Source organism: Klebsiella sp. CN_Kp091 (assembly GCF_040065095.1).
Taxonomy (GTDB): domain Bacteria; phylum Pseudomonadota; class Gammaproteobacteria; order Enterobacterales; family Enterobacteriaceae; genus Klebsiella; species Klebsiella aerogenes.
Window position 1 is genome coordinate 56618 of the sequence record NZ_JBEAIO010000007.1, and the last position, 56413, is coordinate 113030.

Consider the following 56413-nt stretch of genomic DNA (forward strand, 5'->3'; position numbering starts at 1 on the left):
AATCAGACCGCCGGTACTACCGCCGCCGTATAACGACGTCGCGCCGGAAATAACTTCAATATGCTCGATGTTAAACGGATCGATGGCATCAAGCTGGCGGCTATCGGTGCGCGATGAATTGAGGCGCACGCCGTCGATCAGCACGACGATGGCGCGTCCGCGCATGTTCATGCCGTAGTTGGTACGCCCCTGGCTGCTGACATCTATCCCGGGGATCAGCTGCGCGAGGACATCTTTAAACTCTTTACCTCCCTGAACCTGTTGCTCGATTTCCTGGCCTTCAATCACCCAGGTGGTTTGCGCCATCTCAGCGACGGTACGGTGGTTACGGTTGGCGCTGACGATAATATCGTCTTCATCGGCAGCCTGCGCAGTAAACGCTGGCAGAGCGGTGGCCAGCAGCAGAGGATTGAGCAGCCAGAGGCGCTTGTTCATTCGCATTCCTTGATATGAGTTAGTCAGTACTGTTGTTATTTTTTTCAGCCACAGGCGCGGCTGTTACAGCGTGAAACATATAGAAAGACAAATGCGAATTTTGCACATATTGATTATCGTTATCAATATCATTTACAACAAATCAACATAATGAAAATATTGAGAAAAGTAAGGGTATTCAGCAGAAGGGGAAAAAACCGGCGAGCGATGGTCGCCGGTAGGGGATTAAGGTTGCAGGATTTGCGGCCACAGGCGCAGCGTAGTGTCGCTTATTTGTTTCAGGGTAGCGAAATCAGCGCCTTCGCGCGCGCTGATTGACATTCCTTGCAGCACGCAGTTTAAAAACTGCGCCAGCTGCAAGACATTGCCCTGCGCAGGGAGCTCGCCGCGCTGCTGGCGTTGCTGTAAAAATTGCGTCAGCGTTTGTTCCTGCACCGCGTGGCGCGACTTAATGGTGTTGGCGATATCGGTTGACGAGGCGGCCAGCGCCGCGGAGGTGTTAATCATAAAACAGCCTGCCGGGGTATCTTTGCTGGTAAAGCAGGTGGCGACGGCGGTGAAATAGTCGCGCAGCGCCTGATCGACGGTTTTAGCGTCATCGAATAGCAGGGCTTCGTGTTTGGCGGCGAAGCGGGAAATGTAGCGATCCAGCACCGCGCGGAATAAGCCTTCTTTGTTCACGAACTCGGCGTACAGCGTCGGGGCTTTCGCACCGGTCGCTTCGACGAGATCGGCCAGCGAAGTTGCTTCATAGCCGTGCTGCCAGAAAAGTGTCATGGCCTTGTCCAGCGCCGCGTCCCTGTCGAACACTTTAGGTCGGCCACGGCTTTTTTTTGTGCAACTTTGAACGTCAGTTGTCATGATGCCGTTGTACCTATGTTGGGTTGTTGAACGGCCATTATAAAAATAAACGTGTCATGCTGCCAGCGGCAGAAGTCCAAAAATAAATAATTCATATATGTATGAAAATTAAGCATTTTATAAATAGTTAAATGATCGTTATAAAAATGAGTTGACCTGTGACGTGGATCACATTATCATTTACCTATCGATCGTTAAGTTAATTCTTACGACCCTACTATAAAAATCATCTGCATAGGTATAATAATCATGAAAAACGTCCAAAAACTGGCACTTGCCGCCGTACTGAGCTCACTCTCATTCGCAAGTTTCGCCGCTGTTGAGGTGCAATCCACCCCAGCAGGTCAACATAAAATCGGTACCGTTTCCGCATCCGCCGGCACCAATCTGGGTTCGCTTGAAGATCAGCTGGCGCAGAAAGCCGACGAGATGGGGGCGACCTCTTACCGTATTACTTCGGTAACCGGTCCTAACACCCTGCACGGTACCGCGGTTATCTATAAATAAATGTTGTAACCCCTGTCATGCCACTGACAAAACGCGTTCCTGACCCCCTTCAGCAGAACGCGTGTAGTAAGCAGTAAAAGTCGTTCCCTTTGTTATGCCACTCTCGCGACGCGGTCCACACCCCTTCATGGGACCGCGCCCCGCGAAACCTCGTCAGCGACGCTGACGATTGCCACAAAAAAACCCGCCGTGCCTGGCGGGTTTTTTACTTTCTGCAATTCGGAAATGCATTACAAGGCTTGCTCGGCGGAAACCTGATGGCGGGTCACATCGATCGGCATTCCTGAACGCAGCTCCATCGCGCTTTCCATCACCTGCTGATTGGTCTGCGGCGCCTGTTTAAAGTTCTTCATGCTGGCGTTCAGGACGATTGGCAGCGTCTGCGGATCGTCATTGATATGTTCGGACAGCGGCTGGTGGACTTCCACCAGACGGGTACCGTTTGGTTCTACCGAAACTTTGATTGGTTCGTTGATGATATTCACCCTGGTGCCCGGCGTGATTTTGTTATACAGCGACTTGATATCGGCATCGCGCAGGCGGATACAGCCTGAACTGACGCGCATCCCGATACCAAAATCGGCGTTGGTGCCGTGCAGCAGATAGACGCCGCCGTAGGCCGCGAGACGAATCGCGTGATGCCCCATCGGGTTATTCGGCCCGGCTGGAACGACCGCAGGTAAATCGATCCCCATCGCTTTATATCGTGCGCGGATGTTGGCGGTTGGTGTCCAGGTGGGGTTGGCGCGCTTATCGGAAACGGTAGTGACCATCGTCGGGGTCAGAGTATCGCCGCCAAGCTGGCCGATACCGATCGGGTAAACGGTCACGCTATTCTGTCCCGGCGGATAGTAGTACAGGCGCAGCTCGGCGATATTGAGCACCAGACCTTCACGGGGGGCGTCAGGCAGCAGCGTCTGTAACGGGATAGTCAGCACGCTCCCGGCGCGCGGCACATAAGGATCGACGCCAGGATTAGCCTGCAGCAGCGCGAGAAAACCGACGTTGTATTTTTTAGCAATCGCTTCCAGCGATCCGCCGTTATCCTGCACCACATGAAACTGATTCTCCCCGACCAGCCGGCTACCGCTCGGCGGTAGCGGCCAGGTATTGGCGCGGGCGGGAAGGGCCAGCGTCGCCGCGAGAGCGAATGCCGTAAGCCAGGTTGAAACACGCGAGATATTTATCATTACCATAATTCCACAATAAACAAACGGTTATTTTTATAAGATAATCAATGTCAATTATGGCGCGGGAGAGTGTTGGGAAATCCAGGTGGATTGCAAAATGTTTGTAAAGTTTGCTAACTGTGACAGGTAAAGAGATGCGGTTCTGACAACCGCATCTCTTTTTTATCAAGCGGTGGCGTTTTCTTCCAGCTGACGCATAAACTGGTTAACCCATTCCATGCGCGTTTTACGCTCATCAAGCTCCTGGAAGAATTTGAGCCTTGTCGGCCCATCCAGCCGGTAATGCTGCGGCTGCTTCTGCAGTAGACCGATAAGCCAGACCGGGTTAACGTTATTTTTCTCGTTAAACTCGATCACGCCGCCTTTTTCATTGCACTCCAGCTTGCGGATCCCCAGCTTTTGCGCCTGCTGGCGTAGGCGCGCGATATCCAGCAAATTACGCGCCGCATCCGGCAATGTTCCAAAGCGATCGATCAGCTCGACTTTGATTTCATCGAGATCGTGTTCATTTTTGGCGCTGGCGATACGCTTATAGAACGACAGGCGGGTGTTAACGTCGGGAATAAAGTCATCCGGCAGCAGCGCCGGCATGCGCAGCTCCACTTCCGTCTGCTGGCTGGTGAGATCTTCCAGCGACGGCTCGCGACCCTCTTTCAGTGCATCGACAGCGTTCTCCAGCAATTCCATATACAGTGAAAAGCCGATAGTTTCCATCTGCCCGCTCTGACCTTCTCCCAGCAGTTCGCCAGCGCCGCGGATTTCAAGATCGTGGGTCGCGAGGGCAAAGCCGGCGCCAAGGTCTTCTAACGACGCGATAGCTTCCAGGCGTTTCTGCGCGTCGGTGGTCATGGCTTTCGGATGCGGGGTGAGCAGCCAGGCGTAGGCCTGATGGTGCGAACGACCCACGCGGCCGCGCAGCTGGTGCAGCTGGGCAAGGCCGAAGTGATCGGCGCGCTCAATGATGATGGTATTGGCGGTCGGGATATCGATGCCGGTTTCAATGATTGTCGTGCAAACCAGCACATTAAAACGCTGGTGATGGAAATCGTTCATCACCCGTTCCAGTTCACGTTCGCGCATCTGGCCGTGACCGATGGCAATTCGCGCCTCCGGTACCAGTTCAGCCAGACGATCCGCCGCTTTCTGAATATTTTCAACATCGTTATACAGATAGTAGACCTGGCCGCCGCGCAGGACTTCACGCAGAATCGCCTCGCGAACCACCAGCGCGTCGTATTCGCGGACAAAGGTTTTTACCGCCAGACGGCGAGCTGGCGGGGTGGCGATAATGGACAGATCGCGCATTCCGCTCATCGCCATATTCAGCGTACGTGGGATCGGCGTGGCGGTCAGCGTCAGGATATCGACGTCCGCGCGCATCGCCTTGATACGTTCTTTATGACGCACCCCGAAGCGGTGTTCTTCATCGACGATAAGTAGACCCAGGTCGCGCAGCTTGACTTCATTTTGCAGCAGCTTATGGGTACCGATCAAAATATCGATTTTACCCTCAGCCGCCTGTTCGAGGATCTGCGCCTGCTCTTTAGCGCTGCGGAAACGCGATAGCATCTCAATGCGTACCGGCCAGTTGGCGAAGCGATCGCGGAAGTTATCGTAATGCTGCTGGGCGAGCAGGGTGGTCGGCACCAGCACGGCCACCTGTTTGTGGTTTTCGACGGCGAGGAAAGCGGCGCGCATCGCCACTTCGGTTTTCCCAAAGCCAACGTCGCCGCAGACCAGACGGTCCATCGCCAGCGGCTGGCACATGTCGCTGAGGACGGCGTTAATCGCCTGTGCCTGATCCGGCGTGGTTTCGAACGGGAAACCGTCGCAGAATATTTGATACTGCTCGCGGTCATGCTTAAAGGCGAAGCCTTCTTTGGCCGCGCGCTGGGCGTAAATATCCAGCAGTTCGGCGGCCACGTCGCGCACTTTCTCCGCCGCTTTTTGCCTTGCCCGCGCCCAGGCGTCGCCGCCGAGTTTATGCAGCGGCGCATTTTCTTCCGCGCCACCGGCGTAGCGGCTGATCAGATGTAGCGATGATACCGGCACATACAGTTTGGCGTCGTTGGCGTAGGTCAGCATCAGGTATTCGCCTTTGATGCCGCCCGCTTCGAGGGTGGTCATCCCGGCATAACGACCCACGCCGTGTTCAAGGTGCACCACCGGCTGGCCGATATGCAGTTCCGCCAGGTTGCGAATGAGCGTATCGGGGTTGATGGTACGGCGGGAATCCTGACGGCGGCGGGCGACGCGTTCGCCCAGCAGATCGCTTTCGCAAATCAGCGCCAGATTGGCCTGACTGTCGATAAATCCGTGCTCGGCGGCGCCGATCATCAGGAAGCGGCCATTTCCGGTGGCTTCCTGCAGGCGCAATATATGTTTTGGCGCAATTTTGATGCGCACCAGCATTTCGCCCAGCGCCTCGCGGCGGCCTTCGCTTTCAACTGAGAAAATCACCGGGCCGCTGAAGGATTCAAGGAAGCGACGCAGATTGTCCAGCGGCGCTTTATTCTGCGCCTGGATCGCCAGCTCGGGCAGGGGTTGATAGCCGAGGTTAGTATTAGCGGCTTTCTCCGCAAGACGCTCGGTTTTTAACTGGATCCGCGGCCATTTTTTCAGCTCGCTAAAAAGTTCGTCGCTGCGAAGCCACAGTTGTTCCGGCGGTAACAGCGGGCGCATCGGATCGACGCCGCGGTTTTCAAAGCGGGCGCGGGTTTCATTCTGGAAACGCTCGGCGCTGTGCTCCAAATCGCCGGTATTCACAATCAGCGTACTGGGCGGGAAATAGCTAAACAGCGGCGGCAGCGGTTCGTTGAAGAACAGCGGTTGCCAGTATTCGATCCCGGCGGGCAGGGTACCTTTGCTCACCTGCTGGTAGATATGTTCCGGATCGCGCTTCACGTCAAAACGATCGCGCCATTGGCTGCGGAACAGCTCGATCGCCGCCTGGTCGGTCGGGAACTCATGCGCCGGCAGCAGATTGATGGCCTCGACTTCTTCCAGGGTACGCTGGCTATCAACATCGAATAACCGCAGGCTGTCTATTTCGTCATCAAAGAAATCGAGGCGATAGGGCTGCTCGCTGCCCATCGGGAAAAGGTCGAGCAGCGCGCCGCGGGTCGCGTATTCGCCGTGTTCCATCACCTGATCGACATGGCGGTAACCGGCGCTATCTAACTGCGTGCGTAGCGCATCGCGCGACAGACGCTGCCCTTTTTTCATTACCAGCGCGTGACCGTGCAGATAATTATGCGGGCAGACCTTCTGCATCAGAGTGCTGACCGGAACGATAAGCACGCCGCGCTGCATGGTCGGCAACTGGTATAAAGTGGCAAGGCGCGAAGAGATAATATCCTGATGGGGCGAAAAGCTATCGTAAGGCAGGGTTTCCCAGTCAGCGAGGCTTATCACCATGCTATCGGTAAATTGCCTGATTTCATCATTCAGACGCAGGGCGTTTTGCATGTCGGGCGCCACCAGCACCACCGGGCCGTGATGGCGTTCGGCCATTTCGGCTACCAGCGTGGCGCAGGCGGCGCCGGTGAGTTCGCCAAGCTGGCGCTGATCGCCGGCTTTGACCGGCAGAGTATAGCGGTATTGTTCAGGCATAACGGTTGTCAGGATCCCTTAGCGCCTATCCCATCAGGCGATTGTTTGTACTGTTTGGCCGCAGTCGGCCAACTCGCTCTACGATGTAGGGGCAAATTGCTGATATTCAATGTCTCTGATTATCCGCAATTGGTCTGATTTCGCCAACCCGAATGGCCTTCTGCGCCAGGTTTTCTACAGCGCGTGGCGATTGATAAATATATACACTCTAAATTAACTTCCTGATTTAAAACTATTATTTTGTTATTTTGGCGAAAAAATCTACCGTATCAGCGATTTACGCGTTGGGCTATGCCATATATACTCGAACATCGGCTATCAGCAACCAGATGGATTACATGTACCAACCTGCCGCACTATTTATCGGCCTTCGCTACATGCGCGGGCGCGCAGCCGACCGCTTCGGCCGTTTCGTCTCCTGGCTTTCGACCATCGGCATTACGCTTGGCGTGATGGCGCTGGTGACCGTCCTGTCGGTGATGAACGGTTTTGAGCGCGAGCTGCAAAACAACATCCTGGGGCTGATGCCGCAGGCTATCATTAGCGCCCAACAGGGCTCTATCAACCCGCAAAAAATGCCGGAAAGCGCCGTTAAGCTGCAGGGCGTGACGCGCGTCGCGCCGCTCACCACCGGTGATGTGGTGCTGCAAAGCGCCCGCAGCGTCGCCGTCGGCGTAATGCTGGGCATCGACCCGGCGCAAAAAGATCCGCTGACGCCTTACCTCGTCAACGTCAAACAGAGCGATCTGCAGGCAGGTAAATATAACGTCATTCTCGGCGAACAGCTGGCGGGTCAGTTGGGGGTTAACCGCGGCGATCAAATTCGCGTCATGGTGCCTTCCGCCAGCCAGTTTACGCCGATGGGACGCGTGCCGAGCCAGCGTCTGTTTAACGTCATCGGCACCTTCGCCGCCAACAGCGAAGTTGACGGCTATCAAATGCTGACCAATATCGATGATGCCTCTCGACTGATGCGCTATCCGCTGGGCAATATTACCGGCTGGCGATTGTGGCTTAGCCAGCCGCTGCAGGTTGACACCCTCAGCCAGCAGACGCTGCCGGAAGGTACCAAATGGCAGGACTGGCGCGAGCGTAAAGGCGAGCTGTTCCAGGCCGTGCGGATGGAAAAAAATATGATGGGGCTGCTGCTGAGCCTGATCGTCGCCGTCGCCGCTTTTAACATTATTACCTCGCTTGGCATGATGGTGATGGAGAAGCAGGGCGAGGTGGCTATTCTGCAGACCCAGGGGCTGACGCCGCGGCAGATCATGGCCGTCTTTATGGTACAGGGTGCCAGCGCCGGGATCGTGGGCGCCCTGCTTGGCGCGCTGCTCGGCGTGCTGCTGGCCAGCCAGCTTAATAATTTAATGCCGATTATCGGCGCGTTTTTGGACGGCGCGGCCCTGCCGGTGGCGATTGAGCCGCTGCAGGTGATTATTATCGCTCTGGTGGCGATGGCGCTGGCCCTGCTGTCTACGTTGTATCCTTCCTGGCGCGCCGCCGCCACCCAACCCGCTGAGGCTTTACGTTATGAATAAGATCCTGCTGCAATGCGACAACCTGTGCAAACGCTATCAGGAAGGCAACGTGCAAACCGATGTGCTGCACGATGTCAGCTTCAGCATTCAAGAGGGTGAAATGATGGCGATTGTCGGCTCTTCAGGTTCCGGCAAAAGTACGCTACTGCACCTGCTTGGCGGGCTGGATACGCCGACCTCCGGCGATGTTATTTTCTCCGGTCAGCCGATGAGCTCGCTCTCCGCCGCGGCTCGCGCCGATCTGCGTAACCGCGAACTCGGGTTTATCTATCAGTTCCACCATCTGCTGCCGGATTTTACCGCGTTGGAAAACGTGGCGATGCCGCTGCTGATTGGCAAGAAAAAAGCGGCGGATATCGAACGGCAGGCGAAAGCGATGCTGCAGGCGGTCGGCCTGGAACACCGTAGCCACCATCGTCCGTCTGAGCTTTCCGGCGGCGAGCGCCAGCGCGTGGCGATTGCTCGCGCGCTGGTGAACAAACCGCGGCTGGTACTGGCGGATGAACCGACCGGCAACCTCGACGCCCGCAATGCCGACAGCATTTTTGAGCTGCTGGGCGAGCTTAACGTGGCGCAGCGTACCGCTTTCCTGGTGGTGACCCATGACTTGCAGCTGGCGAAACGAATGAACCGCCAGCTGGAGATGCGCGATGGCCGCCTGACGGCTGACCTGACCCTGATGGGGGCCCAGTAATGGCTTCACCGTTATCTTTACTGATTGCGCTGCGTTTTAGCCGCGGCAGACGCCGCGGCGGTATGGTCTCGCTGATTTCCGTCATCTCTACTATTGGCATCGCATTAGGCGTGGCGGTACTGATCGTCGGCCTGAGCGCGATGAACGGTTTCGAGCGCGAGCTCAACAACCGCATTCTGGCGGTGGTGCCGCACGGTGAAATCGAGCCGGTTAATCAGCCGTGGAATAACTGGAACGAAGCGCTGACGAAGGTTGAAAAAGTGAAAGGCATCGTCGCCGCTGCGCCTTATATCAACTTTACCGGGTTGGTGGAGAGCGGCAGCAATATGCGCGCCATTCAGGTCAAGGGCGTCGATCCGCAGCAGGAGAGCCGCCTGAGTTCATTACCAAACTTTGTGCAGAACAATGCCTGGGCTAGTTTTAAGGCCGGCGAGCAGCAGGTGATTCTGGGTAAAGGCGTCGCCGATGCGCTGCACGTGAAGCAGGGCGATTGGGTGTCTATCATGATCCCCAATTCAGATTCCGAGCACCAGCTGTTGCAGCCGAAACGCGTCAGGCTACACGTGAGCGGCATTCTGCAACTGAGCGGCCAACTGGACCATAGCTTCGCGATGATCCCGATGGCGGACGCCCAGCAGTATCTGGATATGGGCAGCAGCGTGACCGGCATCGCCATTAAAGTCACCGACGTCTTCCACGCCAATACGCTGGTACGCGACGCCGGCGAGGTAACCAACAGCTACGTCTATATAAAGAGCTGGATCGGCACCTACGGCTATATGTATCGTGATATTCAAATGATCCGCGCCATTATGTATCTCGCCATGGTACTGGTGATTGGCGTCGCCTGTTTTAACATTGTCTCGACGTTGGTGATGGCGGTGAAAGATAAAAGCGGCGATATTGCGGTGCTGCGCACGCTTGGCGCGAAAGACGGCTTAATCCGCGCGATTTTCGTATGGTATGGTTTATTGGCCGGTTCGGTCGGGAGCCTGATCGGGGTGGTTATCGGCGTGTTAGCCGCGCTGAAGCTGACATCGATTATCAACGGTATCGAAGCGTTGATCGGGCATAAATTCCTTTCCGGCGACATCTATTTTATTGACTTCCTGCCGTCTGAATTGCACTGGCTGGATGTCGTTTATGTGCTGGTGACAGCACTGTTGCTGAGTTTGCTGGCCAGTTGGTATCCCGCCCGCCGCGCCAGTCGTATTGACCCGGCGAGGGTGCTGAGTGGCCAGTAATTTATCGTCGTGGCCCTTCAACGCTGCATCTATTAAGCCAATTCTGTGACAGCAGAGGCCGCCCAAAGGATGTGGGGTTGGGGCTAATAAGAGGAATGGCTAAATGTATTACGGATTTGACATTGGCGGCAGCAAGATAGCGTTGGGGGTGTTTGATAACGCCCGGCAACTTCAGTGGGAAAAACGCGTTGCCACTCCAACGGAAAGCTATGGGGCTTTCCTGCAGGCGATTGAAGCGCTGGTTCGCGAAGCCGATCGGCGCTTTGGCGTAGAGGGCGCGGTCGGTATCGGTATCCCCGGTATGCCGGAAACCGCGGACGGCAAGCTGTATGCCGCTAACGTTCCCGCCGCCAGCGGCCAACCGCTGCGCGTTGATCTCAGCGCACGCCTGGGGCGTGAAGTTCGTCTTGATAATGACGCCAACTGCTTTGCGTTATCTGAAGCGTGGGATGATGAATTTACCCAATATCCGCTGGTGATGGGGTTAATCCTCGGCACCGGCGTCGGCGGCGGGATCGTGCTTAACGGCAAATCGATAACCGGTCACAGCTACATCACCGGCGAGTTCGGCCATATTCGTCTGCCGGTGGACGCCCTGGAAGTAGTGGGGCGCGATTTTCCGCTAACCCGCTGCGGCTGCGGCCAGCTCGGCTGCATCGAGAACTATCTTTCCGGCCGCGGATTCGCCTGGCTGTATCAGCATTTTTATCATCAATCCTTAACTTCTCCAGAGATCGTCGATCTGTGGCAGCAGGGTGATGCGCAGGCGCGGGAGCACGTCGAACGTTACCTCGATCTACTGGCCGTTTGTCTGGGCAATATCCTCACCATTGTCGATCCGGATCTGCTGGTGTTAGGTGGCGGATTATCTAATTTTACTGCTATAACCGAAGGGCTGGCGCAGCGCCTGCCGCGTCATTTGCTTCCGGTCGCCCGGGTGCCGCGCATTGAGCGCGCGCGTCATGGCGACGCCGGAGGTATGCGCGGTGCGGCCTTCCTTCATTTGACTCATTAATTACAGGGGTAGCTATGCTGTCGCGCCGCTTACATCGCTTAAGCCGTTTCCGCCGTAAAAAACGCCAGTTGCGCGATCGCTTACGGCAACGTGTCTTCTTCGGCGAAGACAAAACGCCGCCGCAGGCAATAGATAAACCGCGGGTGGTGGTGTTAACCGGCGCCGGTATTTCGGCAGAGTCGGGGATTAAAACCTTCCGCGCCGCCGACGGCCTGTGGGAAGAACACCGGGTGGAGGACGTGGCGACACCGGAAGGTTTTGCTCGCGACCCGGCGCTGGTGCAGGCGTTTTATAACGCCCGCCGCCGCCAGTTGCAGAGTGCGGAAATCGCGCCCAATGCCGCGCATCTGGCGCTGGCGAAGCTGGAAGAGGCGCTTGGCGATCGTTTTCTGCTGGTGACGCAGAATATTGATAATCTGCACGAGCGCGCGGGTAACCGCCGGGTTATCCATATGCACGGCGAGCTGCTGAAAGTACGCTGTTCGTGGAGCGGGCAGGTGCTGGAATGGACCGGCGACGTGACGGCGGATGATAAATGCCACTGCTGTCAGTTCCCGGCGGCGCTGCGCCCGCACGTGGTATGGTTTGGCGAGATGCCGCTGGGCATGGATGAGATCTACAGCGGGCTGGCCGAGGCCGATATCTTTATCGCTATCGGAACCTCCGGTCACGTCTATCCGGCGGCGGGGTTCGTCCATGAAGCTCGTTTGCACGGCGCGCATACCGTCGAGCTTAACCTTGAACCAAGCCAGGTCGGCAGCGAATTCGCTGAGAAACATTACGGGCTGGCAAGCGAAGTGGTGCCTGAGTTTATTGATAAGCTGCTGCAGGAAAACTCGCTATAAACTGAAGCAGCCTGCCAGGTAGCATGGGCACAGCCCATTGCTTCCGGCAGCGCTGTTGACAAGGATGAAACGTCATGACAGGAGTCAGACTATGCATAATCCGCTGGTTATCGAAGCGATCATGTTGATCGCGGCCATCGTCGTCGGCGTATGGAGCCAGAGAGTTTTACCTATATACGCCGATAGTCGGCCGATTCTCTTTATACTGTGCTTGTTCATCAGTATCGGCAGCACATTGGGCCTGCTGCTCGATGGCTTAGCCCTGCTCCTCACCGGCCTGGTAGCAACAGGTATTGTACGGATATATGGCCCCCTGCTGCTGCTGGTGGTGCTGTGGAAACCCCTTAATGCGGTCTTCGGTATCATTGAAGATTTTTTGCAGCGCAGAGAAGCCAGGGGGAAATCCCGGCGGCGAAAGCGAAATTAGAAACGTCTTAACGGTCGGAAGTTTCCGACCGCGATGAGTTATTGCTTAAAAAAATTGAATACCTGTCTGCCTGAATATTATGGACAAATTTTAATGCTCGCAAGAACAGGTCTGTAAGCCACTCTGGCTACTTCTAACTTTTAACTATCCAACGTAGATTCCATCTGCGCGGAGTCAGACCACGGGGTGTCGGGAAGTCTTCGCAGAATACTGCGCAGCGCCAGCGCATCGATTAATATAATTGGCACAAAAAGAAATGATATCAACCAAAAGAATGGATTACGGATAGGGAAAATGGTGGTCCAGCGATCGCTATCATCGACGCGTGATAACAATCTATTGCTCAGCGTCGTTACGCAGTATTTAAAGGTGGCGCGAGGTGGTGTCAAAAGAGTAACGGGAGAATTTATACCATTCATATAATCGTTACACCATTGCCAGGACTCGGCATAGCTAATAATCGTATCCTCAATGCTAATGAAGTAACGTGATGCGTAAAAAAATAAAGGTATATTATCATCGCTGATGATAATTTTGACCTTTGGGCTGTCAGGTGGATTAATATGCCAGGCATACCACGTCCGTGAACCTGCCGAACCGGAACCGTTTCTGAAACTGGGGCGAATAACGTCACTCCAGTCGAAAACTAGCGTTTCAACGGGCCATTTAGCAAAAATATTATGGTTATGGCAATGCTTCTGGATATAGATTTTCTGCTGACGGCGATTTAGCCGAATTATCATATCCTTGGGCTTGCTAATGAAAAGGCGTAGTGCATGTATTGCGCTATATAACAACAGGATAAGTATTGGGACAACAAATATTAGCTCCTGAAGGTAACCAACCAAAGGCACGATAATAAACAGGCCTAACAGCGAAACAAAAACTAAGGCAAAAGGTAAGGTGACGCCTAACCACTCACTTCGTGGTACATTCCTACTGATATCACAGTAAATATCATTAACTTCCGTAACGCCGAAGAGTGGCGGGGCTTTAATTTTTATGTTGTTTTTCATTCCATATCCTTATGTAATGTCGAGGTTAATCCTTTAGATATTCATTTCGGTTATGTTTGGCGTGCTAAATAATGACGATTATCTCTTTCAGCGTTACCTTGTTTTATTTATGCAGATTAGCGCCACCCGTAAAGCAGCAAGAGCGATGTAGAATAACGACAGCGTGAGTGAGAAGCAATATATAAAGCTATTGAATAAATTCGGGCGAAATGAATAACCCGCAGCACTTTATTTGTATATGCTTATTAGCGGATAAATGGGAGTGAATATATTAGCTTTTTATATGCTGGATAGCATCGACGCTATCCAGCATATTATTACAATTAACGCCCGGCTTTCAGCTTCTGGTAATACTCTTCATAAATGGCGCTGGCGCTGCCGACGTCATTTTGCCATTCGCCTTTTTCGATAGTGGCGGTATCCGGATACAGCGATTTATCGTTGGCGACTTCCGGGCTGAGCATTTTGCGCGCGGCCAGGTTTGGCGTCGGATAACCGATAGTTTCGGCTACCTGTTTCGCGATATCAGGGCGCAGCAGGAAGTTAATCAACTTAAGCGCGCCGTCAACGTTTTTGGCATTCGCCGGAATCGACAGGCTATCCATCCAGAAAATGCCGCCTTCTTTTGGCCAAATCACTTCCAGCGGGGTGCCAGCCTGACGCGCGACATAAGCGGAACCGTTCCAGACCATGCCAAGGTTCACTTCACCTTCCATATACGGGTTTGCCGGGTTATCGGAGTTGAACGCCGCGACGTTTGGCATCAGCTTTTTCAGCTCGTTATAAGCCGCTTCAATCTCTTTTGGATCGGTGGTGTTGCCGGAATAGCCCAGTTTGCGCAGCGCCATCTGGAACACCTCGCGCGCGTCGTCGGTCAGCAGCAGGCTGCTTTTATATTCCGGTTTCCACAGGTCGGCCCAACTGGTTACGGTTTTCGGGTCGATAGCATCGCTATTGACGCCGATTGCCGTCGCGCCCCAGATGTAGGGAATCGAGTAGTCGTTATTCGGGTCGAAAGGTTTGTTCAGCATCTGCGGATCGAGGTTGCTGAAGTTACTCAGCTTGCTCTTGTCAATCTTTTGCAGCATGCCTTCTTTGCGCATTTTGTCGACGAAATAGGTTGATGGCACCACAAGATCGTAAGCGCCGTCTTTATAGGTTTTGAGCTTGGCGTACATGGTTTCATTCGACTCGTAGGTCGAATAGATCACCTTGATGCCGGTCTCTTTGGTGAACTGTTCCAGCAGGCCTGGCGGCACGTATTCGGTCCAGTTATAGAAGTAGAGCGTTTTGCTATCGTCCGCCTGCGCGGCGCCCATGCCCAAAGCCAGAGCGCCCGCAGCGAGCAGGTGGCGTGACCATTTTTTCATTTTAACGTCCCCTGAGTTTTATCACGTGCAATTAACTGACTGGCGATAACCATCACCAGCGAAAGAACCAACAGAATCGTCGCCAGCGCGTTCACTTCTGGTGAAACGCCGACCTTCACCATGGAGTAGATCTTCAGCGGCAGGATTTCATAACCCGGACCCGTAACGAACGAAGAGACCACCACGTCATCCATCGACAGGGTAAAGCTCAATAGCCACCCGGCCGCTACCGCCGGCAGTGCCAGCGGCAGGATGATTTTGCGCAGGATGGTCATCTCGCTGGCGCCGAGATCTTTCGCCGCTTCCAGCATGCGCACATCAAAGCCTTTCAGGCGAGAGAACACGGTCACTACCACGAATGGCAGACAGAAGGTGATATGCGAAAACAGCAGCGACCAGAAGCCCAGCTGAATACCGATCAGCATAAACAGCACCAGCAGGGAGATAGCCATCACGATATCCGGCGACATCATCACGACGAAAAGCATTCCGCTGACGAACGGTTTACCGCGAAAACGGTAGCGATACAGCGCCACGGCGGTGAGTGAGCCGATAAGCGTGGCGAAGGTTGCCGACAGCACCGCCATGGTCAGCGAGTGCTGGGCGGCCTGCAGCAGGCTATCGTTATTCATCAACAGGCTATACCAGTCGGTGGTGAAGCCTTGCCAGTTGATACCGAAGCGTGAACGGTTAAACGAGTTAACGATCAGAATAATAATAGGGATGTAGAGATACGCGTAAATGGCGGTCATAAAGCCGCCGCGCAGCAGTCGACCGATCATTCCAGCTCCACCTTTTTATTCAGCAGGCGCGCCGCGCGCCAGTAAATCAACAACATCAGCCCCATCACCAGCGTTAAGGTAATACTGGTTGCCGCGCCGAATGGCCAGTCGCGGATATTAAGGAACTGACTCTTGATAACGTTGCCGATCAGCAGATTTTTGGCGCCGCCCATCAGGTCTGAGACGTAAAAGAGCCCCATTGCCGGCAGCATCACCAGCAGACAGCCGGCGATAATTCCCGGCATGGTCAGTGGAATAATGATGCGGATAAAAGTCTGCAGCTTGCTGGCGCCGAGATCTTTTGCCGCCTCCAGCAGCGGGCGATCCAGTTTCTCAATGCTGGAGTAGAGCGGCATCACCATAAACGGCAGCAAAATATAGACCAGGCCGATAATTACCGCCGATGGCGTGTACATAATGCGTACCGGCGTATCGATAACCCCCAACCACAGCAGGAACTCGTTCAGATAGCCTTTGGTACTGAGGAAAATCTTCAGCCCATAGATGCGGATCAGCGAATTCGTCCAGAACGGGACGATAAGCAGGAACAGCAGCAGCGGGCGTACCTTTTGCGGCAAGCGCGCCAGGAACCACGCGAACGGGTAGCCCAACGCCAGGCAGGCGAGGGTCGCCAGCAGCGCCATATTCAACGAGTGCAGCAGCACATCGTAATAGAGCGGATCCAGCAGCCGCGAGTAGTTATCCAGCGTGAAGACCATTTTGACGAAGTTCGCATCGTCGCGGGTCAGGAAGCTGGTGGCGATGATCATCAGGTTGGGCAGAAAGACGAACAGCACAAGCCAACCCACGATGGTGGCGATCACCACATTTTGGAATTTACTGGTGTTCTTCATCGGCCAGCACAACCTCCCAGCTTTCTACCCAGTTAATCGCCATTTTCTGGTCGAGGGAGTGGTCAAAGTCCGGATCGTCTTCATTGAAGAATTCGCTGACCATAACCATCTTGCCGTTTTCCAGCTCAACAACTGACTCAAGGGTCATCCCCTTGTAGTTGCGCTCGCGCACGTAGCCGATAAGGCCATCCGCTTCGCTGCCGTGATGAATTTCATCAACGCGGAGATCTTCCGGGCGCAGCAGAACGTTCAACTGTTGCCCTTTTTCAACGGCGAAGTTGACATAGATATTGCACTCGCGGCCTTCGACGCAGGCGCGTACGCGCTGTTCATCCAGGCGTTCAATAACGGTCGCGTTGAAGATGTTGATTTCGCCGATAAAACTGGCGACGAACAGATTCTTCGGCTCTTCGTAGATTTCACGCGGGGTACCGTCCTGCTCGATTTTGCCATCGCGCATCACCACAATGCGGTCGGACATGGTCAGGGCTTCTTCCTGGTCATGGGTGACGAAAACAAAAGTGATGCCGAGCTTGCGCTGTAGCGCTTTGAGTTCGTTCTGCATCTGCTTACGCAGCTTGTAGTCGAGCGCCGAGAGGGATTCATCAAGCAACAGCAGACGCGGTTTGTTGACCACCGCCCGGGCGATGGCGACGCGCTGCTGCTGGCCGCCGGAGAGCTGGTGAGGCTTACGCTGGGCAAACTCTTCGAGCTGTACCATTTTCAATGCGTCCACCACCCGCGGGGTGATTTCTGCCGCCGGGGTTTTCTGCATCCGCAGGCCGAAGGCGACGTTTTCGAACACGGTCATGTGCGGGAAAAGCGCATAGCTTTGGAATACGGTATTGACGTGGCGGTTTTCCGCCGGGACATGGGTGATATCCTGGTCTTCCAGGTGGATACGTCCGATATCGACGCTTTCCAGACCAGCGATTAGACGAAGAACGGTTGTTTTACCGCAGCCAGAGGGGCCAAGCAGGGTGAGAAATTCACCATTATTGATGGTTAAGTTGAGATCGGAGATAACGGTCTTACCATCAAAGCTTTTGCGAATTCCCGCCAGTTGTACCAGCGGAGAAAGCGAACGCGGTTGTATATTCAATTTTTGACTCTGTCCCATGTAGACGCAACGGAAAAGGGATCGCTGCGGGGTTTGTGATTAACCACCTTTGGGGTTGCACATAATTAATAAGGGCCAGCATTTTACGGCAAACGATTGTAATCGCCAATCATTGTTGTACCGCGGTGTATCACCTTTACACATAATGCACGTAAATGTATTAAATTTTGGTTTACGGGCTAAAAATGACCTGACGCAATATTTGTCTTTTCGCCCTTATTGATAATGTTGTCACAAAAAAAGAGGGTGGCCACATGGATAAATTGCTTGAGCGTTTTCTGCAGTATGTTTCTTTAGATACGCAATCGAAGCCTGGCGTGCGTCAGGTTCCCAGTACCGAAGGACAGTGGAAGCTGCTGCGCTTGCTGCAGAACCAGCTGGAAGAGATGGGGCTGGTCAACGTGACGTTAAGTGAGAAGGGCACGGTGATGGGGACCCTGCCGGCCAACGTCGCAGGCGAAATCCCGGCCATCGGTTTTATTTCCCACGTTGATACCTCGCCGGATTTCAGCGGTAAGAACGTGAATCCGCAAATTGTCGAAAACTACCGCGGCGGCGATATCGCCCTCGGCATCGGCGATGAAGTGTTGTCGCCGGTGATGTTCCCGGTTCTGCATCAACTGTTAGGCCAGACGCTTATCACCACCGACGGTAAAACGCTGCTCGGCGCCGACGATAAAGCGGGCATCGCAGAGATCATGACGGCGCTGGCGACGCTGCAGGCGAAAAAGATTCCTCACGGCGATATTCGCGTCGCCTTCACGCCGGATGAAGAAGTCGGCAAAGGCGCGAAGCACTTTGACGTCGCCGCGTTTGATGCCCGCTGGGCGTACACTGTGGATGGCGGCGGGGTCGGCGAACTGGAGTTTGAAAATTTCAATGCCGCCTCGGTGACCATTAAAATTGTTGGCAATAATGTGCATCCCGGCACCGCGAAAGGGGTGATGGTTAACGCTTTATCGTTGGCGGCGCGTATTCACGCCGAAGTGCCGGCCAGTGAGGCACCGGAAACCACCGACGGTTATGAGGGCTTTTATCACCTGACCAGTATCAAGGGCAGCGTTGACCGGGCGGAGATGCACTACATTTTGCGTGATTTCGATCGCAAGCAGTTTGAAGCGCGCAAACGCAAAATGATGGAGATCGCCAAAAAGGTCGGTAAAGGGCTACATCCGGATTGCTACATCGAACTGGTGATCGAAGATAGTTATTACAACATGCATGAGAAGGTGATTGCCCATCCGCACGTAGTGGACATCGCGCGTCAGGCGATGGTGGACTGCGATATCGAGCCGCAGATAAAGCCAATCCGCGGCGGTACCGACGGCGCCCAACTCTCTTTCATGGGGTTACCGTGCCCGAATCTGTTTACCGGCGGCTATAACTATCACGGTAAGCACGAGTTTGTTACTCTGGAGGGTATGGAAAAAGCCGTGCGGGTGATTGTGCGGATTGCGGAGCTGACGGCAAAACGCTAAATCCAGAGCCCGGTCCTGTAGGCCCGGTAAGGCGTGAGCCGCCACCGGGCAAAAAGAGTCCATCTAAGCTGAAGAGGAGGGAACCTCTGATGTCAAATTATCGCCGTAGTTATATCCCCGGCGGCACTTGGTTTTTTACCGTCAATTTGCAAAACCGTCAAAGCGATCTTCTGACTCGTCGAATCGATCAACTCCGCACGGCGATCGCACTCGTTAAACGCAAAAAGCCCTTCCAGATTAACGCGTGGGTTATTTTACCTGAGCATATGCACTGTATCTGGACGTTACCGGAGGGTGATTCCGATTATTCCGCTCGTTGGCGGGAGATTAAAAAGTCTTTTACGCGTGCGTTAGCGCAAAACCAGATCTGGCAGCCGCGTTTTTGGGAACATACCATCCGTAATGATGAAGATTATCGGCGCCATATGGATTACGTTTATATCAATCCAGTGAAACATCGGCTTGTTGGATGCGTGAGGGATTGGCCATATTCAACGTTCCACCGCGATGTGAGGAAAGGGTTATATCCTGAGGATTGGGTTGGGGATACGGTCGAAATAGATGCCGGAGAGCGGCGGTAATATGCCGGATGGCGGCTACGCCTTATCCGGCCTACGGTACCGATGCCATTTGTAGGCCCGGTAAGCGTAGCGCCACCGGGCAGGATGCCGACTCAGTCCTCGAAGAACCAATAGCCGCTGTTGACCAGCGCCGCCAGCATGGCGAGGAACGACGGGTCTTCCAGCGCATCGCCGAAATGTTCGGCGCGCAGCGACAGATGCGTTGCCAGCGCGTCAAGCGCCGGGCGGTGCGGAGAGTCTATTTTTTCGCCGTTGACGAACACTTCGCCATCGATCCGCAGCACGCGCAGGCCGCCAAGGCGGGCGAGCTTATCGCCCTGCTGCAGCGCATCGTAAATTTCGTCCGGCTGATAAGGCGGCTCCGGCGGCGCCACGTCAAGTTCGTGGCGGGATTGGGTAATGAACTCGCCAAACCACTGCTTAAAGTGCTCAGGTTGGTTAATCAGCCCCAGCATCATCTCACGCAGGCGATCCAGCTCAACCGGCAGAATATCGGCCGGATGGTCGCGGGATGGCACGTCCGGGTCGGCGTAGCGCTGGCTGCCCAGTTCACGTTGCAAAATATAATCAGCAAAGCCGCTGAACAGTTCGCGGGCATTCGGCGCACGATAGCCGACCGAATAGTTAAGCGAATTTTCCAGCGAATAGCCTTCATGCGGGAATCCTGGCGGAATGTAGAGAATATCGCCAGGTTCCATCTCTTCATCGATGATGGCTTCAAACGGATCAACCTGCAGCAGATCCGGATGCGGGCAATGCTGCTTCATCGGCACCTTTTCGCCCACGCGCCAGCGCCGGCGACCGGTACCCTGAATAATAAACACGTCGTATTGATCAAGGTGCGGGCCCACGCCGCCGCCGGGGACGGAGAAAGAGATCATCAGGTCGTCGATACGCCAGTCCGGCAGAGCGCGGAAGGGGTGCATCAATGCCGCCGTCGGCTCGTGCCAGTTGTTCACCGCTTGCACCAGCAGCGACCAGTTGTTTTCGCTAAGATGATCGTAGCTTTCAAATGGACCATGGCTGACCTGCCATTTTCCGTCCTGATGACTCACCAGGCGGCTGTCGACCTCGCTCTCCATGGCCAGGCCGGCCAGTTCATCCGGGCTGATTGGGTCGATGAAATTGGCGAAGCCGCGCTTTAACACTACCGGGCGTTTTTGCCAGTAGCGTTCGATAAAGTCGGGCCAGTTTAGCGTTAATTGATAGTCCATATTTATATTCCACAGCAGGTGTCTGTCTGGGATTATAACGGATGCGGCGCCGCGGCGATGCAGGCGTCGTTAAAAAACTGTTGCGTTAGCTCTCTTTATCATCAGGAAGCTGGCGGCCAAAGATAACTTCCATGCAGGCGCCGCCGAGCAGGCTGTCGCCGGTCAGGATATCGCCGTCGTACTGTTCAACGATATCGCGGGCGACAGACAGGCCGACACCCTGGCCCGGGCGCAACGTATCGGCGCGCTGGCCGCGATCGAATACCGCCGTGCGCTGGTTGCGGGGAATACCGGGACCGTCGTCCTCCACCAGAATATGCAACTGGTTGTCGTTGGTCTGGCGTACCGAGACTTCGACAAACTCCAGACAGTACTTGCAGGCGTTATCGAGCACGTTGCCCATCACTTCCATAAAGTCGTTCTGCTCACCGACAAAGCTTATCTCCGGCGAAATATCCAGCGTGATATTAACCCCTTTACGCTGGTAGACCTTATTTAAAGCAGAGGTCAGGCTATCCAGCAGTGGGGCGATCGGGTGTAGTTCGCGGCTGAGAAGCGCATTGCCGCTGCGCATGCTGGCGCGGTGCAGATAGTAGCCGATTTGCTGCGATATGCGGCTAATCTGCTCCAGCATCACCGGCTCCGCTTCGCTGACGCTAATTTTCTCGCCGCGCAGCGAACGTAGGGTGCTTTGCAGCACCGCCAGCGGTGTTTTCAGGCTGTGGGTTAAGTCAGTGAGGGTGGTCCGGTATTTGTCGTAGCGGTCACGTTCGCTTTTCAGCAGGCGATTGAGGTTACTGACCAGGCCGGTAAGTTCACGAGTGGTGTGAGAATCGAGCCTCTCACGATGATGTTCTTCCAGCTCGCGGACCTCTTTCGCCAGTGATTCGATAGGGCGTAAACTCCACCAGGCGGCAAGCCACAGCAGCGGGATGACCAGCAACAGGTTGGCCGCCAGCACGTAGATAAACCAGCTCCACACCATGTAAGAGCGTTTTAGCTCCACCGGAATGGTGTCGACCACCACAATGCTTAATTGCGGCATCTTCGCGGTGGCCGGATAGAGATTAATCGCCACCGAGTGGGTCATCTCCGAGGAGTCATCTTCCTCGCGGATGGCGTCAAGCTGCTCGCGAATTTCATCATTATTGCGCAGCAGCAGACTACTGCTGCCAACATCGGCTTCGATTTCATGGAAGCCGTTGCTCTTCAGCCATTCAGGTTGGATTCGCTTCACTAGCCAGGGGACGTCATGCTGCGCCCACAGCAGTTTGCCTTTGGCATCGTAAATCAGCGTCACCGTCGGGCTCTGCATGTTCAGGTGTTCGGGGATATCGACATCGATATGGTTATTTTCCCACTTCGCCAGCATATAGAACAGGTTGCTCTCGCCGCGCAGCAGGCGGAAGGTGGTTTTATCGAAGCTTACGCTGTAGCCTACCAGCGCAACCATGCCGTAGGCCAGAGACAGGATCAGCACTACGGCGGCGGTTGCCAGCAGAAAGCGGACGCGCAGAGAAAGCGGAAGAATATGTCGCAACACGCCTTTCATCCGCGCAGTTCGAATAAGTAGCCCTGACCGCGCACGGTGGTGATCACGTCCTGCGGATATTGCGCCTGGATTTTTTTGCGCAGCCGCCCCATCAGCACATCGATGGTGTGGCTTTCGCGGAGTTCGGCATCAGGGTAGAGCTGTAGCATCAGCGAATCTTTGCTCACCACTTTACCGCGGTTACGGATCAGCGTTTCCATGATGGTGTACTCAAAGGCGGTGAGCTTAATCGGCTGGTCATTGACCGACAACTCGCGGCGGGATAAATCTACCTGGAACGGCGGGATCGAGATAACCTGCGAGGCCAGGCCGCTATTGCGACGCAGCAACGCCTGCATGCGGGCGGCGACCTCTTCGATATGGAAGGGTTTGGTGACGTAGTCATCGGCGCCGGCGCTCAGCACCTCGACTTTATCCTGCCAGCCTTCACGGGCAGTCAGCACCAGTACCGGTACCGATACGTCGTGACTACGCCAGCGGCGGATCAGCGACAGGCCGTCTTCATCCGGCAGGCCAAGGTCAACGATGGCGACATCCGGGATATGCTCGCCCAGGTAATAATCTGCTTCCTTTGCATCTTCCGCGGCATCCACCTGATGCCCCAGTTCCTGTAGCTGGACCTTGAGGTGATGGCGCAGCAGAGCATTATCCTCAACGACGAGTACGCGCATGCCCATTCTCCATTTCATTTACGATTTGAATAGTTTAACGCGATTATGTGGCGCTGGGGGTAAACATTATTTAAACCAGGCGGGAGAGAGCGTGTTTCTGCGTGGAAAGTCGTGATTGACAGGTAGCATGCGCGAAGAGATTGCCCATGCTACCTGAGTCAGACTGGTTACTTCAGCTCGTCGACCATGGTGGTCGCGCGACCGATGTAGTTAGCCGGAGTCATCGCCTTCAGGCGGATTTTTTCTGCTTCCGGCAGCGGCAGGCCGTCGATGAACTGCTGCATGCCTTCGGCGTCGACGCGCTTACCGCGGGTCAGCTCTTTCAGCTTCTCGTACGGTTTTTCGATACCGTAGCGGCGCATGACGGTCTGGATCGGCTCAGCCAGCACTTCCCAGTTGTGATCCAGTTCGTCCAGCAGACGATCCTGGTTCAGCTCCAGTTTGCGCACGCCTTTCAGGGTGGATTGGTAAGCGATCAGCGCATAGCCGATGCCCACGCCGAGGTTACGCAGCACGGTGGAGTCGGTCAGGTCGCGCTGCCAGCGGGAAACCGGGAGTTTGCTGGCCAGGTGCTGCATGACGGCGTTCGCCAGGCCGAGGTTGCCTTCGGAGTTTTCGAAGTCAATCGGGTTCACTTTATGCGGCATGGTTGAAGAGCCGATTTCGCCCGCAATGGTTTTCTGTTTGAAGTGGTTGAGCGCAATGTAGCCCCACACATCGCGATCGAAATCGATCAGGATGGTGTTGAAGCGCGCCATGCAATCGAACAGTTCGGCAATGTAGTCGTGCGGCTCGATCTGGGTGGTGTACGGGTTCCATTGAATGCCAAGCGAAGTAACGAACTCTTCGCTGAACTGGTGCCAGTCAACTTCCGGATAGGCAGCGATGTGGGCGTTGTAGTTACCGACCGCGCCGTTGATTTTACCGAGGATTTCCACCTGATTCAGCTGACGGTACTGGCGCTCCATACGGTAGGCGACGTTGGCCATCTCTTTGCCCATGGTGGACGGGGTAGCCGGTTGACCGTGGGTACGAGAAAGCAGCGGCACGTCACGGTATTGGGTCGCCAGATCTTTAATCGCGTCAATCAGCTTGCGCCAGTACGGCAGCACCACTTCGTCACGTGCGGTTTTCAGCATCAGCGCGTGCGACAGGTTGTTGATGTCTTCAGAAGTACAGGCGAAGTGAATGAACTCTGACACCGCGTGCAGTTCGGCGATATCGGCGACTTTTTCCTTGAGGAAATATTCTACCGCTTTCACGTCGTGGTTGGTGGTGCGTTCGATGGTTTTGATACGCTCCGCGTCCTCTACGCTGAAGTCGGCAACGATTTTATCAAGGAAACCGTTTGCGTCGGCAGCAAAAGCAGGAACTTCCTTGATCGCTGCGTGCGCGGCCAGTTTTTGCAGCCAGCGGACTTCTACCTGTACACGGAATTTCAGCAAACCGAATTCGCTGAAGATACCGCGCAGCGCGCTGACTTTATCGCCGTAGCGGCCGTCTACGGGGGAAACGGCGGTCAGTGAGGATAATTCCATAAATCATAACTCCGGGGTTAAATGAGCAAGAATTTGTTTTGCCTGGTTAACCAGACGATTGCGAGAAAACATGAGCTGCAGACGTCCGCCGCCAACCTGATGCCAGAGCACGGCGGAACGAATGCCGGCGAGTAGGGTAGAGCGTACCTTCGCCTGAACCTGCGGGCTTTGCAGCACGGCAGGGGAGCCTGTGACCTGAATGCGAGGCCCCAGCGGGCTGATGACGTCAACGTAAATGCCGGCCATCGCGCTGAGCAGCGTTTCAGATTGTAGATCAAAATGTTCTAACTGACGGCGCAGGCCGCCGATGCGGTTGCCGAGAGTATCCATCGCCCCTTTGCTGGCGGCGAGTTTACGTTCCAGCACCATCAGGCTCAATGTGTAGCGGGTGAGTTCCGCGTTGAGGCCCTGACGGCTGCTGGTATTCAGCACGCCGAGCAGAGTCTCAAGCCCGAGACGAAGATTGGCTTCACTACCACCGAATACCGCCAGCGTTGAATCCGGGTCGAGATCGATGATGCTGTTCAGCGAAACGTGCAGGGCGTCGCTGTCGCAATGCCCCTGATGCGCCAGTTGCTGAACCAGCCGCGCTGCCTGGCATACGCCCGCCAACGCCAGAGTGATGTCATAATAATTCTTCGCCACGCTTACTCCTTGTAACCCGCCGGGCGTTAATCAGGCGTCCGGCGGAAAATGGTCGATCAGGATACCAGCGGCAGGCGCTGTTCGATAATTCCGCCGCCGAGGCACACTTCGCCGCTATAGAATACAGCCGACTGTCCCGGCGTCACGGCGGCGACGGGTTCATCAAAGATAACTTCGATGCGGTCGTCATCCAGCGCCTTCACGGTGCAGGGGATGTCGGTCTGGCGGTAGCGGGTTTTTACCGTACAGCGAAGGGTGCCCTGCAGCGGCTGACGATCGACCCAGTGTAACTGCTGGGCAATCAGGCCGACGGACATCAGACGCGGGTGATCGTGACCCTGGGCGACAATCAGCACGTTGTTTTCCACGTCTTTATCGACCACGTACCATGGATCTTCGCTACCTTCTTTGGTGCCGCCGATGCCGAGCCCTTTACGCTGTCCGAGGGTGTGATACATCAGCCCCTGGTGTTCGCCTATCTCATCGCCATCGACGGTGATGATTTTGCCCGGCTGCGCAGGCAGATAGCGGCCCAGGAAGTCGCGGAATTTACGCTCGCCGATAAAGCAGATGCCGGTAGAGTCTTTTTTCTTCGCAGTGATCAGATCCAGTTCTTCGGCGATTTTGCGCACCTGCGGCTTTTCCAGCTCACCGACCGGGAACAAGCTTTGCGCGATTTGTTCGTGGCTGAGAGTGTAGAGGAAATAGCTCTGGTCTTTATTGCCGTCGAGCCCGCGCAGCAGTTGGCTTTTGCCGTTGACATCGGCGCGGCGCACGTAGTGACCGGTGGCGATGTAGTCAGCGCCGAGATCTTCTGCGGCGAACTCAAGGAAGGCTTTGAATTTGATCTCTTTGTTGCACAGGATATCCGGGTTCGGCGTACGGCCGGCTTTATACTCTTCGAGGAACAGCTCGAAGACGTTATCCCAGTATTCTGCGGCAAAGTTGACGGTATGCAGTTCAATACCGAGCTTATCGCAGACGGCTTGCGCGTCGGCGAGGTCGGCAGCGGCGGTGCAGTATTCCTCACCGTCGTCTTCCTCCCAGTTCTTCATGAACAGGCCTTCCACCTTATACCCTTGCTGTTGCAGAAGGTAGGCGGAAACAGAGGAATCGACGCCGCCGGACATGCCGACGATCACTTTTTTTGGACTTTCTGACATTGGAATACTCACCACATTGAACTTCAAGGCGGCGTATTCTAGCACGCGCTAACCGTTCAGGCACCCCCTGTGAACGGCCAGTTAAATTCCGCAATCAGCGACAGCGGATGCCGCGGATCCTGCTGATAGCTGCGGATGCTTTCCGCCACCAGCGGCGAGCGCAGGTTTTTTGCGTTAAGAATTTCCTCAGCACTGAGCCACAGACAGCGGTCGATGTCGCTATCATGCGGTTCAGTAGCGCACGTATCGTTAAGCTCAATGGCAAACAGAAAGCGCAGGAACGGCGTATTATCCGGGGCTTGCCACTGGTGCATGCGGATGAAGTGCTGCGGCGCGGCGCGAATACCGGTCTCTTCCCACAGTTCACGCTCGGCGGCCTGCGCCAGAGTCTCATTGGCTTCGAGATGACCGGCTGGCTGGTTCCATAGCGCTTTGCCGTTAATCGTCTCTTCAACAATCAGGAATTTGCCTTTGGCGTGAACCACGCAGGCGACGGTGACGTGCGGTTTAAACATCGAGCTTCCTTATGAATGCGGTTATTCGGTTTGGCGCCATTCGCCGTTGGCTAAGCCATCAAGCGTATAGCCGCCCATGGCGTAGCGAATCAGCCTTAGCGTCGGGAAACCGACATGGGCGGTCATCCGACGAACCTGACGGTTGCGCCCCTCATAGAGGGTAATTTTTAGCCAGCGAGTGGGAATCGATTTACGCTCGCGAATCGGCGGATTGCGCGGCCAAAGCCAGGCGGGTTCATCCACCAGCTCCACGCCGGCAGGTAGGGTGGGTCCATCGTTTAGCGTCACTCCGTCGCGCAGCGCGCGGATCGCTTCTTCTGTAGGTTCGCCTTCCACCTGAACGTAATAAATCTTGCCGGTGCGCTTACCGGGCTGGGTCAGTTTTGCCTGTAGCGCGCCATCGTTGGTCAGCACCAGCAAACCTTCGCTGTCGCGGTCAAGACGACCGGCGGCGTAAACGCCGGCGACCGGAATAAAATCCTTCAGCGTGCTGCGCCCGGACTCGTCGGTAAATTGCGGCAACACATCGTAGGGTTTATTGAACAAGATCACAGTTTTAAGCTGGCGTTCTTTACGTTGTCTGGTCACTTGTTGTGTGCTGAATCGCTCAACGCGATGTTTTCTAAATGAAGTTTTCTGCATGGTATTTTCAGGCTCTCTCAATTGCCGCATTATAGCCTAATTACGAATGCCTTTCATGGACGCAAACATTCAGGTAGTATTGACATGCTCATTACAAATTATTAACAAAAAATTGCTCAAACCGATTCGCAATACAGGCAGGAAGGCAACACGGACGCGAATCTCCGGTTAGCGGGGCGACCCGGTACTCAGGAGTAGGCCGACTAAGCCAACACCAGGCTCGCGTGAAGAGGGAAGAGCAGAACCAGAAGCGCTCGAAGGAGAGGTTAATGGAAAGCAAAGTAGTAGTTCCGGCGGAAGGTCAGAAAATCACCCTGCAAAACGGCAAACTGAACGTCCCTCATAACCCGATTATCCCGTTCATTGAAGGCGATGGTATCGGTGTTGACGTTACCCCAGCGATGCTGAAAGTGGTTGATGCCGCCGTTGAGAAAGCCTATAAAGGCGAGCGTAAAATTTCCTGGATGGAAGTTTACACCGGTGAAAAATCTACCCACGTTTACGGCCAGGATGTCTGGCTGCCTGCTGAAACCCTCGATCTGATTCGTGATTACCGTGTTGCTATTAAAGGTCCTCTGACGACGCCAGTTGGCGGCGGTATCCGTTCTCTGAACGTGGCGCTGCGTCAGGAGCTGGATCTCTACGTTTGCCTGCGCCCGGTACGTTACTATCAGGGTACCCCGAGCCCGGTTAAACACCCGGAACTGACCGATATGGTTATCTTCCGCGAAAACTCCGAAGATATTTATGCGGGTATCGAGTGGAAAGCAGATTCTGCCGAAGCTGACAAAGTTATCAAATTCCTGCGCGATGAGATGGGCGTGAAGAAAATTCGCTTCCCGGAACATTGCGGTATCGGCATCAAGCCGTGCTCTGAAGAAGGGACCAAACGCCTGGTACGCGCCGCTATCGAATACGCGATCACCAACGATCGTGATTCCGTGACCCTGGTGCACAAAGGCAACATCATGAAGTTCACCGAAGGCGCGTTCAAAGACTGGGGTTACCAGCTGGCTCGCGAAGAGTTCGGCGGTGAGCTGATCGACGGCGGCCCGTGGGTGAAAATCAAGAACCCGAACACCGGCAAAGAGATCGTGGTTAAAGACGTGATCGCCGATGCGTTCCTGCAGCAAATCCTGCTGCGTCCGGCTGAATACGATGTTATCGCCTGTATGAACCTGAACGGCGACTATATCTCTGACGCCCTTGCGGCGCAGGTTGGCGGTATCGGTATCGCGCCGGGCGCCAACATTGGCGACGAGTGCGCGCTGTTCGAAGCCACCCACGGTACCGCGCCGAAGTATGCCGGCCAGGACAAAGTGAACCCAGGTTCCATCATCCTGTCTGCAGAAATGATGCTGCGTCACATGCAGTGGTTCGAAGCCGCAGACCTGATTGTTAAAGGCATGGAAGGCGCAATCGCCGCTAAGACCGTGACCTATGACTTCGAACGTCTGATGGAAGGCGCTAAGCTGCTGAAATGCTCTGAGTTTGGCGACGCGATCATTAAAAACATGTAATCCGGTTTTCTGGATTAATGCGAAACGGGAGCCTAAGGGCTCCCGTTTTTATTTGCTTTGTACCGGGTTATCCATAATTAAATAACAGTGAGCTATTCATGCCCACTGCCGCTTGCTACGGTAAATCATCCATTGGCTTTATTGATTGCCATATTTTGCCTGGTTATCCAGGTTATTATTAGAGGTGATATTATGAAAAAGATTATTTTGACCCTGGTATTAGCATCAGCGAGTATTTCTGCCTTCGCGGGTTACCATCCGGTCGCAAGGACCGCAGCCGTAGCCTCAGCCGATCATCCGGTGGCGGTAGCGGCGGCAACCGGCGATAACGGTAACCATCCGGTGGCGCGCACCGCGGCTGTCGCTTCGGCTGACCATCCGGTGGCGGTGGCGGCGGCAACCAGCGATAACGGTCGCCACCCAGTTGCGCGTACCACGGTTGTCGCTTCAGCGGATCATCCGGTCGCGGCGGCGGCAGTGACCAGCCATTAATAATCCTCTTCCCGGCGCCACGCCGGGATTTAGCTACTGCTCACGTCTGCGCATCGATTTCCTTTCCTGCTCCGTTTTACGCTATATTGGCGCTATTATCGTAAATTATCTCTTTATCACAGGTAACATCTGCCATGGCTTTGATCCCTAAAAACTATGCCCGCCTGGAAAGTGGCTATCGCGAGAAGGCGCTTAAAATTTATCCATGGGTCTGCGGACGCTGCTCGCGCGAGTTTGTCTACTCCAACCTGCGTGAACTGACGGTACATCACATCGATCACGATCATACCAATAACCCGGAAGATGGCAGCAACTGGGAACTATTGTGTCTGTATTGTCACGATCACGAGCATTCCAAGTACACTGAGGCCGACCAGTACGGTACAAGAGTGGTGGCCGGTGAAGATGCGCAAAAGGATGTCGGTGAAGCCACCTACAATCCTTTTGCCGATTTAAAAGCCATGATGAACAAGAAGAAGTAGCTACGCTTCGTCGTAATGCACACAGCCTGGCTGCTAATTGACGCCCAGACGCAGGGCTAAATCCTGCGGGTAGGGATCAAAATAGTTCTGCGTCTGCAGATAGCGGTCGGGATATTCGGCCAGGTAGTGCTTAAGCAGCGTCAGGGGCGCCAGAATAGGGAGCAGCCCCGCGCGATAATGCAGTATCACGTCACGCAGCTCGCCGCGCTGACGGCTATTCAACCGTTCGCGGAAATAGCCCTGAATATGCATCAGCACATTGGTGTGGTTTTTCCTGGAGGCGGTATTTTTCAGGATCGCCATCAGTTTATCGCGGTAGGCGACGAAAAAGGCATCCAGGTCCTGCCATTGATGCATCGAGGCGACGAAAGGGCCAATTTCGCGATAGCCGGCCTGATGATGCGCCAGCAACTGCAGTTTATAGCGGCTATGAAAATCCATTAACGCCCGACGGGTCAGGCCATTGGCCCGCAGCGTATTCAGTTCATGTAGGGCGAAAAGACGCTCGACGAAATTCTCTCTTAACTGCGGGTCGTGCAGTCGTCCATCCTCTTCTACCGGCAACCACGGATAGGCTTCCATCAACGCGCGGGTAAACAGGCCGGTACCTTCTTTGCGCCCGCGGTTGCCTTTTTCATCATACAGGCGCACGCGTTCCATGCCGCAGCTCGGTGATTTGGCGCAGACGATAAAGCCTGCTAATTCGCCAAGCCCAGGCAGGTAACCGGCGGTAAAGTCCGCCATTTTGCCCGTGACATCGTCGTGCGGCTCGCTGCTAAAACGCATCTGAATCTCACCTTCGTCGGTCCGCACCAGGCGCAGAGCCGGACGAGGAGAGCTGAGACCGATGGCCATTTCCGGACAAATGGGTTTGAAGGTTACCCACGGCGCCAGTTCATCCATCGCAAATGGCGATCGTTTATGTCCGCCATCAAAGCGCACGGACGAGCCGGTTAAACAGCCGCTGATGCCAATGACAGGTTGCTTATTCATGGCGTACTCCTCGCTTTGTTCTCACTGGATGAGCCGTCCCGCAAAAGCGTTCGACCCGATATATTAAACTTACACAATCATGATTTTTTGTCCAAGTTTTTGGTGTGCTTTTTTAGCGGAGAACATGGCGCACAGGTGCAAAGCTTTTTTTACAGCGAGATAACGTCCAGAGAGGCAACGTGCTGGCGCCAGAGGTCTATCTGCCTCTGGCGTGCAGCGGTGAGCTGGCCCGAGGTCACCAGTAACCAGCGGCGTTGAGGGAATATTTCCGGGGCCAGCGCGGTGGGCGGCATCGGCAGCACATCAATGCGATGACCTTGTCCGGTGCGCATGAGCGCTTCCAGCCAGATTTCACATGGGTCGCTCAGGTGCCAGCCGGTAATCAGATAGTTATCGCCCGGCGCGCGTTTATCGCCTTCAAGACAAAAGGAGGTGTAGGAGATGATAATGCCGTCGAGGATCTCACGCAGGGTCTGCATCGCCGGCACATTAGCCGATACCTTACTGCGTAACGGGCGCAATACGTTGGTAACCAGCTCAGGGCGGGGATATTCCCGACCGGCGTCGTAAATCAGCTGGCGCAGGGATTCGATTTTTCCCTCTTTCAGCCGCTGCAGCATGTTGTCCTGCAGGACAAGCCAGTTATTGCCTGGGCCGCTATCAGGGCGGGTCAACAGCGGTTTGACCTGGCTTACGGGAACACCTTTTTTTACCCAGTCGAGAATTTTCAGCGCCAGCTGGACATCGTTATCGTTATAGAGGCGGTGGCCTCCATCGGTGCGCTCGGGTTTAAGCAGGCCGTACCGGCGTTGCCAGGCCCGCAGCGTGGTTGCGTTGATGCCGCAAAGACGGGAAAATTCGCCGATGGAGTAAGACATTGCAATTACCTGATAACCGAGATTGCTTCTAATATACTACGGATGACGGCCGGTTGAATGCCGTGGCGCTGGTAATAAAGCGCTAGTCTTATGCTTTAAAATCGATACTCGTATTTTTAAACGTCTGATAAGCGTCATCATCCGGCGCGGCGGGAATGTCTGCTTGCATAAATGCGGCTACAACAGTGTTGCATAGTTCTTCATCACCCTTTTCCACGGTAGCGGAATTTACGGTGCCATCACGCTGCAGCGACAAACGAATACGACAGGTTTGCCCGGGATACTCCACGGAATCAGGCATTTTGGCTTTGACGGCGGTCATTATCTGATACGCGTAGGTAGCCCGACTTGATGGTTTCGACGAAGGGAGGCTGGCGAATAGATCGTCTACTTCGGTGGCGCTCGCCGCCGCGCGCGGCGTGGGCTGAGGATGATGACAACCTGCCAGCAGTAAAGGGAACAATAACAACACCAACGGTGATTTGCCTGGCATAGTAACGCGTCCTTGTTGATTTGGTATGGGCCAATCTTAGCGGTAGACGTTAATCCCTGATAGCTGCTAAACATAGGTGCTTCTACCGTTCGCTCACCGATTCCCTGAAGACGATTATCACGACGGTAAGCGCAGTGGTGGCGTTTGAGAGCCGGAGACGCTTCGTCGCCAGGCGCCGGGCGCCTGACCATACTGGCGTTTGAAGCTGCGGTTAAAAGATTGCTGGGAGTCGAAACCCAGCGCTATCGCTACGTTTAAAATGGGCTCGTCGCTGTTGGCTAAGCGCTCGACCGATCTTTGCAGCTTATGCATGCGAATATATTCAGCGAGAGGGTAACCGGTGTGCTCCTTGAAGATCCGCTGCAGGTGCCATTTCGAATAGCCCGCGCGCCTGGCAACGGTCTCGATATCCAGACGGCTCTCGAGATTATTGTCGATCCAATCGAGTAGATCATGAATTACCGCAGCAGTATTCATCTTGCGCTCCACGTAATTATAAAAGCACCTTTAATTGTTGCATTTAAAGGTGGCTCGTTTTGGCATTAATTGCAAGTTTTATTGTTGCAATTAATTCCTTGCCGTAAACAGGCCTTTCTACAGCCAGAGGAATAGCACAGAAAGTGCAACAATTATTCTTGCACTTAGTTAAGCGCCTTCCTACAATCGCCGCGATAGTGTATTCGCAACTGTTACAGTTTTGTGGCGATGAACGACACAAATGGCCTCAAGCCTGCCCGGACAAAGGAAGTGGCGCGGCGTCTCCCGCAGCGTCTTGCCCGGCGGCGACAATTACCGGAATAAAAATAATGAGCCTGCAAAAAACCTGGGGAAAACGTCATCTGACTGCGGTAGGTATGGTGCTACTCTCGGCGCTGCTCGCCGGCTGCGATGAAGGCGTCGCGCAAAACGCCGCGCCGCAAGCGCCTGCCGTCAGCGCCGCTGAGGTGGTGGTGAAATCCATTAGTCAGTGGGATAGCTTTAATGGCCGGATTGAGGCGGTGGAAAGCGTGCAGCTACGTCCCCGCGTCTCTGGCTACATTGATAAAGTGAATTACACCGACGGTCAGGAGGTGAAGAAGGGGGAGGTGTTATTCACCATTGACGATCGAACCTATCGCGCCGCGCTGGAACAGGCGCAGGCAAGCCTGGCAAGAGCGAAAACGCAAGCCAGCCTGGCGCGCAGTGAAGCAAACCGCACCGATAAATTAATCAATACTAACTTGGTATCCCGGGAAGAGTGGGAGCAGCGCCGCTCCGCCGCGGTCCAGGCGCAAGCGGATATTCGCGCCGCGCAGGCGGCGGTTGATGCCGCGCAGCTTAATCTGGACTTCACCAAAGTGACCGCGCCTATCGACGGCCGCGCCAGCCGCGCGTTAATCACCAGCGGTAATCTGGTCACCGCCGGCGATACCGCCAGCGTTCTTACCACGCTGGTGTCGCAGAAAACGGTTTACGTCTACTTTGACGTGGATGAGTCGACCTATCTTCACTACCAAAATCTTGCCCGTAGCGGGCAAGGGGCCTCCAGCAGTCACCAGGCATTACCGGTTGAGATCGGCCTTGTGGGCGAAGAGGGCTACCCTCATCAGGGCAAAGTGGATTTTCTGGATAATCAGTTAACGCCGAGCACCGGTACGATCCGCATGCGCGCGCTGCTGGACAATTCGCAGCGTCTGTTCACGCCGGGACTCTTTGCCCGCGTCCGCTTGCCGGGCAGCGCTGAATTCAAAGCCACGCTTATCGACGACAAAGCGGTACTGACCGATCAGGACCGTAAATATGTCTATATCGTTGATAAAGAAGGTAAAGCTCAGCGTCGCGATATCGCGCCGGGGCGGCTGGCTGCCGGTTTACGTATCGTCAAGCAGGGGCTGAACCCAGGCGACAAAGTTATCGTCGATGGCTTACAAAAAGTGTTTATGCCGGGGATGCCGGTTAACGCGAAGAACGTTGCCATGACTACCAGCGCCGCCCTCAACTGATCCCTTATCTGAGAATCCGATCTATGGACTTTTCCCGCTTTTTTATCGATAGGCCGATTTTTGCCGCCGTGCTGTCGATTTTGATTTTTATCACCGGCTTGATCGCCATTCCGCTGTTGCCGGTCAGCGAATATCCTGACGTCGTACCGCCCAGCGTGCAGGTGCGGGCGGAATATCCCGGCGCCAACCCGAAAGTGATTGCGGAGACCGTGGCGACGCCATTGGAAGAAGCCATCAACGGCGTCGAAAATATGATGTACATGAAATCCGTCGCAGGCTCTGACGGCGTGCTGGTAACTACCGTCACTTTCCGTCCGGGAACCGACCCCGATCAGGCGCAGGTTCAGGTGCAAAACCGGGTATCACAGGCCGAGGCGCGTCTTCCGGAAGATGTGCGGCGTTTAGGTATCACTACCCAGAAGCAATCGCCAACCCTGACGCTGGTTGTGCATCTGTTTTCACCCGGCGGTAAGTACGATTCACTGTATATGCGTAACTACGCCACGTTGAAAGTCAAAGATGAACTCGCGCGTCTGCCCGGCGTCGGGCAGATCCAGATTTTCGGCTCGGGTGAATATGCGATGCGCATCTGGCTGGATCCCAATAAGGTTGCGGCGCGCGGGTTAATCGCATCGGATGTGGTGACGGCGATGCAGGAGCAAAACGTTCAGGTTTCCGCCGGACAGCTGGGCGCCGAGCCGCTGCCGAAAGAGAGCGATTTTTTGATCTCTATTAACGCTCAGGGGCGTCTGCACACGGAAGAAGAGTTTGGCAATATTATTCTGAAAACGGCGCAAGACGGTTCGCTGGTGCGCCTGCGCGACGTGGCGCGTATCGAAATGGGCTCGGGTAGCTATGCGTTACGTTCCCAGCTTAACAATAAAGACGCAGTCGGGATTGGTATTTTCCAGTCGCCAGGGGCGAATGCTATCGATTTGTCTAACGCCGTTCGCGCTAAAATGAACGAACTCTCCACCCGTTTCCCGGAAGATATGAAATGGGCGGCGCCGTACGATCCGACGGTGTTTGTGCGTGATTCGATTCGCGCGGTGGTGCAAACGCTGCTGGAAGCGGTGGTGTTGGTGGTGCTGGTGGTGATTTTGTTCCTGCAGACGTGGCGAGCGTCGATTATTCCGCTGATTGCGGTGCCGGTATCGGTGGTGGGCACCTTCAGCATTCTTTATCTGCTGGGCTTTTCGCTGAATACCCTGAGTCTGTTCGGGTTGGTACTGGCGATCGGTATCGTCGTGGATGATGCCATCGTGGTGGTGGAAAACGTCGAACGAAACATTGAAGAGGGGCTGGCTCCGCTAGCGGCGGCGCATCAGGCGATGCGCGAAGTCTCCGGGCCGATTATCGCTATCGCGCTGGTGTTGTGCGCGGTGTTCGTGCCGATGGCGTTCCTCTCCGGGGTAACGGGGCAGTTTTACAAGCAGTTTGCGGTGACGATTGCGATATCGACGGTGATCTCCGCCATCAACTCGCTGACGCTCTCGCCGGCGCTGGCTGCGCTGCTGTTAAAACCGCACGGTGCGGCGAAAGATTTCCCGACCCGGCTTATCGATCGCTTGTTCGGCTGGATTTTCCGTCCGTTTAACCGTTTTTTCCATCGTAGCTCAAACGGCTATCAGGGGCTGGTGGGCAAAACGCTCGGGCGACGCGGCGCGGTGTTTGTGGTCTACGTCCTGCTGCTCTGCGCGGCTGGCGTGATGTTTAAAGTCGTACCCGGCGGATTTATTCCGACGCAGGACAAGCTGTATTTAATTGGCGGCGTGAAAATGCCGGAAGGCTCTTCACTGGCGCGCACCGACGCCGTGATCCGCAAAATGAGCGAAATCGGTATGAATACCGAAGGCGTGGATTATGCGGTGGCCTTTCCGGGGCTTAATGCCCTGCAGTTCACCAATACGCCGAATACCGGGACGGTCTTTTTTGGTCTGAAACCGTTCGACCAGCGAAAACATACCGCTGCGGAAATTAACGCCGAGATTAACGCCAAAATCGCGCAAATTCAGCAGGGCTTTGGTTTCTCGATTCTGCCGCCGCCGATTTTAGGACTGGGTCAGGGTTCCGGCTATTCGTTGTATATTCAGGATCGCGCCGGTCTGGGTTATGGCGCGTTGCAAAACGCGGTGAACGCGATGTCGGGTTCAATTATGCAGACGCCGGGAATGCATTTCCCGATATCGACCTACCAGGCGAACGTGCCGCAGCTGGATGTGCAGGTCGATCGTGATAAAGCGAAAGCGCAGGGCGTGTCGTTGACCGACCTTTTCGGTACGCTGCAAACCTATCTGGGGTCATCGTATGTGAATGATTTTAACCAGTTTGGGCGTACCTGGCGCGTGATGGCGCAGGCCGATGGGCCGTTCCGCGACAGCGTGGAAGATATCGCTAATTTACGCACCCGCAATAATCAGGGCGAAATGGTGCCAATTGGCAGTATGGTGAATATTAATACCACCTACGGGCCGGATCCGGTGATTCGCTACAATGGCTATCCGGCGGCGGATTTGATTGGCGATGCCGATCCCCGCGTGCTCTCGTCCACGCAGGCGATGACGCAGCTGGCGGGCATGTCTAAGCAGATACTGCCGAACGGGATGAATATTGAGTGGACGGATCTCAGCTTCCAGCAGGCCACGCAGGGCAATACGGCGCTGATCGTCTTCCCGGTCGCGGTCCTGCTGGCGTTCCTGGTGCTGGCGGCGCTGTATGAAAGCTGGACGCTACCGCTGGCGGTTATCCTTATCGTCCCGATGACCATGCTCTCCGCGCTGTTCGGCGTCTGGCTGACCGGCGGCGACAATAACGTATTTGTGCAGGTGGGGCTGGTGGTGCTGATGGGGCTGGCGTGTAAAAACGCGATTCTGATTGTCGAGTTTGCCCGCGAACTGGAAATTCAGGGTAAAGGGATCATGGAAGCGGCGCTGGAAGCCTGTCGCCTGCGTTTACGCCCGATTATCATGACCTCGATTGCCTTTATTGCCGGGACGATCCCGCTGATTCTTGGCCACGGCGCGGGGGCGGAAGTGCGCGGCGTCACCGGGATCACGGTATTCTCCGGTATGCTCGGCGTGACGCTGTTTGGTTTGTTCCTGACGCCGGTGTTTTACGTGACGCTGCGAAAACTGGTGACGCGTGGCAAACAGGCAAGGGACGTCTTGCCCGCGTAGGTCGCTGCTAATAACAAAAAACCGCCTTTTCGTTTAAGGCGGTTTTTTTTCGCAACAAGAAAAGTTAATGCGCTTCTTTATAGCGGGCAGTCAGCTCAGGCAGCGGATCGCAGCCGCTGGTATCGGCTTTTTTGACCTCTTCCAGGGCGCTTGCCACGGTGTGGCGAGCTAACACCGCGAGCGACGCCTGCTCGGCTTCATCGGCTACGGACTTAAAGTACCAGCAAGCATTGGCGCTGACCACGCAGCGAGCCGGGACGTCAGGGCGAGACGCCCACAGTTTTTTATCTTCAATAACGGAAAGATAGATATCACGCAGCGTGATTTGGTCGGCAGGGCGGCCAAGATGAATAGAGCCGTTGCGGCCAAGCGTGGAAACGATGATACCGTCGCGAGTGAGCGGAACCATGAGTTTACGGATAAAGCTCGGGTTGGCTTCCAGGCCGTAGGCCAGAATCGCGCTCGTCGAACGTTCACCCAATTGCTCCGCCATCGCTACGCTGAGAACCATCTGCAAAGCTGTCGGGAAGCGGTAATCTAACATTTTCTTATCCTGGATTGCGGTGAATCTTGTTCTTTTTGGCACCGCAGAGGTAAATAATCAGTGAGTAACACTATAACAAATACGGTAATTTTTTTGAAGCAATCTTAGCCAGGTCCCTCGCTTGCGGCCGCCAGCAGCGGCACGACGACATCGCTGATGGGTGTGGCAACGCCCAACCTTCGGCCATAGCGTTGTATGACTCCGTTACGGATGTCCCATTCCAGCGGACGATTGGCCTGACGGTCGGCGAGTATCGAGGTGCTTAAATCCGCCGGCGCCTGATGAAACCCATCAACAATTTCCTGCGGCACGCTATCGGCGAGTACCGCCCCTGCGGCGCGCGCCACCGCCAGACACTCGTGAAGATAGGCCAGCGCCAACCCGGTGATGTCCTGGCGCGAAAACATCCCGGCGCGGCGATTCGCCAGTACCATCAGGCCAGCGACGGCATTTTGCAGCAGTTTCCGCCACGCGACCGAGGTGAAATCTGCCGTCAACTCAACCGCGCAGCGGGTACCGTTGAGAACCTCGACTATCCTCTTCACCTGCGGCGTATCGGGTAGCGTCAGGCGCGGTTTGGCACGTAACCATACCGAAGCATCCGCCTCTCGTTGTGCCGGAAACCAGACAACCGAAGGCAACACCTTTGCGCCGTTAACATAGGGGTCAAGCAGGCTTTCCTGTTCAACGCCGTTCTGTAGCGCGCAGACCATCGTGTTTTCATCACACAGCGCGTTAAGCCAGCCCGCGCAATCCGCTACCTGGGTGGTTTTCACCGCCACAAACAGCAACTCAACCGGGCGTTCCAGCGTATGCGGATCGGTCAATACGGGCCCTGGAAGGATCGTTTCGCCGTCATCCCGGCGTAAAATCAATCGCTGATGTGCGGTGCGTCCGCAGAGCAGCGGTTTACGGCCCGCTTCATGCAGCACGGCGGCAATGGTTGTGCCAATAGCGCCAGGACCTAGCAACGCGACGGAGGAAAAGTTAGACATCATGCATTCTCCTGATTGAAGCCTACCCATTAATGATACAAATTTTCGGCAAAAGCCAGGATCAATTGCCGATATCGGGCAACACTTAGAGCAAAGGCATGGTCTATGCTGGCATTGTGCTTTAAACTGCGCGCTGCAAAATTGAGTAGATAAACGATTAATCAGGCGGTAATGGCGATGAACGGTACGATCACAACGTGGTTTAAAGATAAAGGTTTCGGATTTATCAAAGATGAAAATGGTGATAACCGCTATTTTCACGTGATTAAGGTCGCCAATCCGGATCTGATTAAGAAAGACGCGGCGGTCACGTTTGAGCCCACGACTAATAATAAAGGTCTCTCGGCTTACGCGGTTAAAGTCATCCCGGAAAGCAAACATCTGTATATTGCCGGTGAGCGTGTGAAGCTGACATCGATTAAGTCTTACCTGGTATACAGTGAGGAAGTGCCGGCCGATACGCGTATCGACAAGGAAAATGCGGTGCTCTCCGTGGGACTACTGATGAACAGCATCAAGCCGAAAGAGAGCGTGAAGCCGGGCGAAATGCGTACGCTGAAAAAGTTGGCGATCACTACCTTTCAGGGCACAACGCTCATCTTCTCTGAAGATGAAATCGACATCGACGCCACGGTGAAGCTCCTTAAAGTCTAATCCTGATTTACCGTATCCGAAGCAGAATTCAAACGATTGTAGAAACGACGATGACAAAACTTACCTTACAAGAACAGATGCTGAAAGCGGGTCTGGTCACCAGTAAAAAGATGGCTAAGGTTCAGAGAACGGCGAAAAAGTCACGCGTTCAGGCGCGTGAAGCCCGCGAGGCCGTTGAAGAAAACAAAAAAGCCCAGCTTGAGCGCGACAAGCAGCTCAGCGAGCAGCAAAAGCAAGCGGCTTTAGCAAAAGAGTACAAAGCGCAGGTTAAGCAGCTGATTGAAATGAACCGAATCACGATTGCGAAAGGTCAGATCGCTTTTAACTTTACGGATAATAATCTCATCAAAAACATTGATGTGGATAAAACCACCCAGGCGCAGCTCATTAGCGGCCGTCTGGCGATTGCCCGCCTTGCTGTTGATAATAACGGAAAATACGAATACGCGATTATTCCCGCCAGCGTGGCGGATAAAATCGCCCAGCGCGACGCCGAGAGTATTGTGTTGAACAGCGCCCTGAGCCAGGAAGCAGAGGACGAAGACGATCCGTACGCTGACTTTAAAGTACCTGATGATTTGATGTGGTAATCAGGAGCAATGCGTTGCTGCCATTCATTGTGCGCCTTTCGTCATGGGGCGGGGGCGCAATTTCAGATACCGATCACAATTTTCCCGTTTATAAATATCCTTTCTGTCACTGGATGTTATCATCCAGCCGGTAAATACCTTTCAACTCTACCGAGGCTTTGATGCTGGAGAATGTAATCATCTGATAATCAGTTTGCCGACCTTTCAGGCCGGGCTGGTTATCACTGCGCTGAAATCGAATGCGGACACCGCTGCGTGTTTGCACGTTTTGCACATGATGATTAAACAGGTTTTCCAGTATGAATTTATCCCGTCAGGAACAACGTACCTTACACGTTCTCGCGAAAGGCGGACGTATTGCGCACATTCGCGATACCTCAGGCCGCGTCATCGCCGTGGAGTGCTATAGCCGCGAAGGCCTACTGCTCAGCGACTGTACGCTCGCCGTCTTCAAAAAACTCCGCACTAAAAAACTGATTAAATCCGTTAACGGCCAGCCGTACCGCATCAACACCAGCGGGCTGAATAACGTTCGCGCCCAGCCGGATAACCGCTAAGGAGAGTGACATGACCACAACTATCGATATCCCACGTATCTTTACCATCAGCGAAAGTGAACATCGTATCCATAACCCCTTCACAGCGGAAAAATATGCCACGCTTGGCCGCGTACTTCGCCTGCAGGCAGGGGCGCAGATCCTCGACCTTGGCAGCGGTTCTGGTGAAATGCTCTGCACCTGGGCGCGGGACCATGCTATCGGCGGTCTGGGCATTGACATGAGCCCATTGTTTACCGCGCAGGCAAAACAACGCGCCGCAGCACTTGGCGTTAGCGATCGCGTCACTTTTCTCCATAGCGATGCGGCAGGTTACGTTGCCGAACGGCAATACGATGTGGCGGCCTGTATCGGCGCGACGTGGATAGCCGGCGGCGTCGCCGGAACCGTGGCGCAGTTAGCCCGAAGCCTTAAGCCTGACGGTATGCTACTTATCGGGGAGCCCTGGTGGCGTAAGGTACCCGCCACAGAAGAAGAAGCGCGTGCCTGCGGTGTTTCTGCGGTGGCTGATTTGTTGCCGCTTCCGGCGCTGGTCGCCTCTTTTGGCGAACTGGGCTATGACATTGTTGAGATGGTGCTGGCTGACCGCGAGGGGTGGGACCGTTATGAAGCGGCTAAATGGCTGACGATGCGCCGTTGGCTGCAGGCGCATCCGGATGATGAATTTGCGGTTGAGGTCCGTGCGGAGCTCAATGCCGCACCGCTTCGCCATGTCACTTATACCCGGGAATATTTCGGTTGGGGCGTTTTTGCGCTGATGCAGAAATAACTCTCGTTATATTTGGTCAATTTATTTGAACTATTCTGTTAAATAAACGCCATTTATACATTTTGGCTAAGGGGTAGAGTAGGGGAACCACAAGCAGACGCGGAACGTTATCTCCGCGTCTGCTGAATGTTTTGCCGAAATCAGGGGCTATCCTCATGAAAAAGATTGGATTTTTGTCATTTGGCCACTGGACGCCATCGTCGCAGTCGGCGACCCGTTCCGCTGCCGACACGCTCTTACAATCCATCGATCTGGCCGTTGCCGCCGAAGAGCTAGGCGCGGACGGCGCCTATTTTCGGGTTCACCATTTCGCCCGCCAGCTCAGTTCACCGTTCCCGCTACTGGCCGCTATCGGCGCGAAAACTAAGAAGATTGAGATCGGCACCGGCGTTATCGATATGCGCTATGAAAATCCGCTATATATGGCGGAGGATGCCGGCGCTGCAGATTTGATCGCCGGTGGGCGTTTACAGCTTGGCATCAGCCGGGGTTCGCCGGAACAGGTGATTGATGGCTGGCGTCATTTCGGTTTTCAACCGCAGGATGGCGAGTCCGACGCTGACATGGCGCGGCGCCATACTGAGGTTCTGCTGGACGTGCTGCGCGGCGAAGGTTTCGCTAAACCTAATCCGCAACCGATGTTTCCCAACCCGCCGGGATTGCTGCGTCTTGAGCCGTACTCCGCCGGACTACGTGAGCGTATCTGGTGGGGCGCGGGCTCTAATGCTACGGCGATGTGGGCGGCGAAGCTCGGCATGAACTTGCAAAGCTCGACGCTGAAAGATGATGAGACGGGCGAACCATTCCATATTCAACAGGCGAAACAGATCCGCGCCTATCGTCAGGCCTGGACTGAGGCGGGGCACACGCGTACGCCGCGGGTATCGGTCAGCCGAAGTATTTTTGCCCTGATGGACGATCGCGACCGAATGTATTTCGGCTCCAGCCGGGATAACAGCGACAGTATTGGTTTTCTTGATGAGAAAACCCGCGCCATTTTCGGCCGCAGCTATGCCGCTGAACCCGATAAGCTCGTCGAACAACTGAAACAGGATGAAGCGATCGCAGAAGCGGATACTTTATTGCTGACGGTGCCGAATCAGCTGGGCGTGGATTATAACGCTCACGTGATTGAGTCTATTCTGCGGTACGTTGCACCAGCAATGGGATGGCGCGACTAAATAAAAAGCCTCGCGAGTTATAAAACCTGCGAGGCTTTAAAATGAAAAATCCGCGCCGGGGCGCGGATTTTATCGTCTACGTGAAAGCGGTCAAATGCTTGATATACCTCATTGGACGCCGCACGATCTGCATCGTACAGTACGAACGGGATTATCTCGTTTGCAGTGTCCAAATGAGATAGCAGAGGCCGTATTGGTGCATACACGTGGCGGCGTTGAAGGAATTTATAATTTGTATAAATATGATGCGGAGTGCCGTAAGTGGTTGCAGGCGTGGGCGGATTATTTAGATACTTTGAATACGTAGCGAGAGTGAAAAGCGGCCCCGAATGGGGCCGTTATGATGATATGCGGGAATTACCAAGTAGAATCAGCGAGTGGCATAAACGTAAGCGATTCTACTTGGTTGCTTGTGGTGTAGGCGGCCTGCATAGATAGAGGGATGTGGAAACCCTCAAGTGTATAGCGTTCTTTCATTCCAAACTGAAGACCGCCAATTATTTTGGGCGGAATGGACTTATCTGGGGCGTCAAATTGCTCATGCATCCAGCTAAGACTCATTTCTTTCTGTAGCGGTGAAGGCAATTCATTTGGGAATCGTATTGACGGTTTATCCTCGTCCAAAAGCGTGAGCGTCACACAGAATAGTTTTCGGGATGAACGATGGAATGCCAGATAAACACCTTCCTTGACCATATCTAGTTCAAGAACGGGGTCCCCAGAATCACCAGTTGGCTTAGTTTTGTATGGGATCAAGCCATTGTCGAAAATATCTTGATAGGTTTTACCGATGCTTTTCAGTAATGCTTCTACGTTTACTGTCATTTTTTATATAACCCCACGCTTTCATTAATCTGATGTAGCTCTGCCCTTGCTTCCTCTAATTGTTCATCTGAAGCCCCGTACTCTTTGAGTGCTGGTTTTTCAGCGTCAAAGTTTTGATCTGCTGCGGTACGGAGATCATAGCTGTGAGCAATTATCTTTTCAGGAGTGTTTCGGCCCCCATAAGTTTCGCTATCATTTCGATGTATCCCTTTAGGAATACCTATAGCAGCTACTCTTTTAGAGAGCTTTTTCAGCTCCTTAGGGCTGAGTTCAGGGTGCAACCGCTTATAGTGCGCTTTCACTGCGGCAGCGGAGGGAATATGGTCAACCTCTAGCTCACCTTGCCGCGATCTGCCATCAAAATCACTGTATAGCTTGACCTCAAGGAATTCTACCGGGGGCTTGCTGAGGTAGATGTAGATCGGCGGATGGATGTTGCCCGGAAACACAAGAATGTAATCCCGGAAGTCCTTTTCCTCTGGCAGCGGTGTGGTGGTGATGGTTACGCTCTGAATATCCGGCTGCTCAAGTCCAGGTATCGTGACGGTTCCTGCCTGTGGGTTGTTATTGCCTGTATTCCAGCTAGTTTGCGACCCCGGTGTGTTTGCTGGCGTCCATGTGATTAACGGCTTATCGCTTCGTTCATCTCCCCAGAATTCATAGCTGCCATCGCTCTGCTTCTCCAGCAACCTGACTCGTACCTGATCACGACCACTATCGGAACTGGTGTGATAACCAACTGCTTTCAGCTTCCCGCTATCGTCGTCGGTGATCCAGTTATATCGGACGCGAGTGTTGCTGCTGCCATTCCGGCCTCCGTGGTACCGCCCATAACTACTGGCGGTGGGGGAAGTGGCATAGCTTCCGCTTCACCAAAGAAGAAGCCAGACACTTTATCAAATAGGGATTTTTCCTTTGGCGGTTCTGGTGGCGGTGAAGTTTTCTTCTTCGCAGCCTGAGCGTGCTGTTCAGGTTCCGGGGCTGGCTGAGCGGGTTGTGACTGATAGAAGCTCATTTCGCCGATGTTGCTTTGTGGCTCTTCTGACACCCCTGCATCGGTATTACCAGTACCACGCAGGGCAGACTTTGCGAACACAGGGATAGCGGCTACAGCGGCGGTGGCAGCTATTCTGGTAATGGGCCATTCCGCTGCCCGCTCGCGGTGCTCCTCAAAAGGATCGCCGGGACTATCTTCCACCCAAAGTGTCGTGCTGCCCAGCACCTGATTATTTTTGCAGTTACAAAGCACCTGATCGCCAGTGGCAACACAGGGTTTGTCTTCCGTGAAGTGGTATGCAGTACCATTTATCTGAAATGGCCCATTACACGTTTCCTTTAGACACCATGCCATATCGCTATTCAGAGCAATATTCCGGTCTTCAATAATCGTCGAGGAAGCTGAAATTACCTCCCCACCGCTCGTGGTCTTGTCTCCAAGCCTCACCAGTGCTCTGGTCATAATCCCTCATGAATTATATTGATATTGAAGGCACAATATCCAAAAAGCGACTTAACTTAAATCAGTTTGGATGCAAAATCGCCGCATCTTGCAAGTGAACGAATTCTGGGCATCAAGCAAATAAAAAACGCTTTCGCCATTTTGTTAAGCACTGCATTCAATGAGAACGAGCAAGCGCCTTACATACTACAATGGGTATATTCTGTCTGGTATCTGCTGTAGTCGCCATTGTACTGACTTTGCATGTTCCCGGCAGGCTGGATTTAATAATGAAAGGAGCATAAGCAGGAAGGTCTTTTTCTGGATTAGTTGTATTGTGTGTAACGAACCACTAAATACGGCAGCAGCCACAATGATGAATGTGATGATCCTTTTCATGAGGTGTCCTTTTGGAATAAAATATTAATTACTTTACCCAAAAGGAACCCTGATGTCGGCTAAGATGATTATAGGCCAGATACGTTTATATAGAACTGACATTTACCTTCATCAGTTTTTGAATCCGGTATGTGATTGGTAAAGAGTTTTGCAGATCAGTTTTTGTGAACGTTAAATCAGCCGCAAACTGATAAATATCAAGCCCTGATTCATGACTTATTGTTCTGACATTTTCTACTGTAATTCGCACATCCTTATCCAGTGTCATGCCCTTCTCGATTGTCTTTCTGGCAATGTTCACAACCAGATTTTTAGAATCATCGCTATTGCATTTTGGTGTTTTCTCGCCACAACCAGCCAGTAAACCAGCGGTTATTAATACTAGAAGCATTGTTCTTTTCATCTAGGGTTCCTTCGTTAATTAACGATGCTTTTACTTCTTATTAAATAGGCCATCCATTGTGTCTGCCGCAGACGCTCTACAGTGTGTTCTTTCGCATATAATTCAGGGGATTTAGAGTAGGGTAGTTTATGAGGCCATCCTGGTTAATCCCGGAGTGTGTTGTTCTATTGAGCATGATGGGATGGTTAGTAACTGTGAGATAGGCTGGAACCATCCGTATCTTGAATTGAAAAAGAAATGTTGATGTTTATGTTTTATAGATACTATTGTATAGTAATATTACCTCTTGGTAGGGAATGTTTAATGTTTTTATTAAATTAAAGGAATGAATCATCATGATGGATAAAGTAAATAATTCAAATGACTATACAGGGCCACATTTTATTCTAAATGTAGATTATCTGCAGTCGGGCGATATCATTCTTGAGAGGGGATATGAATGGTATTCAGAAAAGATTTGTGAACAGACCGGTAGTCGATATTCTCACGCAATGATATGCGTTGGTGGCACTATCATTGAGGCAACACGAGCAGGGGGGGTGTTTAGCCGAATTCCTAATCGTTCAACAGTGCGCGAAATAAATGATTTTTTGGTGTTGAGGCTTAAAGAAACACCTGAACCTGAAGTAATAGAAAAGATATGCGGACATGCTCGTTATCTTGTCGGAAGCCAGTACTCCGTATCCGAAGCGCTATCTGTCAAAGGACCACAGTTTTTAAAGCAATTCTCTGAAAATAGTAGAAAACAGTTTTGCTCTCGCTTAGTAGCACAGTGCTATAAAGAAGGTGGCATAAATCTTGTCGATGATATTAACTTTTGTTCGCCAGCAGATATTGAAAAAAATGACGACTTATTGCGTGTAGTCGAGGGGGCAGTCAATCTTGCTTCAGAAGCAGAAGTCCGGCATGCGCTGGAATTAACTCCTCACACGGCCCACACTGCTAATACTGTTAATTTTATTAACAGGGCAATGGATATTTTCAAAAGCCATGGTATTAAAATGGTAGGTTCTCCCCACGGTGAAGTAGTTATCACTACTCTAAATGATATTAGTTGGGCATTATATCAAAATAAAGACGTGCCTGGACTTGACGATGAGCTTACCGAAGCTATGTATGCTTCTGGCTATCTTGCCCACATAAATATAGATAGAGAGCGCAATCCCTACAGGTATGATTACACATTGTTCAAATTACATGTTGAATTTGCATCTGGTGGAGATAAAAATGAGTTATTTGAAATTCTTCGGCAGGAGCTAACTAATACTGTTAGTGTTTTTAAGCAACGGTTGCAAAGTTATATTGCGGGGCGAGGAAATCTTGAAACAGGGCTTAAGTATGCAGAGGCTGACTTTCAAGTGCCAAAAGGAATGCTGCTTATAATTAAGGACCGGCTCACTATTATTGAAAGGTATTCGGCACAGTTTAAGAATACACAGGGTTTCAAGGAAATTAATGAAATGTCCATAAAATTCATTGATTACATAAGAGAATATGCCCCTGAACTTTAATATAAAATAAGAAGTTTTCGGAGAGGCACTTTTAATCAACGTCAGTGCCTCTCTTTTTACAGAAAATTGCAAATGGACGATATTGTGTAACCTTCATTGTTTATCAATATCAAAATTTTTGTCTATGTCTACCCATTCGTCCAGTCTATCAGCCCATTCCTGCATCATCAGTTTACGCTCATCGAGATAAGTTGCATGGTTGTATGTGCGACGAACGTTGTTGGTATCAGCGTGCGCAAGTTGGGCCTCAATAGCATCAAGTCGATAGCTCATTTCATTTAAACGCGTACTTCCTGTAGTTCTGGTAGTATGGGGGCTATAAATGCCACTCCATCCGAGGCTTTTAAGTAGCTGGCGCAGCGAGTGAGATGTCATTGAACCTAGCGGATTATCTCTGACTGGGGGCTTACCAATTGCGGGAAAAACCTCACGTTCAAGCATATCCAGTCGACGCGTTTTGGTGATTTCGGCCCAGTCTTTCATCTTCAACCACTCTTTGGCGATCAGCTCAAAGGTGTTAGATGCGTCATTGACCTTGCGGATCTTATCTAACTGACGAGCCTGTGCCGGGCTAACTCCATCTGCGACTTGCTTACGCGCATTTCTAGCGAGCTTCGGCAAGTTTAACCGTCGGGTACTCACCCAGCGCAAACATGCTGGATTTACCGTTGAGTTTAAACCGATAGCGCCATGCCTTTTTGCCGTTGGGTTTAATTTCCAGATAGAGGCCATCAGCGTCATTGAGGCGATAAAGTTTTTCCTTCGGTTTTGCAGTATGGCACTGGGTGTCTGTAAGCATAACAAGTCCATGTATAGTTATTATACCGTTGTTGTACTCACCCTGAGAGAAGATAACAGTTTTTTGTACTCACGCCTGTACTCATTTTTGACTGCGCTGCAACGAGAAAACTTGAGACATCCTGAAAAGAAAAATCCATGCAATTGCATGGATTTTAACTGTTTTTACTTTATTCATGAGACATCGTGAGATGCCCTGAAACCGGTAAAACTAATTAGACGTTGAACAAGAAGTTCATCACGTCGCCATCTTTAACGATATAGTCTTTGCCTTCCGCACGCATTTTACCGGCTTCTTTCGCGCCTTGTTCACCTTTGTAAGCAATGAAGTCTTCATAGGCGATGGTCTGGGCGCGGATAAAGCCTTTTTCGAAGTCGGTGTGGATTTTACCGGCAGCCTGCGGCGCGGTCGCGCCAACCGGAATAGTCCATGCGCGAACTTCTTTCACGCCGGCGGTGAAGTAGGTTTGCAGGTTCAGCAGAGCGTAGCCTGCGCGGATCACGCGGTTCAGGCCCGGCTCTTCCAGGCCCAGCTCGGCCATGAACTCATCACGCTCTTCGTCGTCCAGCTCGGCAATGTCGGATTCAACGGCGGCGCAAACCGGAACTACCACAGAACCTTCTTGCTCAGCGATAGCGCGAACCTGGTCGAGATACGGGTTGTTTTCAAAACCGTCTTCGTTAACGTTGGCGATGTACATGGTTGGCTTCAGGGTCAGGAAGCTCAGATAGCGGATCGCTTCTTTCTCTTCTTTGCTCAGATCCAGCGCGCGCAGCATGCCAGCTTTTTCCAGCTGCGGCAGACATTTTTCCAGCGCGGCCAGTTCAACTTTAGCGTCTTTATCGCCGCCTTTGGCTTTCTTGGAAACGCGGTGAATGGCGCGTTCGCAGGTATCGAGGTCGGACAGCGCCAGCTCGGTATTGATAACGTCAATATCTTCCGCCGGGTCAACTTTACCCGCGACGTGGATAATGTTGTCATTTTCAAAGCAACGCACTACGTGGCCGATGGCTTCGGTTTCACGGATATTGGTCAGGAACTGGTTGCCCAGACCTTCGCCTTTGGACGCGCCTTTAACCAGACCGGCAATATCAACGAATTCCATGGTCGTCGGCAGGATACGCTGCGGCTTGACGATCTCTGCCAGTTTGTCCAGACGCGGATCGGGCATCGGTACGACACCGGTGTTCGGCTCAATGGTACAGAACGGGAAGTTGGCCGCTTCAATACCTGCTTTGGTGAGCGCATTGAACAGGGTGGATTTGCCGACGTTGGGCAAACCGACAATACCGCATTTGAATCCCATGATTTAAATCACCTTAATCTTTGGATAATCAGTCTGTTATGAATAACAGACTGTAGAAAAGTAAATAGCTTCGCCTATTATACACGGTGTGCGGCAAAAATTCCGCACGTCGAACGCTTATTGCGCTTTAAACGCGTGTAAACGGTTGGTTGCTTTAGTTAAACCGTCTTTCAGCCACACCTCGGTACAACGCGCCGCTTCATCAACCGCTTCGTCAATTAACTTCTGTTCGCTGGCCGGTGGTTTACCCAGCACAAAGCCGACAACTTTGTTTTTGTCGCCCGGATGGCCAATTCCGACGCGTAAGCGGTGAAAGTTAGGGTTATTACCCAACTTGCTGATTATGTCCTTCAGGCCATTATGGCCGCCGTGCCCGCCGCCAAGTTTAAATTTAGCGACGCCGGGCGGTAAATCGAGCTCGTCGTGAGCGACCAGAATTTCGTCCGGATTAATGCGGTAAAAGGTGGCCATCGCTGCCACGGCCTTGCCGCTGAGATTCATAAAGGTAGTCGGCACCAGCAGGCGCACGTCTTCCCCGGCCAGGTTGAGGCGCGAGGTATAGCCAAAGAATTTGCTCTCTTCTCGCAGCGGCGCGCGGTGGCGCTCCGCCAGTAAATCTACGTACCAGGCGCCAGCGTTATGGCGCGTTGCCGCGTATTCCGCGCCGGGGTTAGCCAGGCCGACAATCAGTTTTATCGTCACTTTTTATTCCTGCATGGGTCGTTCTTTGCCGCGTAGTGTACTGCCTGCGTCGGCGCTTGACAAAATTCTGCCGGCGAAACGCTACCCTTACTGATAATTTCTCCTTTGAACCATTAGAATTTGATGTTGTTCAGTGGCTTATTTGTAAACTTTTGTTGATCAGATGTTCCCGAATGTGATCACTAACGCAATCACTCATATCTCCATTGTCTATACTTAACCTATAAATTTTGGGGATATTCCCATGCAGCCCAAGGTCCGGAGGTGACATATGAAACGCAGAAACGCTTCGTTACTCGGTAACATACTGATGGGTTTAGGGTTGGTTGTGATGGTGGTCGGCGTTGGTTACTCTATTTTAAACCAGCTTCCACAGCTTAACCTGCCGCAATTCTTTGCTCATGGCGCCGTGTTGAGTATTTTCGTCGGCGCCGTTTTGTGGCTGGCGGGCGCTCGCGTAGGCGGTCATGAAAGAGTCACCGACCGCTATTGGTGGGTTCGCCATTACGATAAACGCTGCCGCCGCGATCCGCACCGTCACAGCTAACGGAATTCAGCTCGCCGGATAGCCTTTCCGGCGAGCCTCTCATTTATTGCCCTAATTCTATATCCGCCAGTGCCGCAGTACGGTCTGGGTAGAAGCTCAGGCGTCCCGGAATTGGCTGAACCCCTGCGCGAGCCAAAGTACGCAGCGGCTGGAATTCAAGGTTCGATACCCGCAGCTCGCAGCCTTCCGGCAGGCGTTTCACAAAGCGCAGGAACGCGTCAAGACCACCGGCATCCAGCACCGGTACCGCATCCCACTTCAGCACCACCACGCGTTTGCCTTCAATCCGGCTTTCCAAATCGGTGAACAACCCTTCCGCCGCGGCGAAGAACAGCGGGCCGATCACCCGTAGCACCAGTACATCGTCCGGCACTTCAACGTTGACTGGCGCCAGTCGCGTCATGCGCGCGATGCGGCGCATAAACAGCAGCGAAGCCAGCACGATACCGACGCTAATGGCGATGACCATATCGAACAGCACGGTCAGCGACATGCACATCAACAGTACGACGATGTCATCTTTTGGTCCGTGGCGTAGCAGGTTAATCACCTTATGCGCTTCGCTCATGTTCCACGCTACCATCAGCAGCAGGGCGGCCATGGCCGACAGCGGCAGCCATGAGAGCAGCGGGGCGAGGATTAACAATGCGAGGATCACCAGCAGGGCATGGATCACCGCGGAAATCGGCGAAGTTGCGCCAGCGCGCACGTTAGCCGCGGAGCGGGCAATCGCCGCGGTGGCGGTGATACCGCCAAAGAACGGCGCGATGATATTGCCAAGGCCCTGGCCGACAAGCTCGCTGTTCGCTTTGTGCTTGGTGCCGGTCATACCGTCGAGCACCACCGCGCAGAGCAGTGATTCAATGGCGCCCAGCATCGCCATAGAGAAGGCGGCAGGCAGCAGCGCGCGCAGCGACGACCAGCTCAGGGTAAACTCCGAGCCCGGCATATCCCACGGCAACACCAGTTGCGGCAGCAGCTGCGGGATACCATTGCCCTGGCTGCCGTCGGCGAGTACATAGTGGAACTGCGAGCCGATGGTCGCCACATGCCCGCCAAGCACATTAACGATACCCATCACCGCGCAGCCCGCCAGCAGCGCCGGCAGGTGCCCCGGCAAGCGGATGCCCAAACGCGGCCAGAAAATCAGAATACCCAGCGTCACGATACCGATGGCGGCATCGCCAACGTTAATTGTCGGCAGCGCCATCACCAGCGCGCCGACTTTCTGCAGATAGTGCTCTGGGACATGCGCCATCTGCAGACCAAGGAAGTCTTTAATTTGCATGGTACCGATGGTGATGCCGATACCGGAGGTAAAGCCAAGGGTGACTGAAAGCGGGATATATTCAATCAGGCGGCCAAAGCGGGCGAGGCCGAAAAGGATTAAGAAAATACCCGACATTAGCGTCGCCACCAGCAGGCCGGCAAGGCCAAACTGCTGTGACACCGGATAGAGGATCACCACGAAGGCCGCGGTAGGGCCGGAAACGCTAAAGCGCGAACCGCCGGTCAGGGCGATGACAATCCCCGCCACCGCCGAGGTATATAGCCCATATTGCGGCGCTACGCCGCTGCCAATTGCTAACGCCATCGCCAGCGGGATTGCGATAATCCCGACGGTTATCCCGGCGATGAGATCGCGGGTAAAGCGCGATGCGGTGTACTTTTCTTTCCAGCAAGCGTCGATGAGGGCGCGGAAAGGCATCACATGTGAGGAAAATAATCTATTCACAATAATGTTTCATCCATGAGCGCATCATCTGTCAACTGAATGGCAGGTGAAGGAGGCATTAGTCATACAAATATGAACCAGAGACAAAAAAACCCGCCGCAGCGGGTTTTTCGGCTGGGCTCGATTAGTGCTCGAACATAGCAGAAATGGATTCTTCGTTGCTGATACGACGAATCGCTTCGGCCAGCATACCAGACAGGGTCAGGGTACGGACTTTGTCCAGCGCTTTGATTTCCGGCGTCAGCGGAATGGTATCGCAGACGACGAATTCATCAATCACAGAGTTTTTAATGTTCTGGATAGCATTGCCGGAGAAGATCGGGTGAGTCGCGTAGGCGAAAACACGTTTCGCACCGCGTTCTTTCAGCGCTTCCGCTGCTTTACACAGGGTGCCGCCGGTATCGATCATGTCATCAACCATCACACAGTCACGGCCAGCGACGTCGCCGATGATATGCATCACCTGAGAAACGTTAGCGCGCGGGCGGCGTTTATCGATGATCGCCATGTCGGTATCGTTCAGCAGCTTTGCGATAGCGCGAGCGCGAACCACGCCGCCGATGTCCGGAGAAACCACGATCGGGTTGTCCAGATTCAGCTGCAGCATATCTTCGAGCAGAATTGGGCTACCGAATACGTTATCAACAGGAACATCAAAGAAGCCCTGAATCTGTTCAGCGTGCAGGTCAACGGTCAGAACGCGGTCAACGCCGACACTGGACAGGAAGTCAGCGACGACTTTTGCGGTGATTGGCACACGAGCGGAACGTACGCGACGGTCCTGGCGGGCATAGCCGAAGTAAGGGATAACAGCGGTGATACGGCCTGCAGAAGCGCGACGCAGGGCATCAACCATAACAACCAATTCCATCAGGTTGTCATTGGTGGGAGCACAAGTGGACTGGATGATGAAAATATCACCACCGCGTACGTTTTCGTTGATTTGTACGCTGACTTCGCCGTCGCTAAAACGACCTACAGCGGCGTCGCCAAGAGAAGTGTACAGGCGGTTGGCAATACGTTGTGCTAGTTCCGGGGTGGCGTTACCAGCAAAAAGCTTCATATCAGGCACGAGAAGAACCTCAGGCATGCGTCCAGTGGTGGATGAAACGGGCCATTAAACTGTGCGGGCCGGCGCCATCTCATCCAGGCGGTGTATTAAAGAGCACGATGCAACGTCTGGAACAGGGTGACGTTGTCACCGATACTCTGTTTGCCCGGCAAACTTGCCGTTATTCATGCAAAAAGCAGAATTACTTCAGTAGGGCTTGCTTCAGCGGCGAGACATTAATTCCTCGCGCAACAAAGCCTTGCAGCCATTCCGGGGCTTTTTCCAGCACCTGACGAGCGGCGGATTCGGTGTCAAATTCAGCAAAGACACAGGCTCCTGTGCCAGTCAGGCGCGACGGCGCGTATTCTAACAGCCAGGAAAGCGTTGCATCAACCTCACGAAAACGTTTTCTTGCGATAACCTCGCAATCGTTGCCGAATTCACAGTTTAGTAAGGTATTAATTGACCTGCTCGGGGTATTTCGTGGTAACTCCGGATCGCGAAAAATGATCGGCGTCGGGATACTTACGCCCGGGTGGGCGACCAGATACCATTTTTCCGGCGGATCGACCGGGGTGAGAATCTCGCCGACGCCTTCGGCAAACGCCGCGTGGCCGCGAACGAAAACCGGGACATCGGCGCCGAGCTGTAGCCCAAGCGTCGCCAGCTGGTCTTCGCTAAGCCCGCAGCCCCACAGATGATTGAGGGCTACCAGCACCGTCGCGGCATTGGAAGAGCCGCCACCTAAGCCGCCGCCCATCGGCAGGCGTTTGTCGATGCTGATATCCGCGCCGCTGCCAGTGGGGAGTTGACCGTGAGACTCCGCCGCCGCCATCAGTAGCCTGGCGGCGCGAATAATCAGGTTCTCTTCATCCGGCACGCCGGCGACCGGCGTTAACAGCCGCAGTTTCCCGTCGCGGCGTGGTTCAATCTTCAGCGTGTCGCCATAGTCGAGAAACTGAAACAGCGTCTGCAGCGTGTGATATCCATCGGCGCGTTGACCGGTGATATACAAAAACAGATTCAATTTTGCAGGGGCGGGCCAGCGACTCATCATTTCACAATCCAGTTATCCATTTTCAGCTTGATACGCTGGCTGCCGTTGTTGAGTTCCATATTAGACGGCAGGGTGGGTTTGGTGTCGCTGGTGTAGCCGCTGTAGGTCACGTGCCAGGTTTTGCCATTCTGCGTGTAGTTGAGTTCGCGCAGGCGGTACTGGTCATCCAGCGAATAGTCGGTGGCATCGCCCGGCAGGCCGATAATCCACTGACGCAGGCTGTTAAGCGGGATCGGCATGCCGGTCAGGCGGCCAATCATCTCTTCGGCATCGGTGGCGTTGTAAGTCTGGCCTTTGTTGTCAATCAATTGGACGCCGCCCGGCTGCGCGGTTAATGACAGTTCGGTGCTGCCAAGCGGGTTGGTCAGCAGCAGGCGATAGCGGTCCTGGCCGGTTTGTTGCCAGAAGAAACGGGCATACACTTTCTGCTCATCGGACAGATAGGCAAACGCCCCGCGAGTCTGGAACTGGTTAAGGTTGCGGACATCCTGCTGGTGCTGGCGCCACTGCGGGGAATCCGGGCTTTTGCCGGGCCCTTGCGGCGGAGTATTGATTGCACAGGCGGTCAGAACGAGGCTTGCCAACGGCAGCAGGCGGAACAGTCGATTCATAATGATGACAAATCCTTGATGTCTACAGTGAAATGCGGCGACTGATGGTTCGCACACCGATTTGTGTAGCGGGTTGCAATAATAACCCTTAATGCTAGCGTCGCTGGCCGATAGCGTCTACGTTCAAGTTGTCTGAAATCAAAAAATTACCGTTAGTGGCTATTAAGCCCTGACTATTACTCCAAAAGGGGGGCGTCTCTTTTATTGAGTACGCGCATCCTGTATGATGCGCTCAGACTAACCTTAGCAACGCTGGTACTATTCCCTCACCATGACCCTTTTAGCTCTTGGCATCAACCACAAAACAGCTCCGGTAGCGCTGCGAGAACGCGTAACGTTTTCGCCGGATACGCTCGACAAGGCGCTGGAGAGCTTATTGGCTCAGCCAATGGTGCAGGGCGGGGTGGTGCTATCAACCTGTAATCGCACGGAGCTGTATCTCAGCGTTGAAGAGCAGGACAACCTGCAGGAAGCGCTGATCCGCTGGCTATGCGATTTCCACGGCCTGAATGAAGAAGACCTACGTAAAAGTCTTTATTGGCATCAGGATAACGACGCCGTCAGCCATCTGATGCGTGTCGCCAGCGGCCTGGATTCACTCGTGCTTGGCGAGCCGCAAATCCTCGGGCAGGTGAAAAAAGCGTTTGCGGATTCCAGCCGCGGCCATCTGAACGTCAGCGAACTGGAGCGCATGTTCCAGAAATCGTTCTCGGTGGCTAAGCGCGTACGGACCGAAACCGATATCGGCGCCAGCGCCGTTTCCGTTGCTTTCGCCGCCTGTACGCTGGCGCGACAAATTTTTGAATCGCTCTCCAGCGTCACGGTGTTACTGGTTGGCGCGGGGGAAACTATCGAACTGGTCGCCCGCCATCTGCGCGAACATAACGTTCGCAAAATGGTGATTGCCAACCGCACCCGTGAACGCGCGCAGGCGCTGGCGGATGAAGTCGGCGCGGAAGTTATCGCCCTCAGCGATATCGACGAGCGCTTAAAAGACGCCGATATCATTATCAGTTCTACCGCCAGCCCGCTGCCGATCATCGGCAAAGGGATGGTCGAGCGCGCGCTGAAGGCGCGCCGCAATCAGCCGATGCTGCTGGTAGATATCGCGGTGCCCCGCGACGTCGAGCCGGAAGTCGGCAAGCTGGCCAACGCCTATCTGTACAGCGTTGATGACCTGCAAAATATCATTCAGCACAATCTGGCGCAGCGTA

56 protein-coding genes and 3 pseudogenes (2 of these 59 cut by a window edge) are annotated in these 56413 nt (G+C 53.8%); 23 read left to right on the forward strand and 36 right to left on the reverse strand.

The window, feature by feature from the left end; translation table 11 throughout:
* From ABLV17_RS08110 to ABLV17_RS08120, 3 genes are all read right to left on the reverse strand, one after another.
* Positions 1-435 carry the 5' end (the start) of a TonB-dependent siderophore receptor gene (locus tag ABLV17_RS08110; protein ID WP_308958975.1) on the reverse strand. The gene continues 1755 nt to the left of window position 1, outside the view, so the window shows 435 of its 2190 coding nt (coding positions 1-435); the start codon lies at positions 433-435; the stop codon falls past the left edge of the window.
* A 225-nt stretch (positions 436-660) separates the two neighbouring features.
* Entirely contained in the window at positions 661-1296 is a 636-nt protein-coding gene (locus ABLV17_RS08115) for a TetR/AcrR family transcriptional regulator (protein WP_087857988.1), read from the reverse strand.
* Positions 1293-1412 carry a hypothetical protein gene (locus ABLV17_RS08120; protein WP_161801890.1) on the reverse strand — a complete coding sequence of 40 codons (120 nt, stop codon included), beginning with the start codon at positions 1410-1412 and terminating at the stop codon, positions 1293-1295. Before ABLV17_RS08120 ends, ABLV17_RS08115 begins: the two co-directional genes overlap by 4 nt.
* A 133-nt stretch (positions 1413-1545) precedes the next feature.
* Between ABLV17_RS08120 and bhsA the strand changes: the two genes are divergently transcribed.
* Positions 1546-1803, forward strand: a complete 258-nt coding sequence (gene bhsA, locus ABLV17_RS08125; protein ID WP_045375056.1) for a multiple stress resistance protein BhsA — start codon at positions 1546-1548, stop codon at positions 1801-1803.
* 230 nt (positions 1804-2033) lie between these two features.
* Here bhsA and ABLV17_RS08130 read toward each other — a convergent pair whose 3' ends face one another.
* Both ABLV17_RS08130 and mfd read right to left on the reverse strand, forming a co-directional pair.
* Positions 2034-2993, reverse strand: coding sequence for a L,D-transpeptidase family protein (locus ABLV17_RS08130; protein WP_271031905.1), 960 nt, complete (start codon positions 2991-2993; stop codon positions 2034-2036).
* Between the two features lie 165 nt (positions 2994-3158).
* Positions 3159-6605: a transcription-repair coupling factor gene (gene mfd, locus ABLV17_RS08135; RefSeq protein WP_348854213.1), complete on the reverse strand. Its 3447-nt coding sequence runs from the start codon at positions 6603-6605 to the stop codon at positions 3159-3161.
* 338 nt (positions 6606-6943) lie between these two features.
* Here mfd and lolC point away from each other — a divergent pair, with 338 nt between their 5' ends.
* The 6 genes from lolC (at position 6944) to ABLV17_RS08165 (ending at position 12368) form a co-directional block, all read left to right on the forward strand.
* The gene (lolC, locus tag ABLV17_RS08140) at positions 6944-8143 is read left to right on the forward strand and encodes a lipoprotein-releasing ABC transporter permease subunit LolC (protein WP_087857985.1); all 1200 of its coding nucleotides are present in this window, start codon (positions 6944-6946) and stop codon (positions 8141-8143) included.
* Positions 8136-8837 (forward strand): lipoprotein-releasing ABC transporter ATP-binding protein LolD, encoded by a 702-nt coding sequence (gene lolD, locus ABLV17_RS08145; protein ID WP_015367168.1) that lies wholly within the window; start codon positions 8136-8138, stop codon positions 8835-8837. Before lolC ends, lolD begins: the two co-directional genes overlap by 8 nt.
* Positions 8837-10081, forward strand: a complete 1245-nt coding sequence (gene lolE, locus ABLV17_RS08150) for a lipoprotein-releasing ABC transporter permease subunit LolE (protein ID WP_113374189.1) — start codon at positions 8837-8839, stop codon at positions 10079-10081. The genes lolD and lolE overlap by 1 nt, the downstream gene beginning before the upstream one ends.
* A gap of 103 nt (positions 10082-10184) precedes the next feature.
* Positions 10185-11096: an N-acetylglucosamine kinase gene (nagK, locus tag ABLV17_RS08155; protein ID WP_308959131.1), complete on the forward strand. Its 912-nt coding sequence runs from the start codon at positions 10185-10187 to the stop codon at positions 11094-11096.
* A gap of 14 nt (positions 11097-11110) precedes the next feature.
* Positions 11111-11941: a Sir2 family NAD+-dependent deacetylase gene (gene cobB, locus ABLV17_RS08160; protein WP_087857981.1), complete on the forward strand. Its 831-nt coding sequence runs from the start codon at positions 11111-11113 to the stop codon at positions 11939-11941.
* A 91-nt stretch (positions 11942-12032) separates the two neighbouring features.
* Positions 12033-12368, forward strand: coding sequence for a hypothetical protein (locus tag ABLV17_RS08165; protein WP_308959132.1), 336 nt, complete (start codon positions 12033-12035; stop codon positions 12366-12368).
* 140 nt (positions 12369-12508) lie between these two features.
* Here ABLV17_RS08165 and ABLV17_RS08170 read toward each other — a convergent pair whose 3' ends face one another.
* The 5 genes from ABLV17_RS08170 to potA form a co-directional block, all read right to left on the reverse strand.
* Positions 12509-13384, reverse strand: coding sequence for a DUF6708 domain-containing protein (locus ABLV17_RS08170; protein WP_308959133.1), 876 nt, complete (start codon positions 13382-13384; stop codon positions 12509-12511).
* 323 nt (positions 13385-13707) lie between these two features.
* Entirely contained in the window at positions 13708-14754 is a 1047-nt protein-coding gene (gene potD, locus ABLV17_RS08175) for a spermidine/putrescine ABC transporter substrate-binding protein PotD (RefSeq protein WP_213316707.1), read from the reverse strand.
* Entirely contained in the window at positions 14751-15536 is a 786-nt protein-coding gene (gene potC, locus ABLV17_RS08180) for a spermidine/putrescine ABC transporter permease PotC (RefSeq protein WP_012968557.1), read from the reverse strand. Before potC ends, potD begins: the two co-directional genes overlap by 4 nt.
* Positions 15533-16390, reverse strand: coding sequence for a spermidine/putrescine ABC transporter permease PotB (gene potB / locus ABLV17_RS08185; protein ID WP_015705059.1), 858 nt, complete (start codon positions 16388-16390; stop codon positions 15533-15535). The genes potC and potB overlap by 4 nt, the downstream gene beginning before the upstream one ends.
* A complete protein-coding gene (gene potA / locus ABLV17_RS08190; RefSeq protein ID WP_087857978.1) occupies positions 16374-17510 on the reverse strand; it encodes a spermidine/putrescine ABC transporter ATP-binding protein PotA in 1137 nt (378 codons plus the stop codon). The genes potB and potA overlap by 17 nt, the downstream gene beginning before the upstream one ends.
* Before the next feature lie 254 nt (positions 17511-17764).
* Between potA and pepT the strand changes: the two genes are divergently transcribed.
* Both pepT and ABLV17_RS08200 read left to right on the forward strand, forming a co-directional pair.
* Positions 17765-18988 carry a peptidase T gene (gene pepT / locus ABLV17_RS08195; protein ID WP_087857977.1) on the forward strand — a complete coding sequence of 408 codons (1224 nt, stop codon included), beginning with the start codon at positions 17765-17767 and terminating at the stop codon, positions 18986-18988.
* Between the two features lie 89 nt (positions 18989-19077).
* On the forward strand, positions 19078-19569 hold the full coding sequence (locus tag ABLV17_RS08200; protein WP_308959138.1) for a transposase: 492 nt from the start codon (positions 19078-19080) through the stop codon (positions 19567-19569).
* Positions 19570-19661: 92 nt separating this feature from the next.
* On the opposite strand, the gene ABLV17_RS08205 is transcribed toward ABLV17_RS08200, so the two are convergent.
* From ABLV17_RS08205 to rluE, 8 genes are all read right to left on the reverse strand, one after another.
* Positions 19662-20783, reverse strand: a complete 1122-nt coding sequence (locus tag ABLV17_RS08205) for a cupin domain-containing protein (RefSeq protein WP_015367148.1) — start codon at positions 20781-20783, stop codon at positions 19662-19664.
* 85 nt (positions 20784-20868) lie between these two features.
* Positions 20869-22335 (reverse strand): two-component system sensor histidine kinase PhoQ, encoded by a 1467-nt coding sequence (phoQ, locus tag ABLV17_RS08210; protein WP_087857975.1) that lies wholly within the window; start codon positions 22333-22335, stop codon positions 20869-20871.
* The gene (phoP, locus tag ABLV17_RS08215; RefSeq protein WP_087857974.1) at positions 22332-23006 is read right to left on the reverse strand and encodes a two-component system response regulator PhoP; all 675 of its coding nucleotides are present in this window, start codon (positions 23004-23006) and stop codon (positions 22332-22334) included. Before phoP ends, phoQ begins: the two co-directional genes overlap by 4 nt.
* Before the next feature lie 167 nt (positions 23007-23173).
* Positions 23174-24544, reverse strand: a complete 1371-nt coding sequence (purB, locus tag ABLV17_RS08220) for an adenylosuccinate lyase (RefSeq protein ID WP_308958459.1) — start codon at positions 24542-24544, stop codon at positions 23174-23176.
* A 3-nt stretch (positions 24545-24547) separates the two neighbouring features.
* Positions 24548-25189 (reverse strand): high frequency lysogenization protein HflD, encoded by a 642-nt coding sequence (hflD, locus tag ABLV17_RS08225; protein ID WP_015367144.1) that lies wholly within the window; start codon positions 25187-25189, stop codon positions 24548-24550.
* Positions 25190-25245: 56 nt separating this feature from the next.
* The gene (mnmA, locus tag ABLV17_RS08230; protein ID WP_045393753.1) at positions 25246-26352 is read right to left on the reverse strand and encodes a tRNA 2-thiouridine(34) synthase MnmA; all 1107 of its coding nucleotides are present in this window, start codon (positions 26350-26352) and stop codon (positions 25246-25248) included.
* A 56-nt stretch (positions 26353-26408) separates the two neighbouring features.
* Entirely contained in the window at positions 26409-26867 is a 459-nt protein-coding gene (locus ABLV17_RS08235) for an NUDIX hydrolase (RefSeq protein ID WP_015367142.1), read from the reverse strand.
* Positions 26868-26888: 21 nt separating this feature from the next.
* Positions 26889-27539: a 23S rRNA pseudouridine(2457) synthase RluE gene (gene rluE / locus ABLV17_RS08240; RefSeq protein WP_045393759.1), complete on the reverse strand. Its 651-nt coding sequence runs from the start codon at positions 27537-27539 to the stop codon at positions 26889-26891.
* A 239-nt stretch (positions 27540-27778) separates the two neighbouring features.
* Here rluE and icd point away from each other — a divergent pair, with 239 nt between their 5' ends.
* The 3 genes from icd to yajD all read left to right on the forward strand — a co-directional run bounded on the left by icd (position 27779) and on the right by yajD (position 30003).
* The gene (icd, locus tag ABLV17_RS08245; protein ID WP_015705065.1) at positions 27779-29029 is read left to right on the forward strand and encodes an NADP-dependent isocitrate dehydrogenase; all 1251 of its coding nucleotides are present in this window, start codon (positions 27779-27781) and stop codon (positions 29027-29029) included.
* A 192-nt stretch (positions 29030-29221) separates the two neighbouring features.
* Complete coding sequence (locus ABLV17_RS08250) at positions 29222-29521, forward strand: hypothetical protein (protein ID WP_113374181.1); 300 nt, start codon at positions 29222-29224, stop codon at positions 29519-29521.
* 134 nt (positions 29522-29655) lie between these two features.
* A complete protein-coding gene (yajD, locus tag ABLV17_RS08255; protein WP_015367133.1) occupies positions 29656-30003 on the forward strand; it encodes an HNH nuclease YajD in 348 nt (115 codons plus the stop codon).
* A 33-nt stretch (positions 30004-30036) separates the two neighbouring features.
* On the opposite strand, the gene ABLV17_RS08260 is transcribed toward yajD, so the two are convergent.
* From ABLV17_RS08260 to ABLV17_RS08275, 4 genes are all read right to left on the reverse strand, one after another.
* The gene (locus ABLV17_RS08260) at positions 30037-30996 is read right to left on the reverse strand and encodes a DUF523 and DUF1722 domain-containing protein (protein WP_087857971.1); all 960 of its coding nucleotides are present in this window, start codon (positions 30994-30996) and stop codon (positions 30037-30039) included.
* A 149-nt stretch (positions 30997-31145) separates the two neighbouring features.
* The gene (locus ABLV17_RS08265; RefSeq protein ID WP_213793790.1) at positions 31146-31874 is read right to left on the reverse strand and encodes a MerR family transcriptional regulator; all 729 of its coding nucleotides are present in this window, start codon (positions 31872-31874) and stop codon (positions 31146-31148) included.
* 88 nt (positions 31875-31962) lie between these two features.
* Positions 31963-32367, reverse strand: a complete 405-nt coding sequence (tolA, locus tag ABLV17_RS08270) for a cell envelope integrity protein TolA (protein WP_087857969.1) — start codon at positions 32365-32367, stop codon at positions 31963-31965.
* A 117-nt stretch (positions 32368-32484) separates the two neighbouring features.
* The gene (locus tag ABLV17_RS08275) at positions 32485-32844 is read right to left on the reverse strand and encodes a helix-turn-helix domain-containing protein (protein ID WP_045393772.1); all 360 of its coding nucleotides are present in this window, start codon (positions 32842-32844) and stop codon (positions 32485-32487) included.
* A 329-nt stretch (positions 32845-33173) separates the two neighbouring features.
* Between ABLV17_RS08275 and ABLV17_RS08280 the strand changes: the two genes are divergently transcribed.
* Together ABLV17_RS08280 and oqxB are read left to right on the forward strand one after the other, a co-directional pair.
* Positions 33174-34349, forward strand: a complete 1176-nt coding sequence (locus ABLV17_RS08280) for an efflux RND transporter periplasmic adaptor subunit (protein WP_308958456.1) — start codon at positions 33174-33176, stop codon at positions 34347-34349.
* A gap of 23 nt (positions 34350-34372) precedes the next feature.
* The gene (gene oqxB, locus ABLV17_RS08285) at positions 34373-37525 is read left to right on the forward strand and encodes a multidrug efflux RND transporter permease subunit OqxB (protein WP_308958455.1); all 3153 of its coding nucleotides are present in this window, start codon (positions 34373-34375) and stop codon (positions 37523-37525) included.
* Between the two features lie 64 nt (positions 37526-37589).
* On the opposite strand, the gene ABLV17_RS08290 is transcribed toward oqxB, so the two are convergent.
* Positions 37590-38069: an Rrf2 family transcriptional regulator gene (locus tag ABLV17_RS08290; protein WP_015705070.1), complete on the reverse strand. Its 480-nt coding sequence runs from the start codon at positions 38067-38069 to the stop codon at positions 37590-37592.
* 104 nt (positions 38070-38173) lie between these two features.
* Positions 38174-39064 carry an oxidoreductase gene (locus tag ABLV17_RS08295; protein ID WP_308958462.1) on the reverse strand — a complete coding sequence of 297 codons (891 nt, stop codon included), beginning with the start codon at positions 39062-39064 and terminating at the stop codon, positions 38174-38176.
* 171 nt (positions 39065-39235) lie between these two features.
* On the opposite strand from ABLV17_RS08295, the gene ABLV17_RS08300 reads away from it, so the two are divergent.
* Together ABLV17_RS08300 and ABLV17_RS08305 are read left to right on the forward strand one after the other, a co-directional pair.
* Positions 39236-39718, forward strand: a complete 483-nt coding sequence (locus ABLV17_RS08300) for a cold shock domain-containing protein (protein WP_113374177.1) — start codon at positions 39236-39238, stop codon at positions 39716-39718.
* A gap of 50 nt (positions 39719-39768) precedes the next feature.
* Positions 39769-40308 carry a DUF2058 domain-containing protein gene (locus tag ABLV17_RS08305; protein ID WP_045375126.1) on the forward strand — a complete coding sequence of 180 codons (540 nt, stop codon included), beginning with the start codon at positions 39769-39771 and terminating at the stop codon, positions 40306-40308.
* Between the two features lie 106 nt (positions 40309-40414).
* On the opposite strand, the gene ABLV17_RS08310 is transcribed toward ABLV17_RS08305, so the two are convergent.
* On the reverse strand, positions 40415-40573 hold the full coding sequence (locus tag ABLV17_RS08310) for a hypothetical protein (RefSeq protein ID WP_015367122.1): 159 nt from the start codon (positions 40571-40573) through the stop codon (positions 40415-40417).
* Positions 40574-40607: 34 nt separating this feature from the next.
* Between ABLV17_RS08310 and ABLV17_RS08315 the strand changes: the two genes are divergently transcribed.
* The 4 genes and pseudogenes from ABLV17_RS08315 to ABLV17_RS08330 all read left to right on the forward strand — a co-directional run.
* Positions 40608-40865 (forward strand): YjhX family toxin, encoded by a 258-nt coding sequence (locus ABLV17_RS08315; protein ID WP_015705074.1) that lies wholly within the window; start codon positions 40608-40610, stop codon positions 40863-40865.
* A gap of 22 nt (positions 40866-40887) precedes the next feature.
* Positions 40888-41634: pseudogene (locus ABLV17_RS08320) on the forward strand (class I SAM-dependent methyltransferase); the annotation flags it as partial.
* A 155-nt stretch (positions 41635-41789) separates the two neighbouring features.
* Positions 41790-42815, forward strand: coding sequence for an LLM class flavin-dependent oxidoreductase (locus ABLV17_RS08325; RefSeq protein ID WP_308958454.1), 1026 nt, complete (start codon positions 41790-41792; stop codon positions 42813-42815).
* Between the two features lie 70 nt (positions 42816-42885).
* Positions 42886-43122: pseudogene (locus ABLV17_RS08330) on the forward strand (integrase); the annotation flags it as partial.
* 50 nt (positions 43123-43172) lie between these two features.
* Here ABLV17_RS08330 and ABLV17_RS08335 read toward each other — a convergent pair.
* The 4 genes from ABLV17_RS08335 to ABLV17_RS08350 all read right to left on the reverse strand — a co-directional run bounded on the left by ABLV17_RS08335 (position 43173) and on the right by ABLV17_RS08350 (position 45880).
* Positions 43173-43640: a DUF6392 family protein gene (locus ABLV17_RS08335; protein ID WP_308958453.1), complete on the reverse strand. Its 468-nt coding sequence runs from the start codon at positions 43638-43640 to the stop codon at positions 43173-43175.
* Positions 43637-44413, reverse strand: coding sequence for an S-type pyocin domain-containing protein (locus tag ABLV17_RS08340; RefSeq protein WP_348854215.1), 777 nt, complete (start codon positions 44411-44413; stop codon positions 43637-43639). The genes ABLV17_RS08335 and ABLV17_RS08340 overlap by 4 nt, the downstream gene beginning before the upstream one ends.
* On the reverse strand, positions 44386-45099 hold the full coding sequence (locus tag ABLV17_RS08345; protein ID WP_308958452.1) for a PAAR domain-containing protein: 714 nt from the start codon (positions 45097-45099) through the stop codon (positions 44386-44388). The genes ABLV17_RS08340 and ABLV17_RS08345 overlap by 28 nt, the downstream gene beginning before the upstream one ends.
* Positions 45100-45562: 463 nt before the next feature.
* Entirely contained in the window at positions 45563-45880 is a 318-nt protein-coding gene (locus ABLV17_RS08350) for a hypothetical protein (protein ID WP_308958451.1), read from the reverse strand.
* Positions 45881-46215: 335 nt separating this feature from the next.
* Here ABLV17_RS08350 and ABLV17_RS08355 point away from each other — a divergent pair, with 335 nt between their 5' ends.
* Positions 46216-47391 (forward strand): YiiX/YebB-like N1pC/P60 family cysteine hydrolase, encoded by a 1176-nt coding sequence (locus tag ABLV17_RS08355; RefSeq protein WP_308958450.1) that lies wholly within the window; start codon positions 46216-46218, stop codon positions 47389-47391.
* Between the two features lie 93 nt (positions 47392-47484).
* Here ABLV17_RS08355 and ABLV17_RS08360 read toward each other — a convergent pair.
* From ABLV17_RS08360 to pth, 3 genes and pseudogenes are all read right to left on the reverse strand, one after another.
* Positions 47485-48190 (reverse strand): annotated as a pseudogene (locus ABLV17_RS08360) (integrase arm-type DNA-binding domain-containing protein).
* A 214-nt stretch (positions 48191-48404) separates the two neighbouring features.
* The gene (gene ychF, locus ABLV17_RS08365; protein WP_015705079.1) at positions 48405-49496 is read right to left on the reverse strand and encodes a redox-regulated ATPase YchF; all 1092 of its coding nucleotides are present in this window, start codon (positions 49494-49496) and stop codon (positions 48405-48407) included.
* Between the two features lie 117 nt (positions 49497-49613).
* A complete protein-coding gene (gene pth / locus ABLV17_RS08370; RefSeq protein ID WP_015705080.1) occupies positions 49614-50198 on the reverse strand; it encodes an aminoacyl-tRNA hydrolase in 585 nt (194 codons plus the stop codon).
* Positions 50199-50469: 271 nt separating this feature from the next.
* On the opposite strand from pth, the gene ychH reads away from it, so the two are divergent.
* A complete protein-coding gene (gene ychH / locus ABLV17_RS08375; RefSeq protein ID WP_045393789.1) occupies positions 50470-50745 on the forward strand; it encodes a stress-induced protein YchH in 276 nt (91 codons plus the stop codon).
* Positions 50746-50788: 43 nt separating this feature from the next.
* On the opposite strand, the gene dauA is transcribed toward ychH, so the two are convergent.
* The 4 genes from dauA to lolB form a co-directional block, all read right to left on the reverse strand.
* Positions 50789-52480, reverse strand: coding sequence for a C4-dicarboxylic acid transporter DauA (dauA, locus tag ABLV17_RS08380; RefSeq protein ID WP_213793785.1), 1692 nt, complete (start codon positions 52478-52480; stop codon positions 50789-50791).
* 124 nt (positions 52481-52604) lie between these two features.
* Positions 52605-53552, reverse strand: coding sequence for a ribose-phosphate diphosphokinase (gene prs / locus ABLV17_RS08385; RefSeq protein ID WP_015367113.1), 948 nt, complete (start codon positions 53550-53552; stop codon positions 52605-52607).
* Between the two features lie 181 nt (positions 53553-53733).
* The gene (ispE, locus tag ABLV17_RS08390) at positions 53734-54585 is read right to left on the reverse strand and encodes a 4-(cytidine 5'-diphospho)-2-C-methyl-D-erythritol kinase (protein WP_348854216.1); all 852 of its coding nucleotides are present in this window, start codon (positions 54583-54585) and stop codon (positions 53734-53736) included.
* Complete coding sequence (gene lolB, locus ABLV17_RS08395) at positions 54585-55199, reverse strand: lipoprotein insertase outer membrane protein LolB (protein ID WP_015705083.1); 615 nt, start codon at positions 55197-55199, stop codon at positions 54585-54587. Before lolB ends, ispE begins: the two co-directional genes overlap by 1 nt.
* Positions 55200-55470: 271 nt before the next feature.
* Between lolB and hemA the strand changes: the two genes are divergently transcribed.
* Positions 55471-56413, forward strand: partial view of a glutamyl-tRNA reductase gene (gene hemA, locus ABLV17_RS08400; RefSeq protein WP_015367110.1) — the 5' portion only. Its footprint extends 314 nt past the window's final position; the window shows 943 of its 1257 coding nt (coding positions 1-943); the start codon lies at positions 55471-55473; its stop codon lies beyond the right edge, outside the window.

Coding starts and splice junctions, on each gene's coding strand:
- ABLV17_RS08115 (WP_087857988.1), bottom strand. CDS start 1,296: ATGACAACTGACGTTCAAAGTTGCACAAAAAAAAGCCGTGGCCGACCT.
- ABLV17_RS08120 (WP_161801890.1), bottom strand. CDS start 1,412: ATGCTTAATTTTCATACATATATGAATTATTTATTTTTGGACTTCTGC.
- bhsA (WP_045375056.1), top strand. CDS start 1,546: ATGAAAAACGTCCAAAAACTGGCACTTGCCGCCGTACTGAGCTCACTC.
- ABLV17_RS08130 (WP_271031905.1), bottom strand. CDS start 2,993: ATGATAAATATCTCGCGTGTTTCAACCTGGCTTACGGCATTCGCTCTC.
- mfd (WP_348854213.1), bottom strand. CDS start 6,605: ATGCCTGAACAATACCGCTATACTCTGCCGGTCAAAGCCGGCGATCAG.
- lolC (WP_087857985.1), top strand. CDS start 6,944: ATGTACCAACCTGCCGCACTATTTATCGGCCTTCGCTACATGCGCGGG.
- lolD (WP_015367168.1), top strand. CDS start 8,136: ATGAATAAGATCCTGCTGCAATGCGACAACCTGTGCAAACGCTATCAG.
- lolE (WP_113374189.1), top strand. CDS start 8,837: ATGGCTTCACCGTTATCTTTACTGATTGCGCTGCGTTTTAGCCGCGGC.
- nagK (WP_308959131.1), top strand. CDS start 10,185: ATGTATTACGGATTTGACATTGGCGGCAGCAAGATAGCGTTGGGGGTG.
- cobB (WP_087857981.1), top strand. CDS start 11,111: ATGCTGTCGCGCCGCTTACATCGCTTAAGCCGTTTCCGCCGTAAAAAA.
- ABLV17_RS08165 (WP_308959132.1), top strand. CDS start 12,033: ATGCATAATCCGCTGGTTATCGAAGCGATCATGTTGATCGCGGCCATC.
- ABLV17_RS08170 (WP_308959133.1), bottom strand. CDS start 13,384: ATGAAAAACAACATAAAAATTAAAGCCCCGCCACTCTTCGGCGTTACG.
- potD (WP_213316707.1), bottom strand. CDS start 14,754: ATGAAAAAATGGTCACGCCACCTGCTCGCTGCGGGCGCTCTGGCTTTG.
- potC (WP_012968557.1), bottom strand. CDS start 15,536: ATGATCGGTCGACTGCTGCGCGGCGGCTTTATGACCGCCATTTACGCG.
- potB (WP_015705059.1), bottom strand. CDS start 16,390: ATGAAGAACACCAGTAAATTCCAAAATGTGGTGATCGCCACCATCGTG.
- potA (WP_087857978.1), bottom strand. CDS start 17,510: ATGGGACAGAGTCAAAAATTGAATATACAACCGCGTTCGCTTTCTCCG.
- pepT (WP_087857977.1), top strand. CDS start 17,765: ATGGATAAATTGCTTGAGCGTTTTCTGCAGTATGTTTCTTTAGATACG.
- ABLV17_RS08200 (WP_308959138.1), top strand. CDS start 19,078: ATGTCAAATTATCGCCGTAGTTATATCCCCGGCGGCACTTGGTTTTTT.
- ABLV17_RS08205 (WP_015367148.1), bottom strand. CDS start 20,783: ATGGACTATCAATTAACGCTAAACTGGCCCGACTTTATCGAACGCTAC.
- phoQ (WP_087857975.1), bottom strand. CDS start 22,335: ATGAAAGGCGTGTTGCGACATATTCTTCCGCTTTCTCTGCGCGTCCGC.
- phoP (WP_087857974.1), bottom strand. CDS start 23,006: ATGCGCGTACTCGTCGTTGAGGATAATGCTCTGCTGCGCCATCACCTC.
- purB (WP_308958459.1), bottom strand. CDS start 24,544: ATGGAATTATCCTCACTGACCGCCGTTTCCCCCGTAGACGGCCGCTAC.
- mnmA (WP_045393753.1), bottom strand. CDS start 26,352: ATGTCAGAAAGTCCAAAAAAAGTGATCGTCGGCATGTCCGGCGGCGTC.
- ABLV17_RS08235 (WP_015367142.1), bottom strand. CDS start 26,867: ATGTTTAAACCGCACGTCACCGTCGCCTGCGTGGTTCACGCCAAAGGC.
- rluE (WP_045393759.1), bottom strand. CDS start 27,539: ATGCGGCAATTGAGAGAGCCTGAAAATACCATGCAGAAAACTTCATTT.
- icd (WP_015705065.1), top strand. CDS start 27,779: ATGGAAAGCAAAGTAGTAGTTCCGGCGGAAGGTCAGAAAATCACCCTG.
- ABLV17_RS08250 (WP_113374181.1), top strand. CDS start 29,222: ATGAAAAAGATTATTTTGACCCTGGTATTAGCATCAGCGAGTATTTCT.
- yajD (WP_015367133.1), top strand. CDS start 29,656: ATGGCTTTGATCCCTAAAAACTATGCCCGCCTGGAAAGTGGCTATCGC.
- ABLV17_RS08260 (WP_087857971.1), bottom strand. CDS start 30,996: ATGAATAAGCAACCTGTCATTGGCATCAGCGGCTGTTTAACCGGCTCG.
- ABLV17_RS08265 (WP_213793790.1), bottom strand. CDS start 31,874: ATGTCTTACTCCATCGGCGAATTTTCCCGTCTTTGCGGCATCAACGCA.
- tolA (WP_087857969.1), bottom strand. CDS start 32,367: ATGCCAGGCAAATCACCGTTGGTGTTGTTATTGTTCCCTTTACTGCTG.
- ABLV17_RS08275 (WP_045393772.1), bottom strand. CDS start 32,844: ATGAATACTGCTGCGGTAATTCATGATCTACTCGATTGGATCGACAAT.
- ABLV17_RS08280 (WP_308958456.1), top strand. CDS start 33,174: ATGAGCCTGCAAAAAACCTGGGGAAAACGTCATCTGACTGCGGTAGGT.
- oqxB (WP_308958455.1), top strand. CDS start 34,373: ATGGACTTTTCCCGCTTTTTTATCGATAGGCCGATTTTTGCCGCCGTG.
- ABLV17_RS08290 (WP_015705070.1), bottom strand. CDS start 38,069: ATGTTAGATTACCGCTTCCCGACAGCTTTGCAGATGGTTCTCAGCGTA.
- ABLV17_RS08295 (WP_308958462.1), bottom strand. CDS start 39,064: ATGTCTAACTTTTCCTCCGTCGCGTTGCTAGGTCCTGGCGCTATTGGC.
- ABLV17_RS08300 (WP_113374177.1), top strand. CDS start 39,236: ATGGCGATGAACGGTACGATCACAACGTGGTTTAAAGATAAAGGTTTC.
- ABLV17_RS08305 (WP_045375126.1), top strand. CDS start 39,769: ATGACAAAACTTACCTTACAAGAACAGATGCTGAAAGCGGGTCTGGTC.
- ABLV17_RS08315 (WP_015705074.1), top strand. CDS start 40,608: ATGAATTTATCCCGTCAGGAACAACGTACCTTACACGTTCTCGCGAAA.
- ABLV17_RS08325 (WP_308958454.1), top strand. CDS start 41,790: ATGAAAAAGATTGGATTTTTGTCATTTGGCCACTGGACGCCATCGTCG.
- ABLV17_RS08335 (WP_308958453.1), bottom strand. CDS start 43,640: ATGACAGTAAACGTAGAAGCATTACTGAAAAGCATCGGTAAAACCTAT.
- ABLV17_RS08345 (WP_308958452.1), bottom strand. CDS start 45,099: ATGACCAGAGCACTGGTGAGGCTTGGAGACAAGACCACGAGCGGTGGG.
- ABLV17_RS08350 (WP_308958451.1), bottom strand. CDS start 45,880: ATGAAAAGAACAATGCTTCTAGTATTAATAACCGCTGGTTTACTGGCT.
- ABLV17_RS08355 (WP_308958450.1), top strand. CDS start 46,216: ATGATGGATAAAGTAAATAATTCAAATGACTATACAGGGCCACATTTT.
- ychF (WP_015705079.1), bottom strand. CDS start 49,496: ATGGGATTCAAATGCGGTATTGTCGGTTTGCCCAACGTCGGCAAATCC.
- ychH (WP_045393789.1), top strand. CDS start 50,470: ATGAAACGCAGAAACGCTTCGTTACTCGGTAACATACTGATGGGTTTA.
- ispE (WP_348854216.1), bottom strand. CDS start 54,585: ATGAGTCGCTGGCCCGCCCCTGCAAAATTGAATCTGTTTTTGTATATC.
- lolB (WP_015705083.1), bottom strand. CDS start 55,199: ATGAATCGACTGTTCCGCCTGCTGCCGTTGGCAAGCCTCGTTCTGACC.